We start from the raw sequence: 57671 nt of genomic DNA on the forward strand, positions 1-57671 counted from the left end.
TTGTTGCGCACGAGGTTGGGGATGTCGGCGTAGGCCTTGGTGGTGACCTCGCCCGCGACATGCACCAGACCGGTGGTGATCAAGGTCTCGACGGCGACGCGCGAGGAGGGGTCCTCGCGCAGGAGCGCGTCGAGAATCGTGTCGCTGATCTGGTCAGCGATCTTGTCGGGGTGACCCTCGGTGACGGATTCCGAGGTGAAGAGACGGCGGGACACATCGCTCCCTGGGGTTGCAGCGGCTGCTGGCTGATCATGGGTGGGACGACCGAGAGCTGCGCTCGGCGCGTACCGTCGGCCAGTTTATCGGTCGCATCCGGCGACCGGGGCAGGTGTCTCGCCCTTTGGGTGGTTCGTGACGCGCGCCACGTGGGGCACCAGTAGGACAATCCACCCTTCCCGGCCTGCGTTTCATGCCTTATGGGACGATTTCGTTCGCCCGGAGAGTTGATTGTGAAATCGGCTGGAACCTGCCCGAAACCAGATCCCAGACCGTGTCGGCGAGCGCTTCCTTGGGGCCGTACGGCACCGGTGTCTCCGAGCCGTCGGCAGCGAGGACGACCGCTTCGTTCTCCTCCGAGCCGAAGGTCTTGCGCTCCCCCACCTCGTTGACCACGAGGAGGTCGCAGCCCTTGCGGCGGAGCTTTGCCCTGCCGTTGACCAGCACGTCGTCGGTCTCGGCCGCGAATCCGACGACGATCTGGTCCGGGCGGGCCCGTTCGCCGGAGACCTCGGCGAGGATGTCGGGGTTGCGGACCAGGGTGACGGCGGGCGCCTCCTCGCCGTCCTTCTTCTTGATCTTGCCGGAGGCGTACGCGGCAGGGCGGAAGTCGGCCACCGCGGCCGCCATCACCACCACGTCCGCGTCGGGGGCGGCCTTCAGCACGGCCTCGCGCAGCTGGACGGCGGTGCCGACGCGGAGGACATCGGCTCCGGCCGGGTCGGGCAGCCCGGTGTTGGCCTCGATCAGGGTGACCCGGGCCCCCCGGGCCACGGCGGTGCGCGCCAGCGCGTACCCCTGCTTGCCGGAGGAGCGGTTGCCCAGAAAGCGCACCGGGTCGAGCGGCTCGCGCGTGCCGCCGGCGCTGATCACCACGTGGCGGCCCGCGAGATCGGGCTCGGTGACCCCGCGCGCCAGCACCCGGCGGCAGACCTCGAAGATCTCGCCGGGGTCGGGGAGCCGGCCCTTGCCGGTGTCGACGCCGGTGAGCCGCCCGACGGCGGGCTCGATGACGACGGCTCCCCGGCGGCGCAGCGTGGCGACGTTCTCCTGGGTGGCCGGGTGCTCCCACATCTCGGTGTGCATGGCGGGGGCGAAGACCACCGGACAGCGGGCGGTCAGGAGCGTGTTGGTGAGAAGGTCGTCGGCGAGCCCGTGGGCGGCCTTGGCCAGCATGTCCGCGGTGGCCGGGGCGACCACCACGAGGTCGGCGCCCTGCCCGATCCGCACGTGCGGGACCTCGTGGACGTCCTCCCAGACCTCGTCGGACACCGGGTGACCGGAGAGCGCCGACCAGGTCGCGGCCCCCACGAAGTGCAGTGACGCGGCGGTCGGGACGACCCGCACGTCGTGGCCGGACTCGGTCAGCCGGCGCAGCAGCTCGCACGCCTTGTAGGCGGCGATGCCCCCGCTGACCCCCAGGACCACCTTCGGCTTGTCCACTGCGTCTCCCCGCACTCGGCAACGTATGCGTCCCATGCTGCCTCACCGCACGGAACGCGTTCACCCGGCCCCGGACACACTCCAGGCCCGGCGGACGGGCCGCCGGGCCTGGAGTGAAGGTGCCGTGGTGCTCCTGCGTTACTGCGCGGGGCCCTCGATGGCCTCGGAGGTCAGCAGGCCCGCGTTGATCTCGCGGAGCGCGATCGAGAGCGGCTTCTCGTGCACGTGGGTGTCGACGAGCGGACCGACGTACTCGAGGAGGCCTTCACCGAGCTGCGAGTAGTACGCGTTGATCTGGCGGGCGCGCTTGGCCGCGTAGATCACCAGGCTGTACTTCGAGTCGGTGGCTTCGAGGAGCTCATCAATCGGCGGGTTGATGATGCCCTCGGGCGTGGTGATGGAAGAGGACACTCTCTGCCTTCCGAAGGGGATGTAGATCAAAGATCAAAGAGATCTGGACGATCACGGAGATCTAGGCCTGAAGCATCAACGTTAGCAGCTCACGCGCCACGTCCTCGACGGAGGTGTTGACCAGCGTCGTATCGAACTCGGCCTCGGCGGCCAGTTCGATCTTCGCGGCGGCGAGCCGGCGCTCGATGACCTCGGGGGCCTCGGTGCCCCGGCCGGTGAGCCTGCGCACCAGCTCCTCCCAGCTCGGCGGCGCCAGGAAGACCAGACGCGCGTCGGACATCGACTGGCGGACCAGCCGGGCGCCCTGGAGGTCGATCTCCAGCAGGACCGGCTCACCGGCCTCCAGGCGGTCCAGTACGGCTCGCCGGGGCGTGCCGTAGCGGTTGCCCGCGAACTCGGCCCACTCCAGCAGTTCGCCGTTGGCGACGAGCTTGTCGAACTCCTCGTCGTCCACGAAGAAGTAGTGGACACCGTTGCGCTCCCCGGGACGCGGCTTGCGTGTCGTCGCCGACACGGAGAGCCAGACCTCGGGGTGCACGGTGCGCATATGAGCGACGACCGTGCTCTTGCCGACCCCGGAGGGGCCGGAGAGCACGGTCAGTCGCGGACGTACGTCCGGGGGTACGGGGGACGTCCCCCGGAATGTTGCAGCCATGGGGCGATTATCCAGGTTCTCAGGAGTGCCTGAGAACGTCAGGCGGGGCTGCCGCCGAACTCACGCTCCAGGGATGCGATCTGATTGGAGCCAAGACCCCTGACCCGGCGGCTCTCGGAAATGCCGAGACGCTCCATGATCTGCTTGGCGCGGACCTTGCCGACGCCCGGCAGGGATTCCAGCAGCGCGGAGACCTTCATCTTCCCGATGACGTCGTTCTCCTGGCCCTGCTTGATGACGTCGTGGAGGGAAGCGCCGGAGTGCTTGAGTCGATTCTTGACCTCGGCCCGCTCCCGGCGAGCCGCGGCGGCCTTTTCGAGCGCGGCTGCGCGCTGTTCAGGGGTAAGGGGCGGAAGAGCCACGCCTACGTCACCTCGGATGTCGATCTGTCGGATACGGACCGGCGGGGAAGCTGGACGCCACCCACCTGGCGAGTGGAGAACACACTGTGCTCGTCCGCTCTCGACGGAGACTAGCGGCAAGGACCGCCGTAGTCAGCGAGAACAGACGAAAAGTCCTGGTCAGCTGTGGCCGACCGGGATTTTTCCGACATATCGACCAGGTTTCTCGTCAGTATTTCGTCAACACGCTGTAAACGTGTCAGGGTCAACTGCCGGACACGGCCTCGCGGACCTCGTCCGCGAACCGCTCTGCGGCTTCGCGCAGCCCGGACGCGTCCGGTCCATGGCGCAGCACGCCCCGGCTCACGCTGGGCACCACGTTGCCCACCGCGTCGCCGAACACCGCCGGAAGATCCGCCGGGGTCGCCCCCTGGGCGCCGATGCCGGGCGCGAGGAGCGGCCCGTTGATCGCCAGGTTCACCCCCGCGTCGCCGAGCGTCGCGCCGACCACCGCGCCGACCGGGCCGAGCGGGGCGGCCCCGGCGTTCTCGGCGGCCATGTGGTCGAGCATCAGCTGGGCGAGGGAGCGGCCGTCGGCGGCTGTGGCCCGCTGGACCTCGGCGCCCTCCGGGTTGGAGGTCAGGGCGAGCACGAAGACGCCCGCGCCGGAGGCGGCGGCCGCGTCGAGCGCCGGGCGCAGTGAGCCGAAGCCCAGGTACGGGGAGAGCGTCACCGCGTCCGAGAAGAGCGGCGAGTCCTTGTCCAGGTAGGTCGCCGCGTAGGCGCCCATGGTGGAGCCGATGTCGCCGCGCTTGGCGTCCATCAGGACGAGCGCGCCGGCCGCCCGTGCCTCCTCGACCGCCTTCTCCAGGACGGCGACGCCGCGCGAGCCGAACCGCTCGAAGAACGCGGACTGCGGCTTGAGGACGGCGACCCGGTCGGCCAGCGCCTCCACGACGGTCCGGGTGAAGCGCTCCAGGCCCGCGATGTCGTCGTTCAGGCCCCAGGAGGTGAGCAGTGAGGCGTGCGGGTCGATGCCGACGCAGAGCGGTCCGCGGGTGTCCATGGCGTGCCGCAGGCGGGTGCCGAAGGGTTCGAGCGTCACAGGGCGGCCTTCTTCCGGGTCTCGGCGCCGACGGCCTCGGCGAGGGTGGCGTACGGGGAGGCGGCGAGCCGGGCGGCGAGGCCCTTGTGGATCGCGCGGGCGTAGCAGGGGCCCTCGTAGATGAAGGCGCTGTAGCCCTGGACGAGGGTGGCCCCGGCGAGGATCCGCTGCCAGGCGTCCTCGGCGGTCTCGACGCCCCCGACGCCCACCAGCGTGATCCGGTCCCCCACCCGGGCGTACAGGCGGCTCAGGACCTCCAGCGAGCGCTCCTTGAGGGGTGCGCCGGACAGTCCGCCGGCCTCCCCCACCAGGTCGGGTGCCGACGTCAGGCCCAGGCCCTCGCGGGCGATGGTGGTGTTGGTGGCGATGATGCCGTCCAGGCCCAGCTCCACGGCGAGGTCGGCGACCGCGTCGACGTCCTCGTCCGCGAGGTCGGGGGCGATCTTGACGAGCAGGGGGACGCGCCGGGTGGTGACGGTGCGGTCGGCGGCCTCGCGTACGGCGGTGAGCAGCGGGCGCAGCGACTCGGTGGCCTGGAGGTTGCGCAGGCCGGGGGTGTTGGGCGAGGAGACGTTGACGACCAGGTAGTCGGCGTGGGTGGCGAGGGCCTCGGTGGACTTCACGTAGTCGGCGGCGGCCTCGGCCTCGGGCACGACCTTGGTCTTGCCGATGTTGACGCCGACCGTGGTGCGGAAGACGGGGTTGCGTGCGGCCAGGCGGGCGGCGACGGCGGCGGAACCCTCGTTGTTGAAGCCCATGCGGTTGATCAGCGCGCGGTCCGCGACGAGCCGGAAGAGGCGCTTCTTGGGGTTGCCGGGCTGCGGTTCGCCGGTGACGGTGCCGATCTCGATGTGGTCGAAGCCGAGCATCGCCATGCCGTCGATCGCGACGGCGTTCTTGTCGAAACCGGCGGCGAGCCCGAAGGGGCCGTGCATCCGCAGGCCGAGGGCCTCGGTGCGCAGCTCCTTGAAGCGCGGGGCGAGGGCGGCGGCGACGAAGGTGCGCAGGACGGGGACGCGGGCGGCGAGGCGGATCCACCGGAAGGCGGCGTAGTGGGCCCGCTCGGGGTCCATCCGCGTGAAGACCAGCCGGAAGAAGAGCTTGTACATGAAGAGATGTCCTTGGTGCTCGGTGTGCTCGACGTGGCTCGCGAAGAGGGGGACACCGTTCGACGGTGTCCCCCTCTCCGGGCCGCTAGTCGCGGGCCGCTGTCAGATGCTCGGCGTGTTCCTGGAGGGAACGGACCCCGACGTCACCGTGGTTGAGGGCGTCGATGCCCTGGACGGCGGCGGCGAGCGCCTGGACCGTGGTCAGGCACGGTACGGAGCGGGCGACGGCCGCGGTGCGGATCTCGTAACCGTCGAGCCGGCCGCCGGTGCCGTACGGCGTGTTGACGATGAGGTCGACCTCGCCGTCGTGGATGAGCTGGACGATGGTCTTCTCGCCGTTCGGGCCGGCGCCCTCGGACTGCTTGCGCACGACGGTGGCGTTGATGCCGTTGCGCCGGAGAACCTCGGCGGTGCCGGAGGTGGCCATCAGCTCGAAGCCGTGGGCGACCAGTTCACGGGCCGGGAAGATCATCGAGCGCTTGTCCCGGTTGGCGACCGAGATGAACGCGCGGCCCTTGGTGGGCAGCGGGCCGTAGGCCCCGGCCTGCGACTTGGCGTACGCCGTGCCGAAGACCGAGTCGATGCCCATGACCTCGCCGGTGGAGCGCATCTCCGGGCCGAGGACCGTGTCGACGCCCCGGCCGTGGATGTCGCGGAAGCGCGACCACGGCATCACGGCCTCCTTGACGGAGATCGGCGCGTCCAGCGGCAGGGTGCCGCCGTCGCCGGTCCTCGGCAGCAGCCCCTCCGCGCGCAGCTCGGCGATGGTCGCGCCCAGCGAGATGCGGGCGGCGGCCTTGGCGAGCGGCACGGCGGTCGCCTTGGAGGTGAAGGGGACCGTGCGGGAGGCGCGCGGGTTGGCTTCGAGGACGTAGAGGATGTCACCGGAGAGCGCGAACTGGATGTTGATCAGCCCGAGGACGCCGACGCCCTTGGCGATGCCCTCGGTGGAGGCGCGCAGCCGCTTGATGTCGAAGCCGCCGAGCGTGATCGGGGGCAGGGCGCAGGCCGAGTCGCCGGAGTGGATTCCGGCCTCCTCGATGTGCTCCATGACGCCGCCGAGGTACAGCTCGGTGCCGTCGTAGAGGGCGTCCACGTCGATCTCGATGGCGTCGTCGAGGAAGCGGTCGACCAGGACCGGCCGGGTGGGGCTGATCTCGGTGGACTCGGAGATGTAGGCGGCGAGGCGCGTCTCGTCGTACACGATCTCCATGCCGCGCCCGCCGAGCACGTAGCTCGGGCGGACCAGGACCGGGTAGCCGATCTCGTCGGCGATGGCCTTGGCCTCGCCGAAGGTGGTGGCGGTGCCGTGCTTGGGCGCGGGCAGTCCGGCCTCGGCCAGGACCCGGCCGAAGGCGCCGCGGTCCTCGGCGGCGTGGATGGCCTCCGGGGAGGTGCCGACGACGGGCACGCCGTTGTCCTTGAGCGCCTGCGCGAGGCCGAGCGGGGTCTGGCCGCCGAGCTGCACGATGACACCGGCGATCGGACCCGCCAGCGACTCGGCGTGCACGATCTCCAGGACGTCCTCCAGGGTGAGCGGCTCGAAGTAGAGCCGGTCGGAGGTGTCGTAGTCGGTGGAGACGGTCTCGGGGTTGCAGTTGACCATGACGGTCTCGTAGCCCGCGTCGCTCAGGGCGAAGGAGGCGTGCACGCATGAGTAGTCGAACTCGATGCCCTGGCCGATGCGGTTGGGGCCCGAGCCGAGGATGATCACGGCCGGCTTGGTGCGGCTCGCGACCTCGCTCTCCTCGTCGTAGGAGGAGTAGAAGTACGGCGTCTTCGCGGCGAACTCGGCGGCGCAGGTGTCGACCGTCTTGTAGACCGGGCGGATGCCGAGCGCGTGCCGCACCTCGCGGACGACGTCCTCGCGCAGCCCGCGGATCTCGCCGATCTGGGCGTCGGAGAAGCCGTGCCGCTTGGCCTCGGCGATCAGGCCGGCGTCCAGGCGTTCGGCGGAGGCCAGCTCGTCGGCGATCTCCTTGATCAGGAAGAGCTGGTCGACGAACCAGGGGTCGATCTTCGTGGCGTCGAAGACCTCCTCCTGGGTGGCTCCGGCGCGGATCGCCCGCATGACGGTGTTGATCCGGCCGTCGGTCGGGCGGACCGCTTCCGCGAGCAGCTCTGCCTTGTCGCCGACCGGGCCGGTGAAGGCGAACTGCGAGCCCTTCTTCTCCAGCGAGCGCAGGGCCTTCTGGAGGGCCTCGGTGAAGTTCCGGCCGATCGCCATGGCCTCGCCCACCGACTTCATGGTGGTGGTGAGGGTGGAGTCGGCGGAGGGGAACTTCTCGAAGGCGAAGCGCGGGGCCTTGACGACGACGTAGTCGAGGGTCGGCTCGAAGGAGGCCGGCGTCTTCTCGGTGATGTCGTTGGGGATCTCGTCCAGGGTGTAACCGACGGCCAGCTTGGCGGCGATCTTGGCGATCGGGAAGCCGGTGGCCTTGGAGGCGAGCGCCGAGGAGCGGGAGACGCGCGGGTTCATCTCGATGACGATGACCCGGCCGTCGGTGGGGTCGATGGCGAACTGGATGTTGCAGCCGCCGGTGTCGACGCCGACCTCGCGGATGATCGCGATGCCGACGTCGCGCAGCCGCTGGTACTCGCGGTCGGTGAGCGTCATCGCCGGGGCGACGGTGATGGAGTCGCCGGTGTGGACGCCCATCGGGTCGAAGTTCTCGATGGAGCAGACGACCACGACGTTGTCGTTGCGGTCGCGCATGAGCTCCAGCTCGTACTCCTTCCAGCCGAGGATGGACTCCTCCAGGAGTACCTCGGTGGTCGGGGAGAGCGTGAGGCCCTGTCCGGCGATGCGGCGCAGCTCCTCCTCGTCGTGGGCGAAGCCGGAGCCGGCGCCGCCCATGGTGAAGGAGGGGCGGACGACGACGGGGTAGCCGCCGAGGGTGTCGACGCCGGCGATGACGTCGTCCATGCTGTGGCAGATGACGGAGCGGGCGGACTCGCCGTATCCGATCTTCTCCTTGACCGCCTCGACGACGCCCTTGAAGAGGTCGCGGTCCTCGCCCTTGTTGATCGCCTCGACGTTGGCGCCGATGAGTTCGACGCCGTACTTCTCCAGGACGCCGTTCTCGTGCATGGAGATCGCGGTGTTCAGCGCGGTCTGGCCGCCGAGGGTGGGCAGGAGCGCGTCGGGGCGCTCCTTGGCGATGATCTTCTCCACGAACTCCGGGGTGATCGGCTCGACGTAGGTGGCGTCGGCGATCTCCGGGTCGGTCATGATCGTCGCCGGGTTGGAGTTCACCAGGATGACGCGCAGGCCCTCGGCCTTGAGGACGCGGCAGGCCTGGGTGCCGGAGTAGTCGAACTCGGCGGCCTGGCCGATGACGATCGGACCGGAGCCGATGACCAGGACGGACTGGATATCGGAGCGCTTAGGCACGCTGGCCCTCCATCAGGGAAACGAAGCGGTCGAAGAGGTACGCGGCGTCGTGCGGGCCGGCGGCCGCCTCGGGGTGGTACTGGACGCTGAACGCGGGCCGGTCCAGGAGCTGGAGCCCCTCGACGACCTGGTCGTTGAGGCAGACGTGGGAGACCTCGGCGCGGCCGAACTCCGTGTCGGAGACCTGGTCCAGCGGGGCGTCGACGGCGAAGCCGTGGTTGTGCGCGGTGACCTCGACCTTGCCGGTGGTGCGGTCCTGCACCGGCTGGTTGATGCCGCGGTGTCCGTACTTCAGCTTGTAGGTGCCGAAGCCGAGCGCGCGGCCGAGGATCTGGTTGCCGAAGCAGATGCCGAAGAGCGGGGTGGACCGTTCCAGGACGCCGCGCATGAGGGCGACCGGGTGGTCGGCGGTGGACGGGTCGCCGGGGCCGTTGGAGAAGAAGACGCCGTCGGGGTTGACGGCGTACACCTCCTCCAGGGTGGCGGTGGCGGGCAGCACGTGCACCTCGATGCCGCGCTCGGCCATCCGGTGCGGGGTCATGCCCTTGATGCCGAGGTCGATCGCGGCGACGGTGAACTTCTTCGTGCCGATCGCGGGGACGACGTAGGTCTCCTTGGTGGCGACCTCGGCGGAGAGGTCGGCGCCGGTCATCTCGGGGGCCTGGCGGACCTTGGCGAGGAGGGTGCCCTCGTCGGGGATCGCGTTGCCGGAGAAGATCCCGACGCGCATCGCGCCGCGTTCGCGCAGGTGGCGGGTGAGGGCGCGGGTGTCGACGCCGCTGATACCGACGACGCCCTGCGCCGCCAGCTCCTCGTCCAGCGAGCGCTGCGAGCGCCAGTTGGAGGGCTTGCGGGCGGGGTCGCGGACCACGTAGCCGGAGACCCAGATGCGGCCGGACTCGGGGTCCTCGTCGTTCACGCCGGTGTTGCCGACGTGCGGGGCGGTCATGACGACGACCTGGCGGTGGTACGACGGATCGGTCAGCGTCTCCTGGTAGCCGGTCATGCCGGTGGAGAACACCGCTTCGCCGAAGGTCTCCCCCACGGCCCCGTAGGCACGGCCGCAGAAGGCGCGGCCGTCCTCCAGGACGAGTACGGCGGGGGTCTGGTCCCCCCGGGTGGAGATCGTCATCGTGCGGTGCCTTCCGTAGTGGTGCTGGTGAGGTGGGTGACGGCGTCGACCCAGGCCTGGTGCTCGGCGGCGCGGTCGGAGCGGAAGCCGGAGTCGATCAGCGTCTCTCCGTGCGCCCAGGTGATGATCAGCAGGCCGCCCTCGGGGAGGACCTTGCCGGCGAGCGCCTTGTCGAGACGGGCCTCGCGCAGGGCCTGTGCCGGGACGAAGAAGTCGGCAGCCCCGGGGCGTTCGACGTACAGTCCGCGCGAGGTGAGCGTCAGCTCGGTGCGGCTGCGGGTGCCGAGGCCGTGCGCGACGATCCGGTCGAGCCACTGCCCGGCGGTGGTGGAGGCGTGGTAGCGCCCCTGAAGCGTCAGGAGCGGCTCGTCGTCGGCGAAGCCCTCGGGGGCGGCCGGGAGCTCGGGCAGGCCGGACTGGAGGCTGGCGCGCCACTTCCAGCCCTGGCGCATCAGCCAGTAGACGAGGGCGATGAAGACGAGCAGGCCGACCACCCAGGCGATGCGGGCGGCCCAGTCCGTCACTTCCGCCGACTTCTGCTCGGCGGCCAGGTGGTACAGGGGGGTCAGAGTTGTCACGCGAGCTTCCCGTCGACGACCGTGGCACGGCCCCGCAGGAAGGTGTGGGTGACGCGGCCCGGCAGCTCACGGCCCTCGTAGGGGGTGTTGCGGCTGCGGGACGCGAAGCCCGCGGGGTCCACGGCTCCACGGTATGCCGGATCGACCAGGGTGAGGTTGGCGGGTTCACCCGCCGAGACGGGGCGGCCGTGCCCTTCGAGGCGGCCGATGGCCGCGGGGCGGAAGGACATGCGGTCGGCGACGCCCGCCCAGTCGATCAGGCCGGTGTCCACCATCGTCTGCTGGACGACCGAGAGCGCGGTCTCCAGGCCCACCATTCCCATGGCGGCGGCGGCCCACTCGCAGTCCTTGTCCTCGTGCGGGTGCGGGGCGTGGTCGGTGGCGACGCAGTCGATCGTGCCGTCGGCGAGCGCCTCGCGCAGCGCCAGCACGTCGGCCTCGGTGCGCAGCGGCGGGTTCACCTTGTAGACCGGGTTGTAGGTGCGGACCAGCTCGTCGGTGAGGAGGAGGTGGTGGGGCGTGACCTCGGCGGTGACGTTCCAGCCCTTGGACTTGGCCCAGCGGACGATCTCCACGGAGCCGGCGGTGGAGAGGTGGCAGATGTGGACGCGGGAGCCGACGTGGGCGGCGAGGAGGACATCGCGGGCGATGATCGACTCCTCGGCGACGGCGGGCCAGCCGCCGAGCCCCAGCTCGGCGGAGACGATGCCCTCGTTCATCTGGGCGCCCTCGGTGAGGCGGGGCTCCTGGGCGTGCTGGGCGACGACGCCGTCGAAGGCCTTCACGTACTCCAGGGCGCGGCGCATGATCACCGCGTCGTCGACGCACTTGCCGTCGTCGGAGAAGACCTTCACCCCGGCGGCGGAGTCGTGCATCGCGCCGAGCTCGGCGAGCTGCTTGCCCTCCAGGCCCACGGTGACGGCGCCCACGGGCTGGACGTCGCAGTAACCGGACTCCTTGCCGAGGCGCCAGACCTGTTCGACGACGCCGGCGGTGTCGGCGACGGGGAAGGTGTTGGCCATGGCGTGCACGGCGGTGAAGCCGCCGACGGCCGCGGCCTTGGTGCCGGTGAGGACGGTCTCGGAGTCCTCGCGGCCGGGCTCGCGCAGGTGGGTGTGCAGGTCGACCAGGCCGGGCAGCAGGATCTGCCCCTCGGCCTCGATCACGGTGGCGCCGGCGGCGTCGATGCCGGTACCGACCTCGGCGATGGTCTCGCCGTCGATCAGAACGTCCTGCGGCTCGCCGCCGAGGATCCGCGCACCGCGGACAATGATCTTGCTCATGGTTACTTGTTCTCCTCGGTACGGGCGGGGGCGGCGGACAGCGCGGTGTCGGAGCCGCCGAGCAGCAGGTAGAGCACGGCCATGCGGATGGATACGCCGTTGGCGACCTGCTCGACGACCGTGCAGCGGTCGGAGTCGGCGACCTCGGCGGTGATCTCCATGCCGCGGACCATCGGGCCGGGGTGCATGACGACGGCGTGCTCGGGCATCCTCGCCATCCGCTCGCCGTCCAGGCCGTAGCGGCGCGAGTATTCGCGCTCGGTCGGGAAGTACGCCGCGTTCATCCGTTCACGCTGCACACGCAGCATCATCACCGCATCGGACTTCGCCAGCACGTTGTCCAGGCTGTAGCTGACGTCGCAGGGCCACTTCTCGACGCCCACGGGGACGAGGGTGGGCGGGGCCACCAGGGTGACGTGCGCGCCGAGCGTGGTGAGCAGGTGGACGTTGGAGCGGGCGACGCGGCTGTGCAGGATGTCGCCGACGATCGTGATGCGGCGGCCGTCCAGGTCGCGGCCGAGCCCGGCGTCGGCGCCGACGAGCCGGCGGCGCATCGTGAAGGCGTCCAGCAGTGCCTGGGTGGGGTGCTCGTGGGTGCCGTCCCCGGCGTTGACCACAGCGCCGTCGATCCAGCCGGAGGTGGCGAGCCGGTAGGGGGCGCCGGAGGCTCCGTGCCGGATGACGACGGCGTCGGCGCCCATCGCCTCCAGGGTCAGCGCGGTGTCCTTCAGGGACTCGCCCTTGGAGACGGAGGAGCCCTTGGCGGAGAAGTTGATGACGTCGGCGGACAGCCGCTTGGCGGCCGCCTCGAAGGAGATGCGGGTGCGGGTCGAGTCCTCGAAGAAGAGGTTGACGACGGTACGGCCGCGCAGGGTGGGGAGCTTCTTGATCGGCCGGTCCGCGACCCGGGCCATCTCCTCGGCGGTGTCGAGGATCAGGACGGCGTCGTCGCGGGTGAGGTCGGCGGCCGAGATGAGGTGACGCTTCATCTGGGGGTTCTCCGGGTTGCTGGAGGGAGTTTCAGGCATGCGGGCGCGCAGGAGCGGCCGTACGTCCCCGAAAGGGCGTACGGGAGGGTTCGAGCTACTGCGTGTCCGCGGGGGCGGCCTGCTTGACGCCCAGCAGCACGGCGTCGCGGCCGTCCTCCTCGGCGAGCTGGACCTTGACCGTCTCCCGCAGCGACGTGGGGAGGTTCTTGCCGACGTAGTCCGCGCGGATCGGGAGTTCCCGGTGGCCGCGGTCGACGAGGACCGCGAGCTGCACCGCGCGCGGGCGGCCGATGTCGCCGAGCGCGTCGAGGGCGGCGCGGATCGTGCGGCCGGAGAAGAGCACGTCGTCGACCAGGACGACCAGGCTGCCCTCGATCCCCTCGCCGGGGATGTCGGTACGGGCCAGGGCGCGGGCCGGGCGCATCCGCAGGTCGTCGCGGTACATGGTGATGTCGAGCGATCCGACCGGCGTCTTCCGGCCGGTGATCTCCTGGAGTTTCTCGGCCAGCCGACGGGCGAGGAAGACGCCCCGGGTCGGGATGCCGAGCAGCACCACGTCGTCGGCGCCCTTGGCGCGTTCGACGATCTCGTGGGCGATACGGGTCAGCACACGGGCGATGTCGGGGGCCTCGAGAACGGGGCGTGCCGCCTTGCCGGTGTGGTCGTGCTGTGCGTCCATAAGAAACGGACCTCCTTCTCCGCCTCACGGGACGGATCGTTAAAGGACGTCGAAATTGCGTCATCCACGCTACCAGGGCTTGTGCTCGGCCCTGGACCCGCCCCCGGGAGGTGCCGGTCCGGACCATTCGGCTTGACGCATCCAAGTAACGCTGCGTAACCTCACAGTGAGTTACCAGCCACGCGGCGGAGCCGCACACTGTTCCAGCGTCCGGGGAGCCATATGTCCAGCGAATACGCAAAACAGCTCGGGGCCAAACTCCGTGCCATCCGCACCCAGCAGGGCCTTTCCCTCCACGGCGTGGAGGAGAAGTCCCAGGGACGCTGGAAGGCCGTCGTGGTCGGTTCGTACGAGCGCGGCGACCGCGCCGTGACCGTGCAGCGCCTCGCCGAGCTGGCGGATTTCTACGGGGTCCCGGTGCAGGAGCTGCTGCCCGGCACGACGCCGGGCGGGGCCGCCGAGCCGCCGCCGAAGCTCGTCCTGGACCTGGAGCGCCTCGCCCACGTCCCGCCGGAGAAGGCCGGTCCGCTGCAGCGCTACGCGGCGACCATCCAGAGCCAGCGCGGTGACTACAACGGCAAGGTGCTCTCGATCCGCCAGGACGACCTGCGCACGCTCGCCGTGATCTACGACCAGTCGCCGTCCGTGCTCACGGAGCAGCTCATCAGCTGGGGCGTGCTGGACGCGGACGCGCGCCGCGCCGTCTCCCACGACGAGGGCTGAGCGAGCGGGGCGGGACCCCACAGCAGAAACGTGCCGCCGGGCGGGCGGGGACCTTCGGGCCCCCGCCCGCCCGGCGTTTCCGTATCCCCGTCCGCGCCCCGGGCCCCTCGGGCCCGGCGGGGGCTCCCGGGTACCACGAAGGGCCCACGGCCGGCTGACCGTGGGCCCTTCGTGGTGTGTGCGACCGAACCGTCGCGGCCGGGGCTACTGCTCCCGGCGGAGGTTCGGCTTCAGCTCCTTGAAACGGGCCAGCAGGCCGTTCACGAAGGACGGGGAGTCATCGGTGGAGAACTCCTTGGCGAGCTGGACGGCCTCGTCGATCACCACGGCGTCCGGGGTCTCGTCCATCCAGATCAGCTCGTACGCACCGAGCCGCAGGATGCTCCGGTCGACGACCGGCATGCGGTCGATCTCCCAGTCCACGGCGTAGGTGACGATGAGGTCGTCGATACGGTCCGCGTACCGCGCGTACCCCTCGACGAGCTCCATCGTGAATTCGCCGACCGGCGGCTGACGGTCGTCGGTCCGCGAGTGCCGAACCCAGTCCGCGAGCACGGTCTGCACGGACTCACCGCGCTGGTCGGCCTCGAAGAGGATCTGGAAGGCGCGCTTGCGGGCCTTGTTCCGGGCAGCCACGGTTAGCTGTTCACCCGGCCGAGGTAGGTGCCCGTGCGGGTGTCGACCTTGATCTTCTCGCCGGTGGTGATGAAGAGCGGCACGCCGATCTCGTAACCGGTCTCCAGCGTGGCGGGCTTGGTGCCGCCGGTGGAGCGGTCGCCCTGGACGCCCGGGTCGGTGTGCTGGATCGTCAGCTCGACCGCGGCGGGCAGCTCGACGTAGAGCACCTCGCCCTCGTACTGGGCCACGGAGGCGGTGAAGCCCTCGACCAGGTAGTTGGCGGCGTCGCCGACGGCCTTGCGGTCGACCATGAGCTGGTCGTACGTGTTCATGTCCATGAACACGTAGTACTCGCCGTCCATGTACGAGAACTGCATGTCGCGGCGGTCAATGGTGGCCGTCTCGACCTTCACGCCGGCGTTGAACGTCTTGTCGACGACCTTGCCGGAGAGCACGTTCTTGAGCTTGGTGCGCACGAAGGCGGGGCCCTTGCCGGGCTTGACGTGCTGGAACTCGACGACGGACCAGAGCTGGCCTCCGTCGAGCTTGAGCACCAGGCCGTTCTTGAGGTCGTTCGTGGAAGCCACGGTTGCGGAATCTCCTGGACTGAAGCTGGTGGAACGACCGCGGATCCGCGCTAGAGCGCGAGCAGCTCCTTGGTCGTCATGGTGAGTAGCTCGGGTCCGCCGTCCGCCTCGGGGCGCACGACGAGCGTGTCATCGATCCGGACACCGCCCCGGCCCGGGAGGTGGACCCCCGGTCCGACGGTGACCGGCACACAAGCGTCCAGTTTACCCATGGCTGTAGGTGCCAGTTGCGGGTCCTCCTCGATTTCGAGCCCCACACCGTGCCCGGTCCTCGGCTGAAGACCCTCTCGGTGCCCCGCCGACTCCAGCGGATGCCGGGCCGCGCGGTCCACGTCCCGATAGGCGGCCCCCGGCGCCAGGGTTTCCCGGCTGGCCCGCTGAGCGGCGAAAACGAGGTCGTAGAGCTCGATCTGCCACGCGGCGGGGGCGGTGCCGATGACGAAGGTCCGGCCGATCTCGCAGCGGTAGCCGCGGTAGCTCGCCCCGAGGCGCACGGAGAGGAAATCCCCCTCCTCCACCCTGCGGTCCGAGGGCCGGTGCCTCCCCTGACCGGAGTTGGGGCCGGTGGCCACGGAGGTGGCGAAGGCGGGGCCGTCGGCCCCGTGGTCGACCAGGCGGCGCTCCAGCTCCAGGGCGAGGTGCCGCTCGGTGCGGCCGACCAGGATCGATTCCAGGAGTTCGCCGAGGGCCTGGTCGGTGATCTCGGCGGCGATCCGGAGGCAGCCGATCTCCTCCTCGTCCTTGACGATCCGCTGCTGCTCCACCGTGAAGCCCAGATCGGCCAGGATCAGGCGCGGGGCGGCCTTCCCCATGGCGCGGTGCCGGGCCACGCTCAGATCGTGCTCCTCGACGGCGAGCGAGTCCGCGCCGGCCGAGGCGGCGAGGCCCGCGGCGGCGACCACCGGGTCCTCGTCCGGGACGGGCAGGAGATCGATCCGGAGCGCCTCGTCGGGCCGCCCGTGGGCGGGTTCGCCGCTCGGGACGCGGGGGCAGAGCAGAACGTCCTCGCCGGGGCCGAGCAGCAGCACGGCGCCCGGCGGCGCTCCGCCCGCGAGATAGCGGACGTTGGCGGGCCGGGAGACCAGCGCGGCCGCGGAGCCCGCGGCGGCGCACCGGTCGCGGAGCAGCCCGCGTCGGACGGCGTGCACCTCTGACATGGTTCGAGCGTACGAGCGGGGGCGGCGGCCCGCCCGGCCAGCGCACCCGACCGGGGACCGCGGCACTGTGGGAGCGGTGGCTACCAGGCCGGCGGGCTCGCGATGGAGCGGGCCAGTACGTCGTCCAGGACGCGGGCGGTGGTCTCGACGTCGTACGTGGAGTTGTCGATGATCGGGAGGCCGGAGCCGTACCAGCCGGCCATCCGGCCGTGGATGCGGGCGACCTCCTCGTCGGAGAGCCTGCGGTTGCCGCTGCGCTCCGCGTTGCGCTCCAGGACGATCTCCAGGCCGGGCAGCAGGACCACGGGCAGCAGGCCGGGGCCCACGTGACGCTTCCAGCCGCCGAGGCCGACGACCGGACGGTCGGGGAAGACGGCGTCGTCGAGGATGCAGGAGATGCCGTTGGCGAGGAAGTTGCGGGCGGCGAAGCCGCAGGTGCGGCGGGCCAGGCGGTACTGGGCCTCGGAGTGGTCGTTCCAGCCCGCCTGCGGATCGGCGAAGCCGGAGCGGACCCATTCACGGACGTCGTCGAGGGAGACATGAGCGGTGGGCACCCGGCGGCGGGCCGCCCAGAGCTTGGCGACGGTGGTCTTGCCCGCCCCGGCCGGGCCGATGAGCAGGACGGCGAGCGTCGCGCCGCCGGTGCCGGCCCCGGCGGGCGGTGCGGGCAGCGGAACGGGACCGCCCGGGGGCAGCTGGACGTGCCCGGTGACCTGCCCGGCGGGCGGCGGCGTGGGCCCGGTGCCGCTCCAGCCGGGCCCCGGTGTCCGGCCGGGGGCGGGAGGCTGCTGGGGCCGGCCCTGGGCCTGCGGAGGCGGGGCCTGGCCGGGAGCAGGGGGCGGCGGAGGCGGGGCCTGGCCGGGCGGCGGGGATATCGGGGGCGGGCCGGGGTGGCCGGCGTGCTGGGCCTGGTACGGCCGGCCGACGTGCCCGATGCCGGGTCCGTGGGGCGGCGGCAGCGGGGCCCCCACTGCGTGCTGCATCCGGTGCCACTCCGTCTCGTAACTGCAACTGACGCTGATGGGACGGCCACCGTACCCTCCCGGGCCGTCTCGGGGTGAACGGTCCGGGAGGGCGCGACGTGCCCGTCGGCCGCGCGGAGGCCGGCCGGGAATCGCGGAGGTGTCGCTCCGTCAGTCCGTCAGCTCGTCGGCCAGGGCGCGCAGGGCGAGCCGGTAGGAGCCGATGCCGAACCCGGCCACCGTGCCCGTGGCCACCGCGGCGACCACGGAGGTGTGCCGGAACTCCTCGCGGGTGTACGGGTTGGAGATGTGCACCTCGATCAGCGGGGCGGTGCGCTGGGCGGCCGCGTCCCGCATGCCGTACGAGTAGTGCGTGAAGGCACCCGGGTTGAGAACGACCGGAATTGATCCGTCCGCCGCCTCGTGGAGCCAGCGGATCAGCTCGCCCTCGTCGTTGGTCTCGCGCACCTCGACGTCGAAGCCGAGCTCCTTGCCGAGCCCGGTACAGGTCTCGACGAGTCCGGCGTAGGAGGTGGCCCCGTAGACGTCGGGCTCGCGCGAGCCGAGCCGGCCGAGGTTGGGGCCGTTGAGGACGAGGACCCTGCGGGTCACGCGGAGACCTCCCCGTAGGCGGCGAGCAGCACGGCCGGGTCGGGGCCCTCCAGGACGGTGGGCTTGCCGATGCCGTCCAGGACGATGAAGCGCAGCAGGTCGCCGCGGGACTTCTTGTCGACCTTCATGTTCTCCAGCAGCTTGGGCCACTGGTCGCCGCGGTAGGTGAGCGGCAGACCCACCGACTCCAGGATGGTGCGGTGCCGGTCGGCGGTGGCGTCGTCGAGGCGTCCGGCGAGCCGGCCCAGCTCGGCGGCGAAGACCATGCCGATGGAGACGGCAGCGCCGTGGCGCCACTTGTAGCGCTCGTTCTTCTCGATGGCGTGGGCCAGGGTGTGACCGTAGTTGAGGATCTCGCGGAGTCCGGACTCCTTGAGGTCGCTGGAGACGACCTCGGCCTTGACCCGGATGGACCGCTCGATCAGCTCGGCGGTGTGCGGACCGGCCGGGGTGCGCGCGCCCTCGGGGTCGGCCTCGACCAGGTCGAGGATGACCGGGTCGGCGATGAACCCGGCCTTGATGATCTCGGCCATGCCGGAGACGTAGTCGTTGACCGGCAGCGACTCCAGGGCGGCGAGGTCGCAGAGGACCCCGGCGGGCGGGTGGAAGGCGCCGACGAGGTTCTTGCCCTCCGCGGTGTTGATGCCGGTCTTGCCGCCGACAGCCGCGTCCACCATGCCGAGGACGGTGGTCGGGATCGCGATCCAGCGCACTCCGCGCAGCCAGGTGGCCGCGACGAACCCGGCGACGTCCGTGGTGGCGCCGCCCCCGATGCCGACGATGACGTCGGTGCGGGTGAAGCCGGTCTGACCGAGCGCCTTCCAGCAGTAGGCGGCGACCTCGACGGTCTTGGACTCCTCCGCGTTCGGCAGCTGGACGGCGATGGCCTCGTACCCCTGGTCGGCGAGGTCCTGGCGGACCGCCTCACCGGTCTCGGCGAGCGCCTCGGGGTGCAGGACGGCGACGCGCCGGGCGCGGTCACCGATCAGCTGGGGCAGCTCGCCCAGGAGCTGGTGGCCGACGAGGACCTCGTACGGGTCGGAGCCCGCGGAGCCTGCGACCTGGATGCGGGTGGGTCCCTGCTGCGTCATGCCGGTGTTCTCCACGCCGGGGGCGGCTGGGCCCTCCGGCAGTTCCAGTGCGTCGATGATCGCCTGGGCGACCTCTTCGGGGGTGTTCTCGTCGGTGGCGACGACGGTGCGGGCGACCTCTTCGTAGAGGTGACGGCGGGCGTCCATCAGCTCGCGCCACTGCCGGCGCGGGTTGACCGCGAGCAGCGGGCGGGCGGCGCCGAGCCCGACGCGGCGGACGGCCTCGTCCACGTCCATGGAGAGGTAGACGACCGGCCGGCCGGCCAGCAGCTTCCTGGTCGCCGCGTCCAGGACGGCCCCGCCGCCGAGGGAGAGGACGCCCGTGTGCCCGGCGACGGCCGCCTCGACGGCCCGGCGCTCCAGGGCGCGGAAGTGCTCCTCGCCCTCGTCGTAGAAGATCTCCGCGATCGGCTTGCCCGCCTCGGCGACGACGTCCGCGTCGGTGTCCCGGTAGGTGGTGCCGAGCCGGGCGGCGAGCAGTTCGCCGACGGTGGACTTGCCGACGCCCATCGGGCCGACGAGGACGACCAGGGGGCCGCTCATCGGATCTGGAGGTGGTCGAGGTACGCCTGGACGTTGCGGTGGGTCTCGGGGACGCTGTCGCCGCCGAACTTCTCCGCGACCGCGTCGGCCAGGACGAGGGCGACCATGGCCTCCGCGACGATGCCCGCTGCCGGGACGGCGCAGACGTCGGAGCGCTGGTGGTGGGCCTTGGTGGCCTCGCCGGTGACGACGTCCACGGTGGCCAGGGCGCGCGGCACGGTCGCGATGGGCTTCATCGCGGCGCGCACGCGCAGCAGTTCGCCGGTGGTGAGCCCGCCCTCGGTGCCGCCGGACCGCCCGGAGGTGCGCCTGATGCCGTCCTCGGTGGCGACGATCTCGTCGTGCGCCTTCGAGCCGGGGACCCGGGCCAGCTCGAAGCCGTCGCCGACCTCGACGCCCTTGATGGCCTGGATGCCCATGAGCGCGGCGGCGAGCCGGGCGTCCAGGCGCCGGTCCCAGTGCACGTGCGAGCCGAGCCCGACGGGCACGCCGTACGCCAGCACCTCGACGACCCCGCCGAGGGTGTCGCCGTCCTTGTGGGCCTGGTCGATCTCGGCCACCATCGCCTTGGACGCGTCGGCGTCCAGGCAGCGGACCGGGTCCGCGTCCAGCTTCTCCACGTCGGCGGGGACGGGGACGACCCCGTACGGCGCCTTCGCCGCGGCCAGCTCGACGACATGGCTGACGATCTCGATGCCCGCGGTCTCCTTGAGGTAGGAGCGGGCGACGGCCCCGAGGGCGACGCGCGCGGCGGTCTCCCGGGCGCTGGCGCGCTCCAGGACCGGCCGGGCCTCGTCGAAGCCGTACTTCTGCATCCCAGCGAGGTCGGCGTGGCCGGGCCGGGGGCGGGTCAGCGGGGCGTTGCGGGCGAGCGTCGCCAGCTCCTCGGGGTCGACCGGGTCGGCCGACATGACCTGCTCCCACTTGGGCCACTCGGTGTTGCCGACCATGACGGCGACCGGGGAGCCCATGGTGAGGCCGTGGCGTACGCCGCCGAGGAAGGTGACCTCGTCCTTCTCGAACTTCATCCGCGCGCCGCGGCCGTAACCGAGCCGTCGCCGGGCCAGCGCCTCCGCCACCATCTCCGTGGTGACCGGGACGCCGGCGGGAAGGCCCTCCAGCGTCGCCACCAGTGCGGGGCCGTGCGACTCCCCCGCGGTCAGCCAGCGCAACCTGCTCAACGGTGCTCCTCATGCTCGCGCCTGAAATCCAACGGCGCCACCGGGTGCGCGGCCCTGGCCCGCCGCCTTTGATCCTCCCACGACCGGGGGCACGGTCCGGCCGCCGGTCCAGCAGACGGACGGGCGGCGCCGGCCGGCGGGCCCGTCAGCGGGCCGCGAGCGCGGCTTCCCCGGCCCGCCGCATGGCGGCCAGCGGTGCCGGGATCCGGCCGGTCATCTGCTCGACCTGGAGCAGGGCCTGGTGCACGAGGAGGTCGAGCCCGCCGACGACGGCCCCGCCCCGCGCCGACCAGGCGGCGGCGAGCGCGGTGGGCCACGGCTCGTACAGCACGTCGAAGAGGATGCCCGGGGCCGGCGGCACGGCTCCGGCCAGGGCGTCGGTGGCACCGGCCGGGGTGGTGGCGATGACGAGCGGTGCGGTCAGTGCCGCCGTCGCGTCCGCCCAGTCGGCGATCACGACGTCGACGGCGAGCCGCTCCCCCCAGGCGCGCATCTCGGCCGCGCGCTCGGGGCCCCGCACATACGCCGTGACCGGTCCGGCGCAGACGGCGGCGAGCGCGGCGAGCGCGGAGGAGGCGGTGGCTCCGGCGCCGAGGACGGCGGCGGAGTCGACCTTGTCGATCCCGCGCTCCCGGAGGGCGGCGATCATGCCGGGGATGTCGGTGTTGTCGCCGACCCGCCGCCCGTCCTCGGTGAACACGACCGTGTTGACGGCCTCCACGGATGCCGCCATCGCGCTGATCTCGTCGAGCAGCGGGATGATCGCCCGCTTGAGCGGCATGGTCAGCGACAGCCCCGCCCAGGACGGGTCCAGCCCCTCGACGAACCCGGGCAGCGCCGCCTCGTCGACCTCGAACCGGTCGTAGGACCAGTCGTCGAGGCCGAGCTCGGCGTACGCGGCGCGGTGCAGGACCGGGGAGAGGGAGTGGGCGATGGGCGAGCCGAGGACGGCGGCCCGGCGAGGCTCACTCACTGGCCCGACTCCTCTTGGTACTTCCGCCGGTTCTTCTCGTGCTCGTCGTTGGTCTCGGCGAAGACGGTCTTGTCCTCGTTGATCGAGACGAAGTAGTACCAGGGACCCGGCGTGGGGTTCATCGCCGAATGCAGTGACTCCGCGCCCGGATTGCTGATCGGACCGGGAGGCAGGCCGATGATCCTGTAGGTGTTGTACGGGTCGACGATCTCCCGCACCTTGTCGACCGAACCGATGTCGAGGGTGCTCTTGCCGTTGAGGTAGTTGACCGTCGAGTCGAATTCCAGCCGGCCGACCGTTTGCGTGTTGCCCGGCTTGAGCCGGTTGTAGACGACGCGTGCGACCTTGTCGAAGTCGTGCTTGTACTTGCCCTCCACCTGCACGAGGCTCGCGACGGTGATGAGCTCCCAAGGATTCTTGAGGCCGAGCTTCTTCGCACTGGCCTTCAGGTCGAGCTTGTCGTACTCCTTGTTCGCCCGCGTGACCATCCGCTTCAACGCGTCCTCGGGCTTCGATCCCTTGGAGACCGGATAGGCCGCCGGGTAGAGGAAACCCTCCAGCGGGTCCTTCACATCCGGGTTGTCCTCGGCCCAGTCGGGCAGGCCGAGGCTTTCCGCCTTGGTCTTGGCGATGTCGGCCGTGGTGCCTTCCTTGAGCTGGAGCCGCTTGTCGATCATCTCGTAGATCTTCGAGTTACGGGTCCCCTCGGGGATCACGAAAGCGTTCTGGCTCTTGGGGTCGAGCATCAGCTCGACCGCGCTGGCCGCCGACATCTCCTTCTTCAGGAGGTAGACCCCGGCCTGGAGCAACTTGCCCTTGGGGTTCTCGTTCTGCGCCGTGGCGAAGGCGCGGGAGGATTTGATGACGCCCTTCTTGCGCAGGATCTCGGCGATGTCCGAGCCGAGCGCCCCCTCGGGGATCTCGACCTCGACCTGGCCGGTGCCCGACCCCGCGTAGTCGGCCGGAGCGCCGAACTTGTTCTGCCAGAAGGTGTAGCCGACGTAACCGACTCCCCCGACGCCACCCACCAGCACGACGGAGACCACCAGGCAGGCAACGCCGCTGCGGCTCTTCTTCTTGCCCTTGCCACCCCGGCGGTCGCTGCCGCCGCGGTCGCGGCGCGAGGCGCGCGAACCCTCGTCGTCCGGATCATCGTCGTCGTCGCGCGGCTCGCGGCCGGCCGGTTCGTCCGCGCCGGTGAAGAAGGGGTGCGTCTCCTCCTGCGGCTCGTCCGCGTCCCACTCCGTCGACTGCTGCTGCTGTTGCTGCTGTTGCTGCTGCTGGTCCGCCGCGGCGTCGCGGCGGCCCGGGGGCTGCGGCGGAGGGTAGGCCTCGGAGGTGCCGTAGTAGTCCTGCGACGCGTCGTAGCCGCCGGGCTGCTGGGCGTACGGGTCCTGGGGTTCGGCCCCGTACGGCATGGCGGCCTGCTGCCCGGTGTCCCAGCCGCCGTTGTACTGCGGCTGGGCTCCCGACTGCTGGGCGTACGGGTCCTGCTGGGGCGTGCCGTACTGCTGCTGCTGGTTCTGCTGGTCGTACGGCTGCTGGTTCTGCTGGTCGTACTGCTGCTGCGGGTACTGCTGGTGGTGCTGGGCGTACGGGTCCTGCGCATAGGACTGCTGCTGCTGGGCGTACGGGTCCTGCGGAAAGGACTGCTGCTGGTCGCCGTACTGGCCCTGGCCGTGGGCGGCCTGCTGGCCGCCCCATCCCTGGTCCCCGTACAAGGGGTCCTCGGGATGCCACGGTTCGGAGCCGGGGCCCCGGCCATACTCAGTCATCGATCCCCTAGAGCCGCGAGACGACGTTCCGTCTCTTCGCTTCGCTGTGCGGTGTTTGTTCGAACACCGCCGCATCGCGCGGAACGTTACCGTATCGCGATCAGACCACCACTTCGACGCCCTCACCCGGGGGATTGCCTGACGCCCGTTCGGACTCCAGAGCGTTCTGAAGGATCACCACAGCGGCAGCCTGGTCGATGACAGACCGGCCCTTCTTGGACTTCACGCCCGAGGCGCGCATCCCCTGAGCGGCCGTCACTGTGGTCATCCTCTCGTCCACCAGCCGCACCGGAACGGGTGCGATCGAGCGGGCGAACACCTGGGCGAACTCCCGGACCTTGACGGCCGCCGGGCCCTCGCCCCCGCCGAGCGAACGCGGCAGGCCGAGGACGACCTCGATCGGCTCGTACTCCTCGACGAGTTGACGCAGCCGCCGGTGGGCGGCCGGGACATCGCGTCCCGGCACGGTCTCCACCGGCGTGGCCAGGATCCCGTCGGGGTCGCACGAGGCGACCCCGATCCGGGCGTCCCCGACGTCGACGGCGAGCCGCCGGCCCCGGCGCATCGGCGTCATCCCGCTCGTCACGCCGTCTCGGTGACGAGGCGTTCGACGGCGGCCACGGCGTCGCCGATGGCGGCCGGGTTCGTGCCGCCGCCCTGGGCGACGTCCGGCTTGCCGCCGCCACCGCCACCGAGGGTCTTGGCGGCGGTGCGCACCAGGTCACCGGCCTTGAGACCGCGCTCGCGGGCGGCCTCGTTGGTGGCGATGACGGTGAGCGGGCGGCCGTTGGCGGTGGTGAACAGGGCCACGACGGCCGGCCGGCCGCCCTGGATGCGCCCGCGCACGTCCAGGACCAGCTTGCGCAGGTCGTCGGCGGAGGTGCCGTCGGGGACCTGGCCGGTGACCAGGGCGGTGCCGCGGACGTCCTTGGCGGACTCGACGAGTCCGGCGGCGGCCGCGAGGACCTTCTCCGCGCGGAACCTCTCGATCTCCTTCTCGGCGTCCTTGAGCTTGCCGAGCATGCCGGCGATCTTCTCCGGAAGCTCCTCGGGGCGGCCCTTGACCAGCTCCTGGAGCTGGGCGACGACCGTGTGCTCCCGGGCGAGGAAGTTGTACGCGTCCACGCCGACGAGGGCCTCGATACGGCGCACGCCGGAGCCGATGGAGGACTCGCCGAGCAGCTTCACCAGACCCAGCTGGGCGGTGTTGTGGACGTGCGTGCCGCCGCACAGCTCCTTGGAGAAGTCGCCGATGGTGACGACGCGGACCCGCTCGCCGTACTTCTCGCCGAACTCGGCGATGGCGCCCTGCTTCTTGGCGTCGTCGATGGACATGACCTCGGCCTGGACGTCGAGTTCCCGCGAGAGGACCTCGTTGATCCGCTGCTCGACGTCGGTGAGGACCGTGCCGGGGACGGCGGCGGGCGAACCGAAGTCGAAGCGGAAGCGGCCGGGCGAGTTCTCCGAGCCGGCCTGGGCGGCCGTCGGGCCGAGCGCGTCGCGCAGCGCCTGGTGCGTGAGGTGCGTGGCGCTGTGGGCGCGGGCGATGGCGCGGCGGCGGGTGTTGTCGATGGAGGCGAAGACGGCGGCCCCGACCGTCACCTCGCCGACCTGGACGACGCCCTTGTGCACGTGGACGCCGGGGACCGGCTTCTGGACGTCGCGGACCTCGATCACGGCGCCGGTGTCGAGCCGGATGCGGCCGGTGTCGGCGAGCTGGCCGCCGCCCTCGGCGTAGAAGGGGGTGCGGTCGAGGACGACCTCGACCTCGTCGCCCTCGGTGGCGGCGGGCGAGGGCACGCCGTCGACCAGCAGACCGACGATGGTGGACTCGCCGGCGGTGGAGGTGTAGCCGGTGAACTCGGTGGCGCCGGAGGTGTCGGCGACCTCGCGGTAGGCGGACAGGTCGGCGTGACCGGTCTTCTTGGCGCGGGCGTCGGCCTTGGCCTTGTCCCGCTGCTCCTGCATGAGGCGGCGGAAGCCGTCCTCGTCCACGGACAGGCCCTGCTCGGCGGCCATCTCCAGGGTGAGGTCGATCGGGAAGCCCCAGGTGTCGTGGAGCAGGAACGCCTTGTCGCCGGCGAGGACCTGGCCGCCTGCGGCCTTGGTCTCGGTGACGGCGGTCTCCAGGATGTTGGTACCGCCCTTGAGGGCCTTGAGGAAGGCGGCTTCCTCGGCGAGCGCGACCGTCTCGATGCGCTTGCGGTCGGTGATCAGCTCCGGGTACTGCAGGCCCATCGTGTCGACCACGACGTCGACCAGGTCCTTCACCACGGGGCCGGTGGCGCCCATGAGACGCATGTTGCGGATGGCGCGGCGCATGATGCGGCGCAGCACGTAGCCGCGGCCCTCGTTGCCGGGGGTGACACCGTCGCCGATGAGCATCACCGACGTACGGATGTGGTCGGCGACGACGCGGAGCGAGACGTCCGTTCCCTGCTCGGCGCCGTAGCGGACGCCGGTCAGCTCGGTGGCCTTGTCCATGACCACGCGCAGGGTGTCGGTCTCGTACATGTTCTGTACGCCCTGGAGGATCATGGCGAGGCGTTCGAGGCCGAGACCGGTGTCGATGTTCTTCGACGGCAGGTCCCCGAGGATCGGGAAGTCCTCCTTGCCGTCGCCGGCGCCGCGCTCGTACTGCATGAAGACCAGGTTCCAGATCTCCACGTAGCGCTCGTCGTTGACGGCCGGGCCGCCCTCGACGCCGAACTCGGGGCCCCGGTCGTAGTTGATCTCCGAGCACGGGCCGCAGGGGCCGGGGACGCCCATGGACCAGAAGTTGTCCTTCTTGCCCAGGCGCTGGATGCGCTCGGCGGGAACGCCGATCTTGTCGCGCCAGATCTGCTCGGCCTCGTCGTCGTCGAGGTAGACCGTGATCCAGAGCTTCTCGGGGTCGAGGCCGTAACCGCCGTCCTCGACGGAGTTGGTCAGCGCCTCCCAGGCGAGCTGGATGGCGCCTTCCTTGAAGTAGTCCCCGAAGGAGAAGTTGCCGCACATCTGGAAGAAGGTGCCGTGGCGGGTGGTCTTGCCGACCTCTTCGATGTCCGGCGTACGGACGCACTTCTGCACGCTGGTGACGCGCGGGGCGGGCGGCTTGACCTCGCCGAGGAAGTACGGCTTGAAGGGGACCATGCCCGCGGGGACCAGCAGCAGAGTCGGGTCGTCCGCGATGAGCGACGCCGAAGGCACGGCGGTGTGTCCGCGATCCTCGAAGAAGCTCAGCCAGCGGCGGCGAATTTCAGCCGACTCCATCAGTGGTCCTCATTCCGGTTGTTCGGGTTGTAGGGGAGCTTGCGGTACGTGTGCGTGTTCGCGGGCGGTTCGGCCGCTTCGACGGCGAAGTGCCGCCGCACGGGAAGGTCCGGGTCGACCGGCGCCTGAAGGCCCAGGGCGCCGTCCAGTTCGGCTTCGCGCCGGACCATGCCCTCACGTACGTCGAGGGCGAAGTCCTTGAGTCTGTGACCGGTCTCGATCGCCTTGTCCGCGGCCTGCGCCGCGAGGCTTTCGGGGGTCAGCCGCTTGAGTTTGCGGTTGACCTTGGTGGTGGCCCACACACCGGCTGCTGCGCCGGCGGTGAACCAGAACGTACGGCGGAACATCGCTCGATCAGTCCTTCTGTCCGCGGGCGTTTCGGCGTTCGCGCCTGCGTCCGCGCGCCGAGGGTACGGTCCGGCCGACGATCACCGTGCGGCGGGCGGAGCCGCGACCCCGCGCCGGTTCCGGTTCGGGCTCGGGGGCGGTGCGGCGGCCGAGGGCCTGCCGTACGCCGTAGCCGAACGCGGCGACCTTGACGAGGGGGCCGCCGAAGGTGGAGGCGACGGTCGTGGAGAGCGCGGAGGCGTTGGAGGTGACCTCCTGGACGTCGCTGGCGATGGCGTCGACCTTGTCCAGCTGGGTCTGCGCCGAGCGCACCGTCGCCGAGGCGTCGGCCAGCAACGGGACGGCCTGGTCGGTCACGTCCGCCACGAGCTTGGTGGTCGCCCTGAGCGTCTGGGCGAGCCTCACCAGCACCACGGCGAGGAACGAGACCAGGATCGCCCAGAAGACGGCCACGAGGATCCCGGCCACCTCTCCACCGGACACTGTGCACCGCTCTCTGCTCGTCGCTCCGGCCCTGCAGGGCCTTGTCTCCGTCGGTCGCGTCCGGGCCTCGGCCCGCGCGCCCGATCGTCGTCACACGAGCCTATCGCGCCGCGCATCTCCTCCCCTACCGCATTCTCCGCGGGCGGGGCGGGAGTTACCCCGACGAGATTGTACGGAGAGCTTTCAAGCCAGTACGCTCCGTGTTTTATGCGACGCCTGCAGGACCCCTGCCCGAACGCCGACGATCCGGACGGCCGCCCCGCGGCGGCGACCGGCAGCCTCCCGGCCGAACTGAACCCCTTCGTGGGGCGCGAGGACGAACTGTCCGAGCTGAGCGGGCTGCTGGAGGAGTACAGGCTCGTCACGGTCGCCGGAGTGGCGGGCGTGGGCAAGACCCGGTGTGTCATCCGGCTCGCCGCACTTCGGGAGAAACGGTACTGCGACGGGGTCCTGCTGGCGGAGCTGTCCGCCGTCCGCGATCCCGACCTGCTGGAACACGCCCTGATCGACGCGGTGGGCCTGACCGATCACACCAGCAGGCCGCCGCGCACCGTCCTCGTCGAACATCTCTCCGAGCGCCGGACACTCCTGGTGATCGACGGCTTCGAGCACCTCGTCGACGCCTGCGCCGACCTCGTCACCGAACTCCTGCGCCGGGCCCCGCGCCTCCAGGTGCTCGCGGCCGGGCGCCGCCCCCTCCGGGTGGACGGGGAACGGACCTTCCCGCTCGCCCCGCTGTCCGACCGGGACGCCGTGGAGCTCTTCACCGAGCGGGCGCGCGGGGTGCGGCCGGGCTGGGATCCGACGCCGGGTGAGCGGGCGTCCGTGCTGGAGCTCTGCCGCCGCCTCGACGGGATTCCGCTGGCCCTCGAACTGGCGGCCGGGCGGCTGCGCGCTCTCTCGGTGGAACAGGTGCTTCTGCGCCTGGACGACCGGTTCCGGCTGCTGACCGGCGGCCGCCGCGGCGCGCCGCCCCGCCACCAGACGCTGCGTACGGCGATCGGCTGGAGCCATGAGCTGTGCACGCCCGAGCAACGGCTGCTGTGGGCGCGGCTCTCGGTGTTCGCGGGGCAGTTCGACCTGGAGGCCGCCGAGTACATCTGCGGCGGGGTGGATCTGCCGGCCGACTCGGTGCTCGATGTGCTGGACGAGTTGCTCGCCCAGTCGGTGGTGGAGCGCGAGGACGGCCCGACCGGTGCGCGCTACCGGCTGCTGGACACGGTCAGCGAGTACGGGGCGCAGTGGCTGGCGGCGGCCGGGGACGCCCCGCGGCTGCGGCGGCGGCACCGGGACTGGTTCCTGGGGCTCGCGACCTGGTGCGAGCTGGACTGGTTCAGTCCGCGCCAGGCGGAGGTGGCGGCCCGCGTCGACAGCGAACTGCCCAATCTCCGCCGGGCGATGGAGTGTTCGATGGAGAGCCCCGACGAGGTGCATCTGGCGCAGTACCTGGCGGGCACGCTGTGGTTCTACTGGGCCGGCTGCGGGCGGCTGTCCGAGGGCCGGTACTGGCTGGACCACGTCCTGGAGGAGCCGTCCCCGCACGATGCCGCACGGCTGAAGGTGCTGTGGGTGCTGGGCTATGTCGCCGTGCTGCAGGGCGACGCGGTCGGTGCGATCTCGGCGCTCCAGGAGTGCAGGGAGGAGGCCGAACGCTCCGGGGACGCGACCGCACTGGCGTACGCGGTGCACCGCACGGGGTGCCTGGCGATCGTGACGGACGACCTGCCACGCGCCGAGGAGCTGCTCCGCGAGGCACTCGGCCGGTACCGCGAGGTCGGCGAGCTGAACAGCAACGTGCTGATGGCGCAGGTGGAACTGGCCATGGCGGTGGCGTTCCTCGGTGATCTCGACGCGGCCGCGGCGATCTGCGACGAGGTCCGGGAGATCTGCGAGGACCACGGGGAGCGGTGGGCGCTGGCGTACGCGCTGTACGTCCTGGCGTACGCGGCGCTGCGGCGGGGGCGGCCGGCCCGGGCGCGGCAGATGCTCGGGGAGTGCCTGACGATCAGCCGGACGTTCAACGATCTGCTGGGCACGGTGCTGTCGCTGGAGCTGCTGGCCCTGGTGACGGTGGTGGAGGGGGACGCCGGGGAGGCCGCCGTGCTCCAGGGTGCGGCGGAGGGCATCTGGCCGTCGGTGGGGCTGCGGTTGTTCGGCTCGGCGTTCTACGGGCGGCCGCGGGCGGAGTGCGAGGAGCGGGCGCGCCGGGAGATGGGGAGCGCGGCGTACGAGGACGGGCTGCGGGTGGGCCGGCGGCTGGATACGGGCACCGCGGTCGACCGGGCCCTGGGCGGCGGCGGACCGGGCGCGGCGGTGGACGGGCCGGGCGCGGGCGGGGCGCCGCCGGCGGGCGGGCCCGGGGGAACGCGAAGGCCCGCCGCCTCCCGGATGACAGGGAGGGGCGGGCCGGAGCGCTGGTGAGAGCGGCTACGCCTGGATCAGCGGGCGTAGTACTCGACGACGAGCTGCTCGTCGCAGATCACCGGGATCTCCTTGCGGTTCGGGTCCCGGTCCAGGCGGAAGGCCAGGGCCTTCAGGTTCACCTGGAGGTAGCGCGGGGTCTCACCGTCGGTGTCGTAACCACCCTCGCGGGCCACCTGGAAGGGGACCTTGGAGCGGCTGCGCTCGCGGACCATCACGACGTCGTCGGGACGGACGCGGAACGACGGCTTGTCGACCTTGCCACCGTTGACCTCGATGTGGCCGTGGACGACCATCTGACGGGCCTGGTAGATGGTGCGGGCGATGCCCGAACGCAGGACCAGGGCGTCGAGGCGGCGCTCGAGCTCGACGACCAGCGCCTCGCCCGTCTTGCCTTCGGCCTTCTTGGCGCGGTCGTAGGCGCGCACCATCTGGCGCTCGCTGATGTCGTACTGCGCACGCAGGCGCTGCTTCTCCAGCAGACGGACCTTGTAGTCCGAGTTCTGCTTGCGGCCACGGCCGTGCTCGCCCGGCGGGTACGGACGAGCTTCGAAGTACTTGACAGCCTTGGGCGTCAGAGCGATGCCGAGGGCACGCGACTTCTTGACCTTGGGACGCGACTGGTTAGGCACGTTCTCCAGACCTCCGTTGTGGGTTAGGTTAGGTTTACCTTACTCAAGGAGATCGCATGTCTAGCCCTGGGAACACCACTCACGTCACGGACAGCACAGACAGCGGCAGCACACCTGAAGGTGCTGCTACGACGGAAGGCCGATCTGATCGTGGTCAGCCGCGTCCCAGCGGGCTTGAAAACACTCGGATGCCGTCAGCAGCCGAGCGCACACGAACTCTCGTACAGAGTACCTGCTCCGCACTGCTCGTCGTACCGGGGCTCGATCCGGCCCGCGCCGAGCCCCTGATCCCGGAGAGCAGGAGCATGGGCCCCGAGGGCGACCTGTTCCTCGCGTTCCCCGCGGATTCCCCGGCTGTTCGGGCCGCGACGCACGCGCAGGGCGACGAGCTGGCCGCCGTGCTGGAGATCACGGACGTCGCCCCGGTCTCCGTACCGCACCGGATCCGCGGCCGCGCGTGGGTCTCCGGCTGGCTCACCTCCGTGCCCGGCCTGGCCGGGCCCGGCCGGATGATGCTGCGCCTGGAGTTCGGCGAGGCGTACGTGGACGACCTCTGGGGCGCCGAGGAGATCGAGCCGGAGGACTTCCGGGACGCCGCCCCGGACCCGCTGGTCCTCCACGAGCCGGAGCTGCTCCAGCACCTGCACTCCGCCCACGACGAACAGATGCGCACCCTGTGCGGTCTGCTGGGCGAACGCACCACCCGCACCCGCTCCTCCCACCCGCTCCGGGCCGTACCGGTCGCCCTGGACCGCTTCGGGCTGCGGGTCCGCTTCGTCGAGGACCGGGGTTCCTGCTTCGACGCCCGCTTCGAGTTCCCGGAACCGGTCCGCGACGTCACCGAGCTGCGCCGCGCCATGCGCACACTCTTCGAGGCGGCCGCCTCCTGATCCGGCGGAGCTTCCGGTCAGCCGCTCTCGTGGTCGGACGGGGCGCTCAGCAGGCGGTGGACGAGGACGCTCCAGCTCTCGGCCAGCTGTCGGCCTTCGGTCGAGGAGAGGGGCTCGTCGGTCTCGGGCATGGCCAGGAACAGCAGCAGCGGGCCTTCGAGGGCGCCGGTCAGCTGGACGGCCAGGCTGTCCAGGTCGGGGAGATCGACCTCGGCCTGCCCCAGCAGGACGCGCAGGTGCACACGTGTGATCGACGCCGCGCCGGCGGGGACGGGCTGGTTCCGGTCGAGGGCGGCGCGGGCGACGCTGTGATGGTCCAGCAGGAAGGCGATCCGGGCCTGCCCGTAGGCGACCATGCGGTCGAGCGCGGGCGCGCCCGGGCCCAGGGGGGGCGGGCCGTGGAGCACCTGTTCCTGGAAGGCGCGGTCGTCGGCGTCGAGCAGGGCGCGGAAGATGCCGGCGCGGGTGCCGAAGCGCCGGAAGACGGTGCCCTTGCCCAGGCCGGCGCGTTCGGCGAGGGCGTCCATCGTGACGCCGCAGGCGCCCTCGTCGGCCAGCATCTCCCGGACGGTCGCGAGGAGCAGCTCGCGGTTGCGCACGGCGTCGGCGCGTTCGGGACGGGGCCGGCCCAGCGGGATGAGGGATCCGTTCACCTGTCCAACCTACCGCCCTCCAGGCTAAGCGGGGTATGGTCCGTTTATGGCGGTGGCGAGCTGCCTGCCCTGGGCCTTCCCGCCGACCGCCCTCCACGACTGCCCTTGAGGAGTTCCACGATGAACCTGTTCCGTCTGGACGCGAGCATCTTTCCGACCACTTCGGCCAGCGCCGAACTGGCCTCCCTGGTCGAGGCCGAGTGGACTGCCGCACACCCCGGCGCCACCGTGACGCGACGGCATATCGCCACGGATCCCCTCCCCTCCGATGCCTGGGCCCTGGCGACCACGGCCGGCTTCACCCCCGAGGCGGACCGGAGCCCTGCCCAGCGCGACGCGGCGGCCCTCGCGGCGACGCTCGTGGAGGAGCTGCGCAACGCGGACGCGGTCCTTCTCGCGGTGCCGTTCTACAACTTCGGGGTCTCCCAGCACTTCAAGGCCTGGGTCGACCTCGTGATCGCCGGAGCGGGCCCCACCGACCCGGTGCTCAAGGGCAAGCCCACCACCCTGATCACCACCATCGGCGGCGGCTACGGCCCGGGCGCGCCGCGCGAAGGATGGGACCACTCCACCTCATACCTGGAGCGCATCGTCCGCGACGTGTGGCAGGCCGACCTCACCCTGGTCAAGCGCGAGCTGACCCTGGCTGCCACCACACCGGCCATGGAGCAGCTGCGGGACCTCGCGGACCAGCACCACACCGCCGCCAAGGAGCAGGCGCGCGAGGCCGGACTCACCATGGCCGGCAACTGACGCGGCCCTCCGCCCGCGTGATCACGGGGGCCGGCCGGGTTCATCCGTCGCCGGGAGCTCGGCATGGTCCTCGCGCTTGCCGCGTGCGGTGAGCAGGGGACCGAGCCGCCCGGCCGCGTGGACACTCCTCGCCGGCCCCGGTGTGACGGCCACGCCGTGGGCGGCGAGGTCCTTCGCCCCGCTCAGGACCGTCTGACCGCCGCGTTCCTCCAGGAGCCGGGCGGCCCTTCAGCGCCTCGGATCACGGTCCGCCGCGCGACCTAGGGAGCGTCCGCGCTCTCGCCGGAACGGCCCAGGCGCTCGCGGACGCGCTCGACGACGTCCGCGTACCGCGCCTCGGCGCCGTAGCGGGTCGGGGTGTAGTACCGCCGGTCGCGCACCGCGTCCGGGGCGTACTGCTGGGCGGCGATGCCGCCCTGCACGTCGTGCGGATAGACGTACCCCTGGGCGTGGCCGAGCTTGGCGGCGCCCTGGTAGTGGCCGTCGCGCAGATGGGCCGGGACGGGCCCCGCGAGCCCCTTGCGCACGTCCTCCCGCGCGGCGGAGATCGCCAGGGTCGCCGCGTTGGACTTGGGGGCGAGCGCCAGTGCGATGGTGGCGTGGCTGAGGGTGAGCGCCGCCTCCGGGAATCCGATCATCGCCACCGCCTGGGCGGCGGCCACGGCCGTCGGCAACGCGGTGGGATCGGCCAGGCCGATGTCCTCGCTGGCCGAGATCATCAGCCGCCGGGCGATGAACCGCGGGTCCTCCCCCGCCTCGATCATGCGGGCCAGGTAGTGCAGAGCGGCGTCCACGTCGGAGCCGCGGATCGACTTGATGAGCGCGCTGGCCACGTCGTAGTGCTGGTCGCCGTCACGGTCGTACTTCACGGCGGCACGGTCGACGGTCGCCTCCAGCGTCTCCAGGGTGATCTCCGCCTCGCCCGTGGCGATGGCCGCGCCCGCCGCGGCCTCCAACGCCGTCAGGGACCGGCGCGCGTCGCCGCCCGCGATCCGCAGCAGATGCGCCTCGGCGTCCTCGGGCAGGGTGACCGCCCCGCCGAGCCCCCGCTCGTCGGTCAGCGCCCGCCGCAGCAGATCACGCAGGTCGCCGTCGGTCAGCGATTCCAGGGTGAGCAGCAGGGACCGCGACAGCAGCGGGGAGATGATCGAGAAGTACGGATTCTCCGTGGTGGCGGCGATGAGAGTCACCCAGCGGTTCTCCACGGCGGGGAGCAGGGAGTCCTGCTGGGCCTTGGAGAAGCGGTGGATCTCGTCCAGGAAGAGGACGGTCTCCTTGCCGAAGCCGCCGGTGGCGCGGCGCGCGCTCTCGATGACGGCCCGGACCTCCTTGACGCCCGCGGTGATCGCGGAGAGCTCGACGAAGCGCTTGTTGGTCGCCTTGCTGACCACGTACGCCAGGGTCGTCTTGCCGGTGCCGGGCGGGCCCCACAGGATGACCGAGGACGCGCCGGCCGGACCGCCGCTCCCCTCGACGAGGCGGCGCAGCGGCGAGCCCGGCTTCAGCAGGTGCTGCTGGCCGACGACCTCGTCGAGGACGCGGGGACGCATCCGGACAGCGAGGGGGCTGCTGGACGGGTCCTTCTCCTGGCGGTCTTCGGCGGCTGCGGTAAAGAGGTCGGGCTCCACGTCATGAAGCCTATGCGACACCACTGACAGCGCCGCCGGGGCCACCTGCCGAAGTCGTGGGTGCTCAGCTGGTCCAGAAGTCCCACCAGCGGGTCAGGATCAGCATGCCGATGATCCCGATCCACATCACCGGAAGCACCCAGGGGAACTCGGTGAGCCCGCCGCGCAGCCAGGCCGGGGCCGGGAGGATGCGGTGCTTGACGTTGTGCGTGGTCACGTAGCAGAACATGACGATGGTGGCGACCCAGGCCAGGCAGCACCACAGGCAGAGCGAGTTGATGTTGTACAGCGACTGGTACTGGAGCCAGGTGCAGAAGCCGACGCCGAACAGCGTCCCGGCGTTCAGCCCGAGCCAGAACCAGCTGCGGAAGCGCGCCCCGGCGAGCAGGCCCATCCCGATGGCGATGACCATGCCGTACGTGACGAGGCCCAGCATCGGGTTGGGGAACCCGAACACTGAGGCCTGCTCGCTCTTCATGATGTTGCCGCACGCGACGACGGGGTTGAGGCTGCACCCGGGGGTGAAGGAGGGGTCCTCCAGCAGCTTGAACTTGTCGAGGGTGATGACCCAGGCGGCCAGTAGTCCGGCCGCGCCGGTGATCACCAGGAGCAGTGCGAGACCGCGCCCGGCCCCGAAGGCGCGCTTGCGGCCGCCCTCGTCCTGATCGGAGGAGAGATCGTGGTCTACCGCTGCAGTCGTCATATCGCCGTTCCGTCACCGAGTGGTCAGCCGGGCAAGGTCATTGTGCCGCACCCCCGTACGGATCAACCGTTCGATGGACATAAAGGTGTACGCCCATGAGCGCCCCTACGGGGGGACTCCTGAGGTGACGAGGCCGGGACGACGGAAGATGTACGTGTGCCCGGCACCGGTCCGGTGACGTCGGGCGCGCGGGCGGCACCCAGCCGGAATCACCGGCCAGGGTGAGTCCCCGCCCGCCGGGTTGACGGCGGACGAGAAAGGCGCGGGCGGCGGGACCGAGGTCCCGCCGCCCGCGCCCCGCTCACGCCCCGGTCAGCCGAGGCGCTTCGTCAGCTCCGCCGCGACCTCGGCCAGCGGCACCGGGCCCTGCTCGCCGGACTCCATGTCCTTGAGCTGGGCGACGCCCTCGGCGAGGTCGCGCTCGCCCGCGACCAGGGTGTAGCGCGCGCCCGAGCGGTTGGCGCTCTTCATCGCGCCCTTCAGGCCCCGGCCGCCGAACGCGAAGTCGGCGGCGATCCCCGCGCGGCGCAGCTCGGTGACGACGCCGAACAACACCCGGCGGGCCTCCTCGCCGAGCGGGACCGCGTACACGCTGGTGGTGACGGGCAGGTCGAGCTCGACGCCCTCGGCCTCCAGCGCGAGGACCGTACGGTCCACGCCGAGCGCCCAGCCGACGGACGGCAGCGCGGGGCCTCCGATCATCTCGGACAGCCCGTCGTAGCGTCCGCCGCCGCCCACCGCGGACTGCGAGCCGAGACCGTCGTGGACGAACTCGAAGGTCGTGCGGGTGTAGTAGTCGAGGCCGCGGACCAGCTTCTCGTCGTCCTCGAACGGCACGCCGGCCGTCGTGAGCAGCGCCCGGACCTCCTCGTGGTACGCCCTGCAGGCGTCGCAGAGGTGGTCGCGGAGCTTCGGGGCGTCGGTGAGCTGCTTCTGCACGTCGGCCCGCTTGTCGTCCAGGACGCGCAGCGGGTTGATCTCGACGCGGCGGCGGGTCTCGTCATCGAGGTCCAGGTCCCGCAGGAAGGTCTGGAGCGCCTCGCGGTAGACCGGGCGGCACTCCTTGTCGCCCAGCGAGTTCAGCAGGATCCGGAACTGGCGCAGGCCCAGCGAGCGGTACGCCTGGTCGGCGAGGATGATCAGCTCGGCGTCCAGGACCGGGTCCTCGGTGCCGATGGCCTCGGCGCCGACCTGCGAGAAGTGACGGTAGCGGCCCTTCTGCGGGCGCTCGTAGCGGTAGTACGAGCCGGAGTACCAGAGCTTGACGGGGAGGTTGCCCGCCTTGTGGAGGTTGGCTTCCAGGGCCGCCCGCAGCACGGATGCGGTGCCCTCGGGGCGCAGGGCCAGCTGGGAGCCGCCCTTGGTGGTGAGGGTGTACATCTCCTTGGTGACGATGTCGGTGGACTCACCGACACCGCGTGCGAAGAGTTCGACGTCCTCGAAGCCGGGCGTCTCGATGTAGCCGTACCCCGAGTCGCGCAGCGGGGCCGCGATGGCCTCGCGCACCGCCAGGAACTTCGCGGAGTCCGGCGGGGTCAGGTCGTACGTGCCCTTGGGGGCCTGAAAGGTGCTCACGAATACGTCTCTCGTCTACATTCCTCGGCGCGGCGCCGCGTCCAGACCGTTCAGATACGGGTTGGAGGCGCGCTCGCGGCCGATGGTCGTCTGGGGTCCATGGCCGGACAGCACCACGGTCGAGTCGTCGAGCGGCAGGCACACGCGGGCCAGCGACTCGAGCAGCTCGGCGTGGTCGCCGCCGGGCAGGTCGGTGCGTCCGACGGAGCCGGCGAAGAGCAGGTCGCCCGAGAAGAAGACCGGCGGAATGTCCGCGGCCTCGGGCATCCCGAACGTCACCGACCCCTTGGTATGGCCGGGCGCGTGCGAGACGCCGAACTCCAGACCGGCCAGGGCCAGCTTCGAGCCGTCCGTCAGCTCCTTGACGTCGTCCGGCTCCCCCACGGTCAGCTCGCCCATGAGCGGCATCCCGATCGAGCGGCCGAGCGCCTTCTCCGGGTCGCTCATCATGTAGCGGTCCTCGGGGTGGATCCAGGCGGGGACGTCATGGGCGCCGCAGACGGGGACGACCGAGGCGACATGGTCGATATGGCCGTGGGTGAGGACGACGGCGACGGGCTTGAGCCGATGCTTCTTCAGCGTTTCCTCGACGCCCTGGGCGGCCTGGTGGCCCGGGTCGATGATCACGCACTCCTCACCGGCGGCGGGGGCGACCAGATAGCAATTGGTCCCCCAGGCCCCGGCGGGGAACCCGGCAATGAGCACGATCGTCCTTAATGTTCGTCCGGAGGATGCGGCAACGGCGAAGGATGCAGCGGATCAGAGCCTACCGGCGCTCCTCATGACACAGGTAACCCATATACGGTACGGGCAACTCAGGCCCTCATCCCACGACGTAACAAGGAGCCCAACCGGTGTCCAGCAGCGAACAGCGGCGGCGGCAGCTCGCCCGGGAAAAGTTCGAGCGCCAGCAGAAGCGCCGGGAGGAGGCCCGCCGCAGGACGAGGCGTGTCACCGCGATCGTCGCGGCCTCGGTGGCCGTGGTCGCCGTCGTGGGCGTGAGCGCGTTCGTCGTGGCGGGCAAGGACGACGACAAGGACAAGAAGAACGAGGCCGCGGCGAGCCAGAGCCCCACCCCGGAGCCCTCGGAGAGCGAGAGCAAGGCTCCCACGCCGCCGATGAAGATCGACAAGAAGGCGACGTACACGATGTCGCTCAAGACGAGCCAGGGCGACATCGCGTTCTCGATGGACGCGGCGAAGACTCCGGAGACGGTGAACTCCTTCAAGGCGCTCGCCGACAAGAACTACTTCGACGACACCAAGTGCCACCGGCTGACCACGCAGGGCATCTTCGTGCTCCAGTGCGGCGACCCCAAGGGCGACGGCACGGGCGGCCCGGGCTACAACATCCCGGACGAGAACCTGGACGCGCTCGGCAAGGCGGGCGCCGACGGCACGGTCGTCTACCCGCCGGGCACGGTGGCGATGGCCAATACCGGTCAGCCCGGCTCCGGGGGCAGCCAGTTCTTCCTGGTCTACAAGGAGACGAAGCTCCCGCCCACCTACACCCCGTTCGGCACGATGGACGACGCCTCGCTGAAGGCCGTCCAGAAGGTCGGCGAGGCCGGTGTCGAGGGCGGTGCGGGCGATGGCGCCCCGAAGAAGGCCGTGTCGATCGAGAAGGCCTCGGTCGAGAAGGGCTGAACCGGCGGGACGGCGACCGGCCGGGCGGCCGTGGGCCGAGCGGAGCGCTGCCCCGGACCGGAGCGAAGAATTTCGGCCGTGCTGAGTGCGGACAGCCGGGTGGCCGGTCGCCTAGATTGGCGTTGTGCAGGGCGGGCGATGCCCGCCCCAGGAAACTGTGGACGATGCCCGGGGGGCGAACCCCCTCGCAGGCATCAGGTGGAGGAGGCGCTGTGAGCAGCGACCCGTGGGGCCGCGTCGATGAGACGGGCACCGTGTACGTGCGTACAGCCGAGGGCGAGCAGGTCGTCGGATCGTGGCAGGCCGGTTCCCCCGAGGAGGCTCTGGCCTATTTCGAGCGCAAGTACGACGGCATGGTGGTCGAGATCGGCCTCCTCGAACGGCGGGTGAAGACCACCGACCTGTCGGCGAAGGACGCGACGACGGCCATCGGCCATCTGCGGCAGCAGGTCGACGAGCACCATGCGGTGGGCGACCTCGACGCACTGCGCAAGCGGCTGGACGCGCTCGTCGCGACGGTCGAGGAGCGGCGCGAGGAGCGCAAGGCGCTCAAGGCCAAGCAGACCGACGAGGCCAAGCAGGCCAAGGAGGCGCTGGTCGCCGAGGCGGAGGAGCTGGCGCGGAGCGAGCAGTGGCGCTCGGCCGGCGAGCGGCTGCGGGCGCTGGTGGACACCTGGAAGGGTCTGCCCCGCCTCGACCGCAAGTCGGACGACGAGCTGTGGCATCGCTTCTCGCACGCCCGCTCGGCGTTCTCCAAGCGGCGCAAGGCCCACTTCGCCGCGCTGGACGCCCAGCGCGAGGACGCCCGCAAGGCCAAGGAGAAGCTGGTCACCGAGGCCGAGGCGCTGTCCGGCTCCACGGACTGGGTGACCACGGCCGCGCGCTACCGCGACCTGATGACCGAGTGGAAGGCGGCGGGCCGCGCCCAGCGCGAGTCCGAGGACGACCTGTGGAACCGCTTCCGCGGCGCCCAGGACGTCTTCTTCGCCGCCCGCAGCGAGGTCTTCGCGGAGCGGGACGCCGAGCAGGGCGAGAACCTCAAGCTGAAGGAGGAGCTTGCCGCGGAGGCCGAGAAGCTGGTGCCGGTGAAGGACCTCAAGGCGGCCCGGGCCGCGTTCCGGTCCATCAACGAGCGCTGGGAGGCCATCGGCCACGTACCGCGTGACGCCCGCCCGAAGGTCGAGGGCCGGATGCAGGCGGTGGAGCGGGAGCTGCAGCAGTCCGAGGAGTCGGAGTGGCGCCGGACGAACCCGGAGGCGCGGGCCCGCGCCGCGGGTCTGACCGGTCAGCTCCAGGCCGCCGTGGACAAGCTGCGCGGCCAGATCGACACCGCGCGCGCCGCCGGCAACAACGCCCGTGCGGACAAGCTGGCCAAGGAGCTGGAGGGCCGTCAGGCGCTGCTGGACCAGGCGCTCAAGGGCCTGGAGGAGTTCGGCGGCTGACGTCGGACAAGGGAGGGCCCCGGTACGCGTCGCGTACCGGGGCCCTCCCCTTTCGCCCCTACGGCCTGCGGGCCGAGGTGACCCGGTAGACGTCGTAGACGCCCTCCACGCCGCGTACGGCCTTCAGGACGTGTCCCAGGTGTTTGGGATCGCCCATCTCGAAGGTGAAGCGTGAGGTGGCCACCCGGTCCCGGGAGGTCTGGACGGCCGCCGAGAGGATGTTGACGTGCTGGTCGGAGAGGATCCGGGTGACGTCGGAGAGCAGCCGGGAGCGGTCCAGAGCCTCGACCTGGATGGCGACCAGGAAGACCGAGGACTGCGTGGGGGCCCACTCGACCTCCAGGATCCGTTCGGGCTGCTGCGAGAGCGAGTCCACGTTGACGCAGTCGGCGCGGTGCACGGAGACGCCGCTGCCCCGGGTGACGAAGCCGATGATCGGATCACCGGGGACGGGCGTACAGCAGCGGGCCAGCTTGACCCAGACGTCCTCGACGCCCTTGACGACGACGCCGGGATCCGCGTTGGCGCGGCGCTTGCCGCGACCGCCGTGCGAGGGCGGGGTGGACTCGGCGAGGTCCTCGTTGGCCTCGTCGTGGCCGCCGAGTGCCTGCACCAGCTTCTGTACGACGCCGGCGGCGGCGACGTGGCCCTCGCCGATCGCGGCGTACAGCGAGGAGATGTCCGGGTAGCGCATCTCGTGGGCGAGGGTCACCAGGGAGTCGCCGGTCAGGATGCGCTGGATCGGCAGGTTCTGCTTGCGCATGGCGCGCGCGATGGCGTCCTTGCCCTGCTCGATGGCCTCGTCGCGGCGCTCCTTGGAGAACCAGGCGCGGATCTTGTTGCGGGCGCGCGGTGACTTGACGAAGCCGAGCCAGTCCCGGGAGGGTCCGGCGCCGGCCGCCTTGGAGGTGAAGACCTCGACCAGGTCGCCGTTGTCGAGCGTCGATTCGAGCGGGACGAGCCGCCCGTTGACGCGTGCCCCTATGGTCCGGTGGCCGACCTCGGTGTGGACGGCGTACGCGAAGTCGACGGGGGTCGCGCCGGCGGGCAGCGCTATCACGTCGCCCTTCGGCGTGAAGACGAAGACCTCGTTGCGCGAGAGGTCGAAGCGCAGGGACTCCAGGAACTCGCTGGGGTCCTCGGTCTCCTTCTGCCAGTCCAGGAGCTGGCGCAGCCACGCCATGTCGTTGACGGTGTCCTGCCCGCGCCCGGTGCTCTTGGGTACGTCGGTACGCACCTTGGAGGCGCCGGCGGAGGGCTCCTGCTTGTACTTCCAGTGGGCGGCGATGCCGTACTCGGCGCGGCGGTGCATGTCGAAGGTGCGGATCTGGAGCTCGACGGGCTTGCCGCTGGGACCGATCACCGTGGTGTGCAGTGACTGGTACATGTTGAACTTGGGCATCGCGATGTAGTCCTTGAACCGCCCGGGCACCGGGTTCCACCGGGCGTGGACGGTGCCGAGTGCCGCGTAGCAGTCGCGGACCGTGTCGACGAGGACCCGGATGCCCACCAGGTCGTAGATCTCGGCGAAGTCGCGGCCTCGCACGATCATCTTCTGGTAGACGCTGTAGTAGTGCTTGGGGCGGCCGGTGACGGTGGCCTTGATGCGGGCGGCGCGCAGGTCGGCCTGGACCTCGTCGGTCACTATGGCGAGGTATTCGTCGCGCTTGGGGGCGCGTTCGGCGACGAGCCGGACGATCTCGTCGTACATCTTGGGGTAGAGGATCGCGAAGGCGAGGTCCTCCAGCTCCCACTTGATGGTGTTCATGCCCAGCCGGTGCGCCAGCGGGGCGTAGATCTCCAGCGTCTCGCGGGCCTTCTTCTCCTGCTTCTCCCGCTTGAGGTAGCGCATGGTGCGCATGTTGTGCAGGCGGTCGGCGAGCTTGATGACCAGGACCCGGGGGTCCTTGGCCATCGCGACGACCATCTTGCGTACGGTCTCGGCCTGCGCGGCCTCGCCGAACTTGACCTTGTCGAGCTTGGTGACGCCGTCGACGAGCAGGGCGACCTGGTCGCCGAAGTCGCGCCGCAGGGTGTCCAGGCCGTACTCGGTGTCCTCGACGGTGTCGTGCAGCAGGCCCGCCATCAGCGTCGCCGGGTCCATGCCCAACTCGGCGAGGATCGTGGTGACGGCCAGCGGGTGGGTGATGTAAGGGTCGCCGCTCTTGCGCTTCTGACCCCGGTGCCAGCGCTCGGCGACCTGGTAGGCCTTCTCGATCTGGCGGAGCGTGGCCGTCTCGATCTTGGGGTCGTTGCCCCGGACCGTACGCAGGAGGGGTTCCAGGACCGGGTTGTACGGGCTGGAGCGCTGGACACCCAGTCGGGCGAGGCGGGCCCGCACGCGGTTGGAGGATCCGCCGGTTCGGGAGGCGGACCCGGTGGTGGCTCCGGCCTTCGCGGGGGGCCCGGGGGGCGGCGGCTTGGGCGCGGCGGCGGCCGGCTTCCTCGGCGGCGGCTGCGCCGGGCCCGTCGTTCCGGCCGGATTCGGCGGCGCCTCGGGGCTCGCGGGCTTCGTGGGAGGAGCGGGCTTCGCGGCGGCCGGGGGGCGCGCGGCGTCGGCGGCGGGCTCGGCGGGCGCGGGCTCCGACGCGTTCGAGGGCGCGGCCTTCCGCGGCGTGGCGGGGGCCGCCACGGGCTTGTCGGGCTGCGGGGCGGCGGCTGACTGGGCCTCGTCTGGCAAGAGCGCTCCTCGTACGGATCCGGGGTACCCGGAGAGCCCATGGTATCGATCCCCCGGCCGGACCTCGCCCGGGGACGTCGGGAGCATCCACAACGAGGGAGGGGCACCCGGTATTCCCGGGTGCCCCTCCCTCGCGCTCGGCGTCCGCCGCCGGGCGGTGGCCGACGGCTCAGACCGTGATCAGGGCCTCCAGCGGCGCTCCGGCGAGGCCCGGCTCCAGGCGGGCCCGGCCCGCGAGGAAGCCGAGTTCCATGAGGACCGCGACGCCCGCGACCTGGGCACCGGCCCGCCGGATGAGCTCCAGCGAGGCCTCGGCGGTGCCGCCGGTGGCGAGGACGTCGTCGATGATCATGATCCGGTCCTGGGCGTCGAGGTCCTCGGCGTGGATCTCGATCTCCGCGCTGCCGTACTCCAGCTCGTAGGACTGGCTCAGCGTGGCGCCGGGGAGCTTCCCGGCCTTGCGGACCGGGATGAAGCCGATGCCCGCCCGGACCGCGACGGGCGCGGCCAGGATGAAGCCGCGCGCCTCCAGCCCGACGATCTTCGTGGCGCCGTGCCGTACGCACAGCTCCGCGAGGGCGTCGGTGAGTGCCGTGAAGGCCACCGGGTCCGCGAGCAGCGGCGTGATGTCCTTGAACATCACGCCCGGCTTCGGGTAGTCCGCGACATCGCGGATCCGGCTGAGCAGCAGCTCCCTGATGGATTCGGTGGTGCTCGTCATCGCTCAGCGCTTCCCGGGGGTGCGGCCGTGCGACCGGGGACGGCCGATCGTCGTGCCCGCCGTCTCGGTCTCGGTGTCGTCGCGCAGGTCCTCGGGTCCGTCGTCGGACGATTCGCCCTTGGCGGCCGCGGCGGCCCGCTTGGCGAGGACCCGCTTCTTCAGCGCCTTCATCTGCGGCTCGCGCTCCTTGAGGTCGGCGACGAGCGGCGTGGCGATGAAGATCGAGGAGTAGGCGCCGGCGGCGAGACCGACGAACAGCGACAGCGAGATGTCGTTCAGCATGCCCGCGCCGAAGACGCCGCCGCCGATGAAGAGCAGACCGGCCACCGGCAGGAGCGCCACCACCGTGGTGTTGACGGAGCGGACCAGGGTGCTGTTGATCGACCGGTTGGCGATCTCGCTGTACGTGAAGCGGGTCTGCTTGGTGATGTCCTTCTGGCCCTCCTTGAGGCTGTCGAAGACCACCACCGTGTCGTACAGGGAGTAACCGAGAATGGTCAGCAGACCGATCACCGTGCCCGGCGTGACCTCGAAGCCGACCAGGGCGTAGACACCGACCGTGATGGTGATGTCGTGGATCAGCGCGATCAGGGCGGCGACGGCCATCCGCCACTCGAAGGCGATGGCCAGATAGATCACCACCAGGATCATGAAGACCCCGAGGCCCGTCCAGGCCTTGTTCGCGATCTGCTCACCCCAGCTGGGGCCGACCAGGTCCGCGTTGATGTCGTTGGCCGGGATACCGAGCTCGTCGGAGAGCGTCTCCTTGATCTCGTTGGCCTTGGCGGTGTCGACCTCGGTGATCTGGATACGCAGACCGCCGTTGCCCAGCTCCTGGACGATCGCCATGTGGCCGGAGGCCTCGGTCGCCACGTCCGTGGCCTGGGCGGTCGAGATCTTGGCCTTGGTGTCGGTCGTGAAGACCGCGCCGCCCTCGAACTCGATGCCCATGCGCAGACCACCGACCGCCACGCCGATGATGGCGGTGATGGTGATCAGGATCGAGATGCCGTACCAGATCTTGCGGTTACGGATGAAGTCGTAGCCGACCTCGCCACGGTAGAGCCGGGCGCCGAGATTGCCGAGTCGCGACATCTCACGCCTCCTTCGGTTCGGTGGGGGCGTTGACACGGCGCGAACGGCGCAGCGGCGGCTGGGCGCCGAGACGCTTCGGGTCCAGCCCGGACCACGCGCCGCCGCGGGAGAAGAACTTCGTCCGCCCCATGAGCGTCATGAGGGGCTTCGTGAAGAAGAAGACCACGACGACGTCGAGGAGTGTGGTGAGGCCGAGCGTGAAGGCGAAGCCCTGCACCTTGCCGACGGTCACGATGAAGAGCACCGCGGCGGCCAGGAACGACACGAAGTCGGAGACCAGGATGGTGCGCCGGGCGCGCGGCCAGGCGCGCTCGATGGCGGGACGGAGCGTGCGTCCCTCGCGGATCTCGTCTCTGACGCGTTCGAAGTAGACGATGAACGAGTCCGCTGTGATGCCGATGGCGACGATGGCGCCGCAGACCGCCGGCAGGTTCAGCGCGAAGCCGATGGCCGGGCCCAGCAGAGCCATGATCGTGTAGGTCAGCACGCCGGAGACCAGGAGGCTCAGGAGCGCGATGAACGCGAGGCCCCGGTAGTAGACGACCAGGTAGACGACGACCAGAGCCAGACCGATGGCGCCGGCGATCAGACCGCCCTTGAGCTGCTCGCTGCCGAGCGCCGCGGTCACCGTGGTGACGCTGACCTCTTCGAAGGTCAGCGGCAGTGCGCCGTAGGACAGGATGTTGCCGAGGTCTTCGGCGGACTGCTGGTCGAAGCTGCCGGAGATCTGGGCGTTCTTGCTGAGCGCCGTGCGCACCGAGGGAGCGGAGACGACCTCACCGTCGAGGACGATCGCGAACTGGTTCATCGGCGGCTGCTGCTGCGAGAGCCGGCCGGTGATCTTCTGGAACTTCTTGGCGCCGGAGGAGGTGAACTCCATCGACACGATCCACTCGCCGGTCTGCTGCTCGATGGCGCCCTTGGCTTCGTCGACGTCGCTGCCGGAGACCTCGGCCGGGCCGAGCACGTACTTCTCGTAGCTGCCCGGGACGTTGGAGCCGCAGGCGACGATCGAGTCGGTGGGCTTGGCGTTCTGCCCTGCCTCCGTGCGCTGCTTGGGGTCGCTGCAGTCGAGCTTGGCGAACTCCTCCTGGAGCTTGGCCGTGGCCGGGTCCGCGGGAGGCGAGGCCTCGGGGGAGTCGGACGGCTTCGGCTTGTCGGAGGCGCCGGGGGTCGGGTCGTCCTTCGTCAGGGCGCCGGTGACCGCGCGGCCCTGGGTGGTGGCGCTCGCCGAGGGGGTGGCCTCCGAACCGCCGGCCTCCTCGCCCTTGGGCTTGTCGGCGCCTTCGGCGGACTCACCGGGCTTCGGGGTGGCGCCGGCCGAGGGAGTCGCGGAACCGGAGGGCGTGGGCTCCGCGGGGCCGCTCGCCTGCACCGTCAGAACAGGCCGGAAGTAGAGCTGGGCGGTGGTGCCGACCTGCTCCTGGGCCTGCTTGGAGTTCGTCCCCTTGGGGATGTTGACGATGATGTTCTTCGAGCCCTGGGTCTGGACCTCGGCCTCGGAAACGCCCAGACCGTTGACGCGCCGCTCGATGATCCCGACCGCGGTGTCCATGTTGGTCTTGTTGATCGCGTTCGGCTTGCCGGGCTGGTTCTGCGCCTCCAGCGTGATCGACGTCCCGCCGGCCAGGTCGATGCCCAGCCGGGGCGTGGTGTGCCCGGACAGGAACAACCCGCCGGTGAGCGCGACCATGGCGATGAGGATCAGAGCCAGGGCACGCCCCGGCCTGCCCTGACCGCCGGACGGCCCTCGGCCCTTCTTGGGTGCTGCCACCTTCTCGTTTCTCCCTGTCCAACCGCCCCGCGCCGGGTACGCGCCCGAGCGGCCACGAAGTGTAGTGGGGACCCTGCCCCCGCAGACGACCGCACGGTCCCGGGGACGCCGCGCGCCGGTGGGCGCGCGACGTCCCCGGGATCGTGAGAACTACTTGGAGTCGGCGTCGCCGTCGGTCTTGCTCTCGTCCTTGGCGTCCTTGGCGTCCTTGACGTCCTTCACCGCGGCGTCCTCGGGTTCGGCGTCGTCGGCCGCGTCGTCCTTGGCCAGGTCGATCTTGGCGACCTCGGCGTCGTCGGACTCACCGGTCAGCGAGGAGGCGTCGTCGGGAACGACGGTGCCGTCCGCGTCCAGCTCCGGGTCGTCACCGTGCACGATGCGGTTGTACTCCGCGTCGTCCAGGACGGCGCCGACGGAGTTCTTCGCGTAGATGGCGTGCACGCCGGGAGCGACCTCGAGGATAACGGTGTCGTCGTGGACTTCCTTGACGGTGGCGTACATGCCCCCGATCGTCCGGACGCCGGTGCCGGGCTGCATGTCGTTGCGCATCTGCGCGGCCGCCGCCTGCTTCTTCTTGGCGGAGCGGGTCATCAGGAACATGGCCCCGATGAGCACGATGAAGGGGAGGAGAGTCAAGATATCCACGGGACGGGAATTCCTTCGCACGACCGCGCTGGAATGCGGCCTGTATATACGGGGGTGGGTACACCGACCGGTAAGGGCGGCATCGGCGGAGTCTAAGCGAGTCCGCATCGATGGAACAACGCCCAGCATGGCACCGGGGTTCCTGTGGACGCGAACCTGTGACCCATCACGCCCCGAACAGACCCTGTTGTCCCTTTGCTCCGTGCTGCGGCGGGACCAGTCCCAGATGCGCCCAGGCGGCCGGGGTGGCGACACGGCCGCGCGGGGTCCTGGCCAGCAGTCCTTCCCGTACGAGGAAGGGCTCGGCGACCTCCTCGACGGTCTCCCGCTCCTCCCCCACCGCGACCGCCAGCGTGGACAGTCCCACCGGGCCGCCGCCGAAGAGCTTCAGCAGGGCGCCGAGGACGGCACGGTCCAGCCGATCGAGTCCGCGGCCGTCAACCTCGTACACCTTGAGGGCCGCCATCGCGATCTCCCGGTCGATCGTGCCCTCCGCCTTGACCTGGGCGTAGTCGCGGACGCGGCGCAGCAGCCGGTTGGCGATGCGGGGGGTGCCGCGGGAGCGTCCGGCGATCTCGGCGGCGCCCTCCGCGTCGATGGTGACGTCGAGGAGGCGGGCGGAGCGGTGGACGACGCGCTCCAGCTCGGCGGGGGCGTAGAACTCCATGTGCCCGGTGAAGCCGAAGCGGTCGCGCAGCGGCGGCGGGAGCAGTCCGGCCCTGGTGGTGGCCCCTACCAGGGTGAAGGGGGGCAGTTCGAGCGGGATGGCGGTGGCGCCGGGGCCCTTGCCGACGATGACGTCGACCCGGAAGTCCTCCATCGCCATGTAGAGCATCTCCTCGGCGGGCCGGGACATGCGGTGGATCTCGTCGAGGAAGAGGACCTCGCCCTCCTGGAGGGAGGAGAGGATCGCCGCGAGGTCGCCGGCGTGCTGGATGGCGGGGCCCGAGGTGATCCTGATCGGGGCGTTCATCTCCGCCGCGATGATCATCGAAAGAGTGGTCTTGCCGAGGCCGGGGGCGCCGGAGAGCAGTACGTGGTCGGCGGTGGCCCCGCGGGCGAGGGCGGCCTTGAGGACCAGGTCGAGCTGTTCGCGGACCTTCTCCTGGCCGACGAACTCCTCCAGGTCCTTGGGGCGCAGGGCCGCCTCGACCGCGGTGTCCTCGCCGTCGAGATGGCCGGCGTCGACCAGCCGGTCGTCGAGGACCGGGCCGGTCGGCTCATCGGTCTCGGGTCCGGTCTCGTCCCAGTTCATCAAGGGCCTCTTCGGTGGTTCGGTGCCGGTCAGCGTGCGCGGTTGAGAGTCTGCAGGGCGGCCCGCAGCAGCTGCGGCACGGGGGGTGCCGTGCCCTCGGCGGCGGCGGCCTCGGCCTGCGGGGCGACGGCGTTGACTGCCTCGTCGGCCTCGCGGCTCGCGTAGCCGAGGCCGATCAGGGCGGCCTGGAGCTGGTCGCGCCAGCCGGAGGTGACGGGGGTGCCGATGCCCTGCTGGCCGATGTGCGCGCCGACCGGTTCGCCGAGCCGGTCCTTGAGCTCCAGGAGCAGCTTCTGCGCACCCTTCTTCCCGATGCCGGAGACGGCGGTCAGCGCCTTCTCGTCACCGGTGGAGACCGCGAGGCGCAGGGCGTCGGGGCTGTGGGTGGCGAGCATGGCCTGGGCGAGGCGCGGTCCGACGCCGCTGGCGGTCTGGAGGAGCTCGAACACCTGCCGCTCGTCGTCGTCCGCGAAGCCGTACAGGGTGAGGGAGTCCTCGCGGACGACCAGCGAGGTGGCGAGCTTGGCCTCCTTGCCGACGCGCAGGCCGGCGAGGGTGTGCGGGGTGCACTGGACCGCCATGCCGATGCCGCCGACCTCGATGACGGCCGTGGTCGGGGCGAGGGCGGCCACCGGGCCGGAGACGAAGGCGATCATGCGGTGCGGCCTTTCAGCGGGCGGGGCGTGCTGGGCGTACGGGAGGCGCCGGGCGTACGGGACGCGCCGAGGGTGCCGGTCGCCCCGGAGGTACGGGGCGTGCCGGATGTGCGGTGGGCGGCGACGGCCTGCTGAAGCCGGTTCTGCGCGGGGGCGCGCCAGATGTGACAGATGGCCAGGGCCAGGGCGTCGGCGGCGTCGGCGGGTCTGGGCGGTGCGTCCAGTCTCAGCAGCCGGGTCACCATCGCACCGACCTGGTCCTTGTCGGCGCGGCCGGATCCGGTGACCGCCGCCTTGACCTCACTGGGGGTGTGCAGGGCGACGGGGATGCCGCGGCGGGCGGCGCAGAGCATGGCCACCGCGCTGGCCTGGGCCGTGCCCATCACGGTGCGGACGTTGTGCTGGGCGAAGACGCGCTCGACCGCGACGAAACCCGGGGAGTGTTCGTCGAGCCACTGTTCGATGCCGCGCTCGACGGCGACGAGCCGGTCGCCGAGCTCGGCGTCGGAGGAGGTGCGCACGACGCCGACGCCGATCATCGTCAGGGGTCTTCCCGCGACACCTTCGACCACGCCGATGCCGCACCGGGTCAGCCCCGGGTCAATGCCCAGAACCCGCATGGAGCCCCCTGTCCTCGGCCCGTCGCCGGCGCGCGCCGCGCCCGCTCGATCATCTGTTCCCGCAGGCTATCGGCTCGCACTGACAATCCGCCGCAACCACAGGACGACGGGCCGACGGGGAGTGCCCCGTCGGCCCGTCGTGTGAGACCTGCCGGCCGTGCCGTCAGGCGTCGACCTTCTCCATGACCTCGTCGGACACATCGAAGTTGGCGAAGACGTTCTGCACGTCGTCGCTGTCCTCCAGCGCGTCGATGAGCTTGAAGATCTTGCGGGCGCCCTCTTCCTCCAGCTCGACCTGCATGGTCGGGAGGAAGTTGGCCTCGGCGGAGTCGTAGTCGATGCCCGCCTCCTGGAGCGCGGTGCGCACCGCGACCATGTCGGTGGCCTCGCTGATCACCTCGAAGGTCTCGCCGAGGTCGTTGACCTCCTCGGCGCCCGCGTCGAGGACCGCGCCGAGGACGTCGTCCTCGGTCAGCTCGCCCTTGGGCACGATCACGACGCCCTTGCGGTTGAACAGGTACGAGACGGAGCCCGGGTCGGCCATGGAGCCGCCGTTCCGGGTCATCGCGACACGTACGTCGGACGCGGCACGGTTGCGGTTGTCGGTGAGGCACTCGATGAGCACCGCGACACCGTTGGGGCCGTAGCCCTCGTACATGATCGTCTCGTAGTCGGCGCCGCCCGCTTCGAGACCGCCACCGCGCTTGACCGCGGAGTCGATGTTCTTGTTGGGGACGGAGCTCTTCTTCGCCTTCTGGATGGCGTCGACGAGCGTGGGGTTGCCGTCGGGGTCCACGCCGCCGGAGCGCGCCGCGACCTCGATGTTCTTGATCAGCTTCGCGAAGAGCTTGCCGCGCTTGGCGTCAATCACGGCCTTCTTGTGCTTCGTCGTAGCCCATTTAGAGTGGCCGGACATCTGCCTTCTCCTTCGCGTCACCAAAATCGAGTCGAACCCGAGAGATCCTACCGGGGTCCGCTCAGTTCACCGCGCGCACCATGTCCACGAACAGAGCGTGTACGCGATGGTCGCCGGTCAGTTCGGGGTGGAACGAGGTGGCGAGGGCGTTTTTCTGCCGGACGGCCACGATATGCCCGCCGTGTTCGGCGATGACCTCGGCCCGGGCCCCGACGGACTCGACCCAGGGCGCGCGGATGAACACACCGTCCACCGGGCCGCCTTCGACACCGCCGACCTCGACGGCGGCCTCGAACGATTCGTTCTGCCGGCCGAAGGCGTTGCGCCGCACGATCATGTCGATGCCGCCGACGGTCTCCTGGCCCGAGCGGGGATCGAGGATCTTCTCGGCCAGCAGGATCATTCCGGCGCAGGTGCCGTAGACCGGCATCCCGGCCCGGACCCGCTCGCGGAGCGGCTCCATCATGCCGAAGAGCACGGCCAGTTTGGACATGGTGGTGGACTCGCCGCCCGGTATGACCAGGCCGTCGACCTCGGCGAGTTCCTCGGGGCGCCGGACCGGCCTGGCCAGGGCGTCCGCCGAGGCCAGGGCGATCAGATGCTCCCGTACGTCGCCCTGGAGAGCCAGAACGCCGATCAGGGGGGTGTCGCTCATCAGTGGTTACCAGCCGCGGTTGGCGTAGCGCTCGGACTCGGGCAGCGTGTCGCAGTTGATGCCGACCATGGCCTCGCCCAGGTTGCGGGAGGCGTCCGCGATGACCTTCGGGTCGTCGTAGAAGGTGGTGGCCTTCACGATGGCGGCGGCGCGCTTGGCCGGGTCGCCGGACTTGAAGATGCCGGAGCCGACGAAGACGCCCTCGGCGCCGAGCTGGCGCATCAGCGCGGCGTCGGCCGGGGTGGCGACGCCGCCGGCGGAGAACAGCACGACGGGCAGCTTGCCGAGCTCCGCGACCTCCTTGACCAGCTCGTACGGGGCGCGGAGGTCCTTGGCGGCGGCGTACAGCTCGTTGTTGTCGAAGCCGCGCAGCCGGGCGATCTCGTTCTTGATCTGGCGCAGGTGGCGGACGGCCTCGACGACGTTGCCGGTGCCGGCCTCGCCCTTCGAGCGGATCATGGCCGCACCCTCGGCGATGCGGCGCAGGGCCTCGCCCAGGTTGGTGGCGCCACAGACGAAGGGGGTGGTGAAGGCGAACTTGTCGCTGTGGTTGACCTCGTCGGCCGGGGTGAGCACCTCGGACTCGTCGATGTAGTCGACGCCGAGGGACTGGAGCACCTGGGCCTCGACGAAGTGGCCGATGCGGGACTTGGCCATGACGGGGATGGAGACGGCCCCGATGATCTCCTCGATCATGTTGGGGTCGGACATCCGGGCCACGCCGCCGTCCTTGCGGATGTCGGCGGGGACCCGTTCCAGGGCCATGACGGCCACGGCGCCCGCGTCCTCGGCGATCTTCGCCTGTTCGGCGTCGACGACGTCCATGATCACGCCGCCCTTGAGCTGCTCGGCCATGCCGCGCTTGACGCGGGCGGTGCCGGTGGCGGGGTACTCGGCGGACTGCGGGGTGCTGGGAAGCGTGGACACGGGACCTCACTCGGTGAAAGACGCTGAATGCTGCAACGCCGAGCAAACGCCCCGGGACCGGTCCCCAGCAAGGGCCAATGGACAGGCCGTGGATCGTTTTGGCCCTGGACGGACCCCTGGACGGACCCCTGGACCGTTCCCCGGATCAGGTGCCGGGGCGGTCCGCGAGGGCCACCGGCGGGGCGTCGTCCATCTCGAAGGCGAGCGGGAACGGAGCGTGCCCGGCCAGCCGGAAGAGCCTGACCGTACGGTGCCGGCGCAGGGCGCGGGCGGCGCGTACGGAGTCGTTGTGGAAGCGCCGGGCCATGGGGACGCGGCGTACGGCGGCGGCCAGTTCGACGGCCGCCTCCTCGCCTCCGGGGATCTCCTTCACCGCGTCGACCTGGGCCGGTTCGCCGAAGACGGCGCGCAGGGCGGTGCTCAGTTCGCTCTCGGCGACCTCGCGGTGGTCCTCCTCGGCCTGCCGGGCGGCGTGCGCGGCCTCGTACAGGACGATCGAGGCGGCCGGGTCCAGGACGCCGGAGGTGGCCAGCTCCTGGGTGACCGAGGCGCGGCGCAGCAGCTGGGCGTCGAGGGCGGCGCGGGCGGCGTCGATCCGGGAGTGCAGACGGTCGAGCCGGCCGGCGGTCCAGCTGAGGTACACGCCGACCGCGATGAGGGCGAGGACGATCCAGACGATGAGGGTTACGGTCACGGGCCCACACGCTACCGTCGCCGGGGCCCCCGCTTGAACGGCAGGCCACCGGGGCCGCCCCCCGGGGCCCGGCCCGCCTCAGCGTCGGCCGCGGCCCCCGGGGGCTCAGAGGCCCGGGTGGCCCCGGGCCGGCGGCCACGCTCCGGCACGCGCTCGGCCACCGGCAGCTTCTCAGTCCCGGGCCAGCCCGAACCGGGCCCGCAGCCCGGAGCGTTCGTCCGCCGCGACCGAGGCGGCCCCGTCGGTCACCGTCTCGTACACCGCGAGGATGTCGGCCCCCACCGTCGCCCAGTCGAAGCGCCGCACGTGGGCCTCGCCGCGCTCGCGCAGTCCGGCCCGGCGCCCGGGGTCGCCCAGCAGCCGGATCGCGGCGGCGGCCAGCGCGTCGGCGTCCTCGTTCGCGAACAGGTCGCCCGCCTCCCCCTGGTCCAGCACCTGGGCGAAGGCGTCCAGGTCGCTCGCCAGCACCGGCGCACCGGCCGACAGCGCCTCGACCAGGATGATGCCGAAGCTCTCGCCGCCGGTGTTCGGGGCCACGTACACATCGACGCTGCGCAGCAGCCGGGCCTTGTCCTCGTCGCTGACCATGCCGAGGAACTCGACGCGTCCGCGCAGCTCCTTCGGCAGTGCGGCCACCGCCTCCTCCTCGTCGCCGCGCCCGGCGACCAGCAGCCGGGCTTCGGGGTGGGCGGCGAGGATCGTGGGCAGCGCCTTCATCAGGACGGGCAGGCCCTTGCGGGGTTCGTCGATGCGGCCGATGAAGCCGAGGGTCCCGCCCTGCCATGCGGCCTTCGGCTCGGCCTTGGCGAAGAAGCCGACGTCGACGCCGTTGGGGATGACGACGGCGTCCCCGCCGAGGTGCTCGACCAGGGTGCGCCGGGCGTACTCGCTGACCGCGATCCGGGCGCTGATCTTCTCCAGCGCGGGCTGGAGGATCGGGTACGCGGCGATCATCGCCCGGGAGCGGGGGTTGGAGGTGTGGAAGGTGGCCACGATCGGCCCCTGCGCCGCCCAGCAGGCCAGCAGGCCCAGCGACGGGGAGGTCGGCTCGTGGATGTGGATGACGTCGAAGGTGCCGTCGTGGAGCCAGCGCCGCACCCGGGCCGCCGACAGGAAGCCGAAGTTCAGCCGGGCGACGGAGCCGTTGTACGGGACGGGGACGGCCCTGCCCGCCGAGACGACGTAGGGCGGCAGCGGTGTCTCGTCGTCGGCGGGGGCCAGGACGGAGACCTCGTGGCCGAGCCGGATCAGGTGCTCGGCCAGGTCCCGGATGTGGAACTGCACACCGCCCGGTACGTCCCAGGAGTACGGGCAGACGATGCCGATCTTCACGTGGGTTCCCCCCGGGGGTCCAGGTCGTCCAGCCAGAGACGCTGGAGCATGTGCCAGTCCTCCGGGTGCTCGGCGATGCCGCCGGCGAAGGCGTCGGCCAGCGCCTGGGTCATGGCGGCGGCCTTCTCGACACGGGTGCCCTCTCCCGGCACATCGACCGCCGGGTGGACGCGCCCGCGCATCACCGGCCCGTCGTACCAGAGCGTCACCGGCAGCAGCCTCGCTCCCGTCTGCTGGGCGAGCAGCGCCGGTCCCGCGGGCATCCGGGCCGTGGCGCCGAAGAACGACACCTCGACACCGGAGGCGGACAGGTCCCGGTCCGCGACCAGACAGATCAGGCCGCCCGCGCGCAGCCGCCGCGCCAGGGTGCCGAAGGCGGACCCGCCGCTGTGCGGCAGGACCTCCATGCCCAGGCCCTCGCGGTAGGCGACGAACCGGTCGTAGAGCGTCGCGGGCTCCAGGCGTTCGGCGACGGTGGTGAAGGGGACCTTCAGATCGGTGGTGACCCAGGCACCGGCGTGGTCCCAGTTGGCGAGGTGCGGCAGGGCCACGATGACTCCCCGCCCGGCGTCCAGGCCCTCGGTCAGGTGGTGGACGTCAGAGATGTCGATGCTGTCCTTGATGCGCTCCGGGCTCCAGGCGGGCAGCCGGAAGGACTCCATCCAGTAGCGCATGTAGGAGCGCATCCCGGCCCGGGACAGCTCCGCCAGCCGCTCCGGACCCGCGTCGGGGACGACCCGGGCCAGATTCGACTCCAGGCGCAGCACGCTCTTGCCGCGCCGCTTCCACGCCTGGTCGGCGATGGTGCGGAAGAGCCGGGCGGCGGCGGGCTCGGGCAGCTTCTTGACGGCGCCCCAGCCCAGGCCGTACAGCCCGTCGGTGAGCCGCCCCTTCAGGTCGGACGCGCCGGCGCTCACCGGTCGCCCTCGCTCCCCTGCCCGGCGGAACCGGCGGCGGAGGCGTCCGCGGCGGACTCTCCCGCGGCGGCCTCGGCGGCGTCCGCCTCGGCGGATTCGCGGCGTACGGTCACCACGCGCTGGATCAGCGTCACGAGGCTGCCCGCGGCGACGATCCACAGCGCGATCGGCAGCAGCACCTCGATACCGGGGACGCCGAACGTGTGCAGTCCGGCGAGACCGGCGGCGACCAGCGAGATCACCAGGCGCTCGGCGCGCTCCACGAGACCGTTGACCGCGACCGGCAGGCCGATCGACTCGCCGCGCGCCTTGGTGTAGGAGACCACCTGGCCGCTGGCCAGGCAGAAGATCGCGACGGCGCACAGGATGTTGTCGTCACCGCCGCCCGCGTACCAGAGGGCGAATCCGGCGAAGATCGCCCCGTCGGCGACCCGGTCCAGCGTCGAGTCGAGGAACGCCCCCCACCGGCTGGAGATCCCGGCCTGTCGCGCCATGTTGCCGTCGACGAGGTCGGAGAAGACGAAGATCGTGATGACGATCGTGCCCCAGAAGAACTCCCCCATGGGGAAAAAGACCAGCGCGCCTGCCATCACTCCGGCCGTACCGACGAGAGTGACCGCGTCGGGGCTGACCCCGAGGCGGAGCAGCAGAGCGGCGAACGGTGTGAGGACACGCGTGAAGAATGCACGCGCGTACTTGTTCAGCATGGCCTTCCCGAGGGTTCGGTTCGCCGAGCGGCCCCTTCGGCCACCGGCTGGCCCATCGTAGTCACCGCCGGTGCCTTCCACCGGACGGGCATCCGCCGCCGGGGGTCGCGCGGGCTCCCCGCCCGCCCGGACCGCACCCGTGCGCGACACCGTGGCCGGGCGGGTGGGCCGCGTACGCACGGTCTCGGTGCGCGGCGCGCGAGCCGTGCCGTGCCGTGCCGTGCGCGACGTATGGACGAGACCCCGGCGCGGTGCCAAGCTCGAAGGACCGCGGGCGTCGCCGAAGCCGCCGCGGCGGCCTCTGAGTGCCCGTGACCACCGCTGCTCCGCGCGCGGTCGCCCTCCCCCGCACCGCGCCATCGACCGGGAGGCACGCACGATGGGCGACAAGGCACACGCACAACCCGGGGCCGCCGGAGGAGTACCGACGGCCGGCCACCCCTCCGCCCTACGGAACGTGGTGCTGGTCGGCCCCAGCGGATCGGGCAAGACCACACTGGTCGAGGCCCTGGCCCTGACGGCGGGAGCCGTGAACCGGGCCGGGCGGGTCGAGGACGGGGCGACCGTCTCCGACTACGACGAGATCGAGCGGCGCCGACGGCGTTCCGTACAGCTCTCGCTGGTCCCGGTGGCCTGGGACGGCTGCAAGATCAATCTACTGGACACCCCCGGCTACGCGGACTTCGTCGGGGAGCTGCGGGCCGGTCTGCGCGCGGCGGACGCGGCCCTCTTCGTCGTCTCCGCGGCCCAGGACGCGGCGACCGTGGCCGCGACCACCCGGGCCGCCTGGGAGGAGTGCGCGCGCGTCGGCATGCCGCGCGCCATCGTCGTCACGCACCTGGACACCGCCCGCACCTCCTACCGGGAGATGAACCGGATCTGCGCCGAGGCCTTCGGGGGCGACGACCCCGACGCCGTACTGCCGCTGTACCTGCCCGTGCTGGGCCCCGAGGGCGCCGACGGGCACGCCCCGCTGACCGGGCTCACCGGACTGCTGAGCCGGCGCGTCCTCGACTACTCCTCGGGGGAACGCGCCGAGCGGCCCCCGGCGCCCGGCCAGGAGGAACCTTTGCGGGCGGCCCGGGACCGGCTGATCGAGGGGATCATCGCCGAGAGCGAGGACGAGTCCCTGATGGACCGCTATCTCGCCGGCGAGGACCTCGACGTCGAGACGCTGATCGCGGACCTCGAACGGGCCGTCGCCCGGGGCTCCTTCCACCCCGTCCTCACCGCGGCGCCCGCGGCCGACGGCGCCCGGCAGGGCATCGGCACCGTCGAACTGCTGGAGCTGATCACCCGCGGCTTCCCGAGCCCGCTGGAGCGCACGCCGCCCGCCGTCACCACCCCGTCGGGCAGGCCGCGGCCGGCCCCGGTCTGCGACCCCGGGGGCCCGCTGGTCGCCGAGGTCGTCAAGACCGCCTCCGACCCGTACGTGGGCCGCGTCTCGCTGGTCCGCGTCTTCTCCGGCACCCTGCGCCCCGACGACTCCGTACACCTCTGCGGCCACGGCCTCAACGCGACGGGACACGCGCCGCACCCCTGTCACGAGGCGGAGATCCGCGTCGGTGCGCTCACCTCGCCGTTCGGCCGGCGGCAGCACGCCCTGGACCGGTGCGTCGCGGGCGATCTGGCGTGCGTGGCCCGGCTCGGCGGGGCGGAGACCGGCGACACCCTCTCCCCGGCCGACGACCCCGTGCTGATCGAGCCCTGGTCGACGCCGGACCCGCTGCTCCCGCTGGCCGTACGGGCGCACGGCAAGGCGGACGAGGACAAGCTGTCGCAGGGCCTGGCGCGGCTGGTCGCGGAGGACCCCACGCTGCGCCTCGAACAGAACCCGGAGACCGGCCAGGTCGTCCTGTGGTGCCTGGGCGAGGCCCACCAGGAGGTCGCACTGGAGCGGCTGCGCAACCGTTACGGCGTACAGGTCGACGCGGAACCGCACCGGGTGCCGCTGCGGGAGACGTTCGCCGGGCCGGCCGCCGGGCGCGGACGGCACGTCAAGCAGTCGGGCGGGCACGGCCAGTTCGCGATCTGTGAGATCGAGGTGGAGCCGCTGCCGCCGGGCTCGGGCGTCGAGTTCGTCGACAAGGTCGT

General features: G+C 71.3%; 54 protein-coding genes (2 of these 54 running past the window's edge). 7 read left to right on the forward strand and 47 right to left on the reverse strand.

Annotated elements, in window-relative coordinates; all coding sequences use genetic code 11:
- The 13 genes from metK to pyrR form a co-directional block, all read right to left on the reverse strand.
- Nucleotides 1-215: the 5' end (the start) of a methionine adenosyltransferase gene (gene metK, locus PSQ21_RS03965; RefSeq protein ID WP_274029002.1), read on the reverse strand. The gene continues 994 nt to the left of window position 1, outside the view; 215 of the gene's 1209 nt are visible here — the first part of the coding sequence; it begins with the start codon at nt 213-215; its stop codon lies off the left edge, out of view.
- A gap of 199 nt (nt 216-414) precedes the next feature.
- Nucleotides 415-1659 carry a bifunctional phosphopantothenoylcysteine decarboxylase/phosphopantothenate--cysteine ligase CoaBC gene (gene coaBC / locus PSQ21_RS03970; protein WP_274029004.1) on the reverse strand — a complete coding sequence of 415 codons (1245 nt, stop codon included), beginning with the start codon at nt 1657-1659 and terminating at the stop codon, nt 415-417.
- Between the two features lie 138 nt (nt 1660-1797).
- Nucleotides 1798-2070: a DNA-directed RNA polymerase subunit omega gene (gene rpoZ / locus PSQ21_RS03975; protein ID WP_003970369.1), complete on the reverse strand. Its 273-nt coding sequence runs from the start codon at nt 2068-2070 to the stop codon at nt 1798-1800.
- A gap of 61 nt (nt 2071-2131) precedes the next feature.
- Entirely contained in the window at nt 2132-2725 is a 594-nt protein-coding gene (gmk, locus tag PSQ21_RS03980) for a guanylate kinase (RefSeq protein ID WP_097869625.1), read from the reverse strand.
- A 38-nt stretch (nt 2726-2763) separates the two neighbouring features.
- The gene (locus tag PSQ21_RS03985; protein ID WP_040019917.1) at nt 2764-3087 is read right to left on the reverse strand and encodes an integration host factor; all 324 of its coding nucleotides are present in this window, start codon (nt 3085-3087) and stop codon (nt 2764-2766) included.
- A gap of 244 nt (nt 3088-3331) precedes the next feature.
- Nucleotides 3332-4171: an orotidine-5'-phosphate decarboxylase gene (pyrF, locus tag PSQ21_RS03990; protein ID WP_274029006.1), complete on the reverse strand. Its 840-nt coding sequence runs from the start codon at nt 4169-4171 to the stop codon at nt 3332-3334.
- Nucleotides 4168-5280 (reverse strand): quinone-dependent dihydroorotate dehydrogenase, encoded by a 1113-nt coding sequence (locus PSQ21_RS03995; RefSeq protein ID WP_274029007.1) that lies wholly within the window; start codon nt 5278-5280, stop codon nt 4168-4170. Before PSQ21_RS03995 ends, pyrF begins: the two co-directional genes overlap by 4 nt.
- Before the next feature lie 85 nt (nt 5281-5365).
- Nucleotides 5366-8674: a carbamoyl-phosphate synthase large subunit gene (gene carB / locus PSQ21_RS04000; protein ID WP_274029008.1), complete on the reverse strand. Its 3309-nt coding sequence runs from the start codon at nt 8672-8674 to the stop codon at nt 5366-5368.
- Entirely contained in the window at nt 8667-9806 is a 1140-nt protein-coding gene (carA, locus tag PSQ21_RS04005; protein WP_274029009.1) for a glutamine-hydrolyzing carbamoyl-phosphate synthase small subunit, read from the reverse strand. Before carA ends, carB begins: the two co-directional genes overlap by 8 nt.
- Nucleotides 9803-10384 (reverse strand): PH-like domain-containing protein, encoded by a 582-nt coding sequence (locus tag PSQ21_RS04010; protein WP_274029010.1) that lies wholly within the window; start codon nt 10382-10384, stop codon nt 9803-9805. The genes carA and PSQ21_RS04010 overlap by 4 nt, the downstream gene beginning before the upstream one ends.
- Entirely contained in the window at nt 10381-11667 is a 1287-nt protein-coding gene (locus PSQ21_RS04015) for a dihydroorotase (protein WP_274029011.1), read from the reverse strand. Before PSQ21_RS04015 ends, PSQ21_RS04010 begins: the two co-directional genes overlap by 4 nt.
- A 2-nt stretch (nt 11668-11669) precedes the next feature.
- The gene (locus PSQ21_RS04020; RefSeq protein ID WP_274029012.1) at nt 11670-12656 is read right to left on the reverse strand and encodes an aspartate carbamoyltransferase catalytic subunit; all 987 of its coding nucleotides are present in this window, start codon (nt 12654-12656) and stop codon (nt 11670-11672) included.
- Between the two features lie 94 nt (nt 12657-12750).
- Entirely contained in the window at nt 12751-13335 is a 585-nt protein-coding gene (gene pyrR, locus PSQ21_RS04025; protein WP_274029013.1) for a bifunctional pyr operon transcriptional regulator/uracil phosphoribosyltransferase PyrR, read from the reverse strand.
- 222 nt (nt 13336-13557) lie between these two features.
- Between pyrR and bldD the strand changes: the two genes are divergently transcribed.
- On the forward strand, nt 13558-14058 hold the full coding sequence (gene bldD / locus PSQ21_RS04030; protein WP_003970358.1) for a transcriptional regulator BldD: 501 nt from the start codon (nt 13558-13560) through the stop codon (nt 14056-14058).
- A gap of 204 nt (nt 14059-14262) precedes the next feature.
- Here the strand turns inward: bldD and nusB are convergent, their stop codons facing one another.
- The 13 genes from nusB to PSQ21_RS04095 all read right to left on the reverse strand — a co-directional run bounded on the left by nusB (nt 14263) and on the right by PSQ21_RS04095 (nt 27625).
- Nucleotides 14263-14694, reverse strand: a complete 432-nt coding sequence (gene nusB / locus PSQ21_RS04035; protein ID WP_274029014.1) for a transcription antitermination factor NusB — start codon at nt 14692-14694, stop codon at nt 14263-14265.
- Nucleotides 14695-14696: 2 nt separating this feature from the next.
- A complete protein-coding gene (efp, locus tag PSQ21_RS04040; RefSeq protein ID WP_274029015.1) occupies nt 14697-15263 on the reverse strand; it encodes an elongation factor P in 567 nt (188 codons plus the stop codon).
- Nucleotides 15264-15313: 50 nt separating this feature from the next.
- Complete coding sequence (locus PSQ21_RS04045) at nt 15314-16420, reverse strand: M24 family metallopeptidase (protein WP_274029016.1); 1107 nt, start codon at nt 16418-16420, stop codon at nt 15314-15316.
- Between the two features lie 80 nt (nt 16421-16500).
- A complete protein-coding gene (locus PSQ21_RS04050) occupies nt 16501-17403 on the reverse strand; it encodes a Pro-rich N-terminal domain-containing protein (protein ID WP_274029017.1) in 903 nt (300 codons plus the stop codon).
- 150 nt (nt 17404-17553) lie between these two features.
- The gene (aroQ, locus tag PSQ21_RS04055; RefSeq protein ID WP_274029018.1) at nt 17554-17994 is read right to left on the reverse strand and encodes a type II 3-dehydroquinate dehydratase; all 441 of its coding nucleotides are present in this window, start codon (nt 17992-17994) and stop codon (nt 17554-17556) included.
- Nucleotides 17991-19628 carry a 3-dehydroquinate synthase gene (aroB, locus tag PSQ21_RS04060; protein WP_274029019.1) on the reverse strand — a complete coding sequence of 546 codons (1638 nt, stop codon included), beginning with the start codon at nt 19626-19628 and terminating at the stop codon, nt 17991-17993. The genes aroQ and aroB overlap by 4 nt, the downstream gene beginning before the upstream one ends.
- Nucleotides 19625-20809, reverse strand: a complete 1185-nt coding sequence (aroC, locus tag PSQ21_RS04065; RefSeq protein WP_274029020.1) for a chorismate synthase — start codon at nt 20807-20809, stop codon at nt 19625-19627. The genes aroB and aroC overlap by 4 nt, the downstream gene beginning before the upstream one ends.
- Nucleotides 20810-20954: 145 nt before the next feature.
- Complete coding sequence (locus PSQ21_RS04070; protein WP_274029021.1) at nt 20955-21782, reverse strand: shikimate dehydrogenase; 828 nt, start codon at nt 21780-21782, stop codon at nt 20955-20957.
- On the reverse strand, nt 21779-23557 hold the full coding sequence (gene mltG / locus PSQ21_RS04075; protein ID WP_274029022.1) for an endolytic transglycosylase MltG: 1779 nt from the start codon (nt 23555-23557) through the stop codon (nt 21779-21781). The genes PSQ21_RS04070 and mltG overlap by 4 nt, the downstream gene beginning before the upstream one ends.
- Nucleotides 23558-23657: 100 nt before the next feature.
- The gene (gene ruvX / locus PSQ21_RS04080) at nt 23658-24131 is read right to left on the reverse strand and encodes a Holliday junction resolvase RuvX (RefSeq protein WP_179894397.1); all 474 of its coding nucleotides are present in this window, start codon (nt 24129-24131) and stop codon (nt 23658-23660) included.
- Between the two features lie 8 nt (nt 24132-24139).
- A complete protein-coding gene (gene alaS, locus PSQ21_RS04085; RefSeq protein ID WP_274029023.1) occupies nt 24140-26809 on the reverse strand; it encodes an alanine--tRNA ligase in 2670 nt (889 codons plus the stop codon).
- Nucleotides 26809-27156 (reverse strand): DUF6167 family protein, encoded by a 348-nt coding sequence (locus tag PSQ21_RS04090; RefSeq protein WP_274029024.1) that lies wholly within the window; start codon nt 27154-27156, stop codon nt 26809-26811. Before PSQ21_RS04090 ends, alaS begins: the two co-directional genes overlap by 1 nt.
- Nucleotides 27157-27163: 7 nt before the next feature.
- Nucleotides 27164-27625 carry a DUF948 domain-containing protein gene (locus PSQ21_RS04095; RefSeq protein WP_007457957.1) on the reverse strand — a complete coding sequence of 154 codons (462 nt, stop codon included), beginning with the start codon at nt 27623-27625 and terminating at the stop codon, nt 27164-27166.
- 222 nt (nt 27626-27847) lie between these two features.
- Here PSQ21_RS04095 and PSQ21_RS04100 point away from each other — a divergent pair, with 222 nt between their 5' ends.
- Nucleotides 27848-30061 (forward strand): ATP-binding protein, encoded by a 2214-nt coding sequence (locus PSQ21_RS04100; protein ID WP_274029026.1) that lies wholly within the window; start codon nt 27848-27850, stop codon nt 30059-30061.
- A 17-nt stretch (nt 30062-30078) separates the two neighbouring features.
- Here the strand turns inward: PSQ21_RS04100 and rpsD are convergent, their stop codons facing one another.
- Nucleotides 30079-30693, reverse strand: coding sequence for a 30S ribosomal protein S4 (gene rpsD / locus PSQ21_RS04105; protein ID WP_274029027.1), 615 nt, complete (start codon nt 30691-30693; stop codon nt 30079-30081).
- 188 nt (nt 30694-30881) lie between these two features.
- On the opposite strand from rpsD, the gene PSQ21_RS04110 reads away from it, so the two are divergent.
- A complete protein-coding gene (locus tag PSQ21_RS04110; RefSeq protein WP_274029028.1) occupies nt 30882-31583 on the forward strand; it encodes a DUF2470 domain-containing protein in 702 nt (233 codons plus the stop codon).
- Between the two features lie 17 nt (nt 31584-31600).
- Here the strand turns inward: PSQ21_RS04110 and PSQ21_RS04115 are convergent, their stop codons facing one another.
- Nucleotides 31601-32236, reverse strand: coding sequence for a TetR/AcrR family transcriptional regulator (locus PSQ21_RS04115; RefSeq protein ID WP_274029030.1), 636 nt, complete (start codon nt 32234-32236; stop codon nt 31601-31603).
- A 120-nt stretch (nt 32237-32356) separates the two neighbouring features.
- On the opposite strand from PSQ21_RS04115, the gene PSQ21_RS04120 reads away from it, so the two are divergent.
- Entirely contained in the window at nt 32357-32989 is a 633-nt protein-coding gene (locus PSQ21_RS04120) for an FMN-dependent NADH-azoreductase (RefSeq protein WP_274029031.1), read from the forward strand.
- 260 nt (nt 32990-33249) lie between these two features.
- On the opposite strand, the gene PSQ21_RS04125 is transcribed toward PSQ21_RS04120, so the two are convergent.
- The 4 genes from PSQ21_RS04125 to PSQ21_RS04140 form a co-directional block, all read right to left on the reverse strand.
- The gene (locus PSQ21_RS04125) at nt 33250-34617 is read right to left on the reverse strand and encodes a replication-associated recombination protein A (protein ID WP_274029032.1); all 1368 of its coding nucleotides are present in this window, start codon (nt 34615-34617) and stop codon (nt 33250-33252) included.
- A gap of 64 nt (nt 34618-34681) precedes the next feature.
- On the reverse strand, nt 34682-35320 hold the full coding sequence (locus PSQ21_RS04130) for a vitamin K epoxide reductase family protein (protein ID WP_274029033.1): 639 nt from the start codon (nt 35318-35320) through the stop codon (nt 34682-34684).
- A gap of 312 nt (nt 35321-35632) precedes the next feature.
- Entirely contained in the window at nt 35633-36895 is a 1263-nt protein-coding gene (hisS, locus tag PSQ21_RS04135) for a histidine--tRNA ligase (protein WP_274029035.1), read from the reverse strand.
- 15 nt (nt 36896-36910) lie between these two features.
- Nucleotides 36911-37600 carry an MBL fold metallo-hydrolase gene (locus PSQ21_RS04140; RefSeq protein WP_274029036.1) on the reverse strand — a complete coding sequence of 230 codons (690 nt, stop codon included), beginning with the start codon at nt 37598-37600 and terminating at the stop codon, nt 36911-36913.
- Nucleotides 37601-37749: 149 nt separating this feature from the next.
- On the opposite strand from PSQ21_RS04140, the gene PSQ21_RS04145 reads away from it, so the two are divergent.
- Entirely contained in the window at nt 37750-38541 is a 792-nt protein-coding gene (locus PSQ21_RS04145) for a peptidylprolyl isomerase (RefSeq protein ID WP_274029037.1), read from the forward strand.
- 212 nt (nt 38542-38753) lie between these two features.
- Nucleotides 38754-39983 (forward strand): DUF349 domain-containing protein, encoded by a 1230-nt coding sequence (locus tag PSQ21_RS04150; RefSeq protein ID WP_274029038.1) that lies wholly within the window; start codon nt 38754-38756, stop codon nt 39981-39983.
- A 58-nt stretch (nt 39984-40041) separates the two neighbouring features.
- Here the strand turns inward: PSQ21_RS04150 and PSQ21_RS04155 are convergent, their stop codons facing one another.
- The 15 genes from PSQ21_RS04155 to pgsA form a co-directional block, all read right to left on the reverse strand.
- On the reverse strand, nt 40042-42663 hold the full coding sequence (locus PSQ21_RS04155; RefSeq protein WP_274029039.1) for a RelA/SpoT family protein: 2622 nt from the start codon (nt 42661-42663) through the stop codon (nt 40042-40044).
- A 169-nt stretch (nt 42664-42832) separates the two neighbouring features.
- Nucleotides 42833-43384: an adenine phosphoribosyltransferase gene (locus PSQ21_RS04160; RefSeq protein ID WP_274029040.1), complete on the reverse strand. Its 552-nt coding sequence runs from the start codon at nt 43382-43384 to the stop codon at nt 42833-42835.
- A 3-nt stretch (nt 43385-43387) separates the two neighbouring features.
- Nucleotides 43388-44479, reverse strand: a complete 1092-nt coding sequence (secF, locus tag PSQ21_RS04165; RefSeq protein ID WP_274029041.1) for a protein translocase subunit SecF — start codon at nt 44477-44479, stop codon at nt 43388-43390.
- Nucleotide 44480: 1 nt separating this feature from the next.
- Entirely contained in the window at nt 44481-46253 is a 1773-nt protein-coding gene (gene secD / locus PSQ21_RS04170; RefSeq protein WP_274029042.1) for a protein translocase subunit SecD, read from the reverse strand.
- A 150-nt stretch (nt 46254-46403) separates the two neighbouring features.
- Nucleotides 46404-46898: a preprotein translocase subunit YajC gene (gene yajC, locus PSQ21_RS04175; protein WP_274029043.1), complete on the reverse strand. Its 495-nt coding sequence runs from the start codon at nt 46896-46898 to the stop codon at nt 46404-46406.
- A 166-nt stretch (nt 46899-47064) separates the two neighbouring features.
- Nucleotides 47065-48153 (reverse strand): Holliday junction branch migration DNA helicase RuvB, encoded by a 1089-nt coding sequence (ruvB, locus tag PSQ21_RS04180; RefSeq protein WP_274029044.1) that lies wholly within the window; start codon nt 48151-48153, stop codon nt 47065-47067.
- A gap of 29 nt (nt 48154-48182) precedes the next feature.
- Entirely contained in the window at nt 48183-48809 is a 627-nt protein-coding gene (gene ruvA, locus PSQ21_RS04185; protein WP_274029045.1) for a Holliday junction branch migration protein RuvA, read from the reverse strand.
- Complete coding sequence (ruvC, locus tag PSQ21_RS04190) at nt 48806-49429, reverse strand: crossover junction endodeoxyribonuclease RuvC (RefSeq protein ID WP_274029046.1); 624 nt, start codon at nt 49427-49429, stop codon at nt 48806-48808. The genes ruvA and ruvC overlap by 4 nt, the downstream gene beginning before the upstream one ends.
- Before the next feature lie 163 nt (nt 49430-49592).
- Entirely contained in the window at nt 49593-50345 is a 753-nt protein-coding gene (locus PSQ21_RS04195; RefSeq protein WP_274029047.1) for a YebC/PmpR family DNA-binding transcriptional regulator, read from the reverse strand.
- A gap of 61 nt (nt 50346-50406) precedes the next feature.
- The gene (pdxT, locus tag PSQ21_RS04200; RefSeq protein WP_274029048.1) at nt 50407-51000 is read right to left on the reverse strand and encodes a pyridoxal 5'-phosphate synthase glutaminase subunit PdxT; all 594 of its coding nucleotides are present in this window, start codon (nt 50998-51000) and stop codon (nt 50407-50409) included.
- A 6-nt stretch (nt 51001-51006) separates the two neighbouring features.
- Complete coding sequence (pdxS, locus tag PSQ21_RS04205) at nt 51007-51927, reverse strand: pyridoxal 5'-phosphate synthase lyase subunit PdxS (RefSeq protein WP_018960500.1); 921 nt, start codon at nt 51925-51927, stop codon at nt 51007-51009.
- Between the two features lie 145 nt (nt 51928-52072).
- On the reverse strand, nt 52073-52621 hold the full coding sequence (locus PSQ21_RS04210; RefSeq protein WP_274029049.1) for a hypothetical protein: 549 nt from the start codon (nt 52619-52621) through the stop codon (nt 52073-52075).
- A gap of 171 nt (nt 52622-52792) precedes the next feature.
- Entirely contained in the window at nt 52793-53953 is a 1161-nt protein-coding gene (locus PSQ21_RS04215; RefSeq protein ID WP_274029050.1) for a glycosyltransferase family 4 protein, read from the reverse strand.
- The gene (locus PSQ21_RS04220) at nt 53950-54870 is read right to left on the reverse strand and encodes a phosphatidylinositol mannoside acyltransferase (RefSeq protein ID WP_274029051.1); all 921 of its coding nucleotides are present in this window, start codon (nt 54868-54870) and stop codon (nt 53950-53952) included. The genes PSQ21_RS04215 and PSQ21_RS04220 overlap by 4 nt, the downstream gene beginning before the upstream one ends.
- Nucleotides 54867-55577, reverse strand: coding sequence for a phosphatidylinositol phosphate synthase (gene pgsA / locus PSQ21_RS04225; RefSeq protein ID WP_274029052.1), 711 nt, complete (start codon nt 55575-55577; stop codon nt 54867-54869). Before pgsA ends, PSQ21_RS04220 begins: the two co-directional genes overlap by 4 nt.
- Nucleotides 55578-55956: 379 nt before the next feature.
- Between pgsA and PSQ21_RS04230 the strand changes: the two genes are divergently transcribed.
- On the forward strand, nt 55957-57671 hold the 5' portion of the coding sequence (locus tag PSQ21_RS04230; RefSeq protein ID WP_274029053.1) for an elongation factor G-like protein EF-G2. The gene runs 511 nt beyond the window's last position; 1715 of the gene's 2226 nt are visible here — the first part of the coding sequence; its start codon is at nt 55957-55959; its stop codon lies beyond the right edge, outside the window.

Source organism: Streptomyces sp. MMBL 11-1, from assembly GCF_028622875.1.
GTDB lineage: Bacteria > Actinomycetota > Actinomycetes > Streptomycetales > Streptomycetaceae > Streptomyces.

Excerpts from the sequence above, each read along its gene's own strand:
- gmk (WP_097869625.1), bottom strand. The coding sequence starts at position 2,725 with ATGGCTGCAACATTCCGGGGGACGTCCCCCGTACCCCCGGACGTACGT.
- PSQ21_RS03995 (WP_274029007.1), bottom strand. The coding sequence starts at position 5,280 with ATGTACAAGCTCTTCTTCCGGCTGGTCTTCACGCGGATGGACCCCGAG.
- carA (WP_274029009.1), bottom strand. The coding sequence starts at position 9,806 with ATGACGATCTCCACCCGGGGGGACCAGACCCCCGCCGTACTCGTCCTG.
- PSQ21_RS04015 (WP_274029011.1), bottom strand. The coding sequence starts at position 11,667 with ATGAGCAAGATCATTGTCCGCGGTGCGCGGATCCTCGGCGGCGAGCCG.
- PSQ21_RS04020 (WP_274029012.1), bottom strand. The coding sequence starts at position 12,656 with ATGAAGCGTCACCTCATCTCGGCCGCCGACCTCACCCGCGACGACGCC.
- pyrR (WP_274029013.1), bottom strand. The coding sequence starts at position 13,335 with ATGGACGCACAGCACGACCACACCGGCAAGGCGGCACGCCCCGTTCTC.
- bldD (WP_003970358.1), top strand. The coding sequence starts at position 13,558 with ATGTCCAGCGAATACGCAAAACAGCTCGGGGCCAAACTCCGTGCCATC.
- PSQ21_RS04045 (WP_274029016.1), bottom strand. The coding sequence starts at position 16,420 with ATGTCAGAGGTGCACGCCGTCCGACGCGGGCTGCTCCGCGACCGGTGC.
- PSQ21_RS04050 (WP_274029017.1), bottom strand. The coding sequence starts at position 17,403 with ATGCAGCACGCAGTGGGGGCCCCGCTGCCGCCGCCCCACGGACCCGGC.
- aroB (WP_274029019.1), bottom strand. The coding sequence starts at position 19,628 with ATGAGCGGCCCCCTGGTCGTCCTCGTCGGCCCGATGGGCGTCGGCAAG.
- mltG (WP_274029022.1), bottom strand. The coding sequence starts at position 23,557 with ATGACTGAGTATGGCCGGGGCCCCGGCTCCGAACCGTGGCATCCCGAG.
- ruvX (WP_179894397.1), bottom strand. The coding sequence starts at position 24,131 with ATGACGCCGATGCGCCGGGGCCGGCGGCTCGCCGTCGACGTCGGGGAC.
- alaS (WP_274029023.1), bottom strand. The coding sequence starts at position 26,809 with ATGGAGTCGGCTGAAATTCGCCGCCGCTGGCTGAGCTTCTTCGAGGAT.
- PSQ21_RS04090 (WP_274029024.1), bottom strand. The coding sequence starts at position 27,156 with ATGTTCCGCCGTACGTTCTGGTTCACCGCCGGCGCAGCAGCCGGTGTG.
- PSQ21_RS04100 (WP_274029026.1), top strand. The coding sequence starts at position 27,848 with ATGCGACGCCTGCAGGACCCCTGCCCGAACGCCGACGATCCGGACGGC.
- PSQ21_RS04110 (WP_274029028.1), top strand. The coding sequence starts at position 30,882 with ATGCCGTCAGCAGCCGAGCGCACACGAACTCTCGTACAGAGTACCTGC.
- PSQ21_RS04120 (WP_274029031.1), top strand. The coding sequence starts at position 32,357 with ATGAACCTGTTCCGTCTGGACGCGAGCATCTTTCCGACCACTTCGGCC.
- PSQ21_RS04130 (WP_274029033.1), bottom strand. The coding sequence starts at position 35,320 with ATGACGACTGCAGCGGTAGACCACGATCTCTCCTCCGATCAGGACGAG.
- PSQ21_RS04160 (WP_274029040.1), bottom strand. The coding sequence starts at position 43,384 with ATGACGAGCACCACCGAATCCATCAGGGAGCTGCTGCTCAGCCGGATC.
- secF (WP_274029041.1), bottom strand. The coding sequence starts at position 44,479 with ATGTCGCGACTCGGCAATCTCGGCGCCCGGCTCTACCGTGGCGAGGTC.
- ruvB (WP_274029044.1), bottom strand. The coding sequence starts at position 48,153 with ATGAACTGGGACGAGACCGGACCCGAGACCGATGAGCCGACCGGCCCG.
- ruvA (WP_274029045.1), bottom strand. The coding sequence starts at position 48,809 with ATGATCGCCTTCGTCTCCGGCCCGGTGGCCGCCCTCGCCCCGACCACG.
- ruvC (WP_274029046.1), bottom strand. The coding sequence starts at position 49,429 with ATGCGGGTTCTGGGCATTGACCCGGGGCTGACCCGGTGCGGCATCGGC.
- PSQ21_RS04195 (WP_274029047.1), bottom strand. The coding sequence starts at position 50,345 with ATGTCCGGCCACTCTAAATGGGCTACGACGAAGCACAAGAAGGCCGTG.
- pdxT (WP_274029048.1), bottom strand. The coding sequence starts at position 51,000 with ATGAGCGACACCCCCCTGATCGGCGTTCTGGCTCTCCAGGGCGACGTA.
- pgsA (WP_274029052.1), bottom strand. The coding sequence starts at position 55,577 with ATGCTGAACAAGTACGCGCGTGCATTCTTCACGCGTGTCCTCACACCG.